The organism is Archangium lipolyticum, from assembly GCF_024623785.1.
GTDB classification, from domain to species: domain Bacteria; phylum Myxococcota; class Myxococcia; order Myxococcales; family Myxococcaceae; genus Archangium; species Archangium lipolyticum.
In genome coordinates, this window is sequence record NZ_JANKBZ010000023.1 from 115,344 (window position 1) to 172,583 (window position 57,240).

Annotated in this window: 47 protein-coding genes (2 of these 47 running past the window's edge); 27 read left to right on the forward strand and 20 right to left on the reverse strand. The window is 68.1% G+C overall.

Annotated elements, in window-relative coordinates; genetic code table 11:
* Nucleotides 1–3,508: the 3' portion of a protein kinase domain-containing protein gene (locus NR810_RS35985; RefSeq protein ID WP_257459153.1), read on the forward strand. Its footprint begins 584 nt before the window's first position; the window shows 3,508 of its 4,092 coding nt (coding positions 585–4,092); its start codon lies beyond the left edge, outside the window; the stop codon is at nt 3,506–3,508.
* A 20-nt stretch (nt 3,509–3,528) separates the two neighbouring features.
* Here the strand turns inward: NR810_RS35985 and NR810_RS35990 are convergent, their stop codons facing one another.
* Together NR810_RS35990 and NR810_RS35995 are read right to left on the reverse strand one after the other, a co-directional pair.
* On the reverse strand, nt 3,529–4,335 hold the full coding sequence (locus tag NR810_RS35990; RefSeq protein WP_257459154.1) for an MOSC domain-containing protein: 807 nt from the start codon (nt 4,333–4,335) through the stop codon (nt 3,529–3,531).
* A 16-nt stretch (nt 4,336–4,351) separates the two neighbouring features.
* The gene (locus NR810_RS35995; protein WP_257459157.1) at nt 4,352–4,753 is read right to left on the reverse strand and encodes a VOC family protein; all 402 of its coding nucleotides are present in this window, start codon (nt 4,751–4,753) and stop codon (nt 4,352–4,354) included.
* A 407-nt stretch (nt 4,754–5,160) separates the two neighbouring features.
* Here NR810_RS35995 and NR810_RS36000 point away from each other — a divergent pair, with 407 nt between their 5' ends.
* The 7 genes from NR810_RS36000 to cysI are packed head-to-tail and all read left to right on the forward strand — an operon-like array spanning nt 5,161 to nt 13,462.
* On the forward strand, nt 5,161–5,898 hold the full coding sequence (locus NR810_RS36000; RefSeq protein ID WP_257459159.1) for a phosphoadenylyl-sulfate reductase: 738 nt from the start codon (nt 5,161–5,163) through the stop codon (nt 5,896–5,898).
* A 21-nt stretch (nt 5,899–5,919) separates the two neighbouring features.
* Nucleotides 5,920–6,561, forward strand: coding sequence for a precorrin-2 dehydrogenase/sirohydrochlorin ferrochelatase family protein (locus NR810_RS36005; protein ID WP_257459161.1), 642 nt, complete (start codon nt 5,920–5,922; stop codon nt 6,559–6,561).
* A complete protein-coding gene (gene cobA, locus NR810_RS36010; protein WP_257459162.1) occupies nt 6,558–7,358 on the forward strand; it encodes a uroporphyrinogen-III C-methyltransferase in 801 nt (266 codons plus the stop codon). Before NR810_RS36005 ends, cobA begins: the two co-directional genes overlap by 4 nt.
* The gene (gene cysD, locus NR810_RS36015; protein ID WP_257459163.1) at nt 7,351–8,268 is read left to right on the forward strand and encodes a sulfate adenylyltransferase subunit CysD; all 918 of its coding nucleotides are present in this window, start codon (nt 7,351–7,353) and stop codon (nt 8,266–8,268) included. Before cobA ends, cysD begins: the two co-directional genes overlap by 8 nt.
* Nucleotides 8,268–9,935, forward strand: a complete 1,668-nt coding sequence (locus NR810_RS36020) for a sulfate adenylyltransferase subunit 1 (protein WP_257459164.1) — start codon at nt 8,268–8,270, stop codon at nt 9,933–9,935. Before cysD ends, NR810_RS36020 begins: the two co-directional genes overlap by 1 nt.
* A complete protein-coding gene (locus NR810_RS36025; protein WP_257459165.1) occupies nt 9,932–11,758 on the forward strand; it encodes an assimilatory sulfite reductase (NADPH) flavoprotein subunit in 1,827 nt (608 codons plus the stop codon). The genes NR810_RS36020 and NR810_RS36025 overlap by 4 nt, the downstream gene beginning before the upstream one ends.
* Nucleotides 11,759–11,770: 12 nt before the next feature.
* Complete coding sequence (cysI, locus tag NR810_RS36030) at nt 11,771–13,462, forward strand: assimilatory sulfite reductase (NADPH) hemoprotein subunit (protein ID WP_257459166.1); 1,692 nt, start codon at nt 11,771–11,773, stop codon at nt 13,460–13,462.
* On the opposite strand, the gene NR810_RS36035 is transcribed toward cysI, so the two are convergent.
* The gene (locus NR810_RS36035) at nt 13,459–14,511 is read right to left on the reverse strand and encodes an LGFP repeat-containing protein (RefSeq protein ID WP_257459167.1); all 1,053 of its coding nucleotides are present in this window, start codon (nt 14,509–14,511) and stop codon (nt 13,459–13,461) included. The two genes, cysI and NR810_RS36035, sit on opposite strands and share 4 nt — an antisense overlap.
* A gap of 375 nt (nt 14,512–14,886) precedes the next feature.
* On the opposite strand from NR810_RS36035, the gene NR810_RS36040 reads away from it, so the two are divergent.
* From NR810_RS36040 to NR810_RS36060, 5 genes are all read left to right on the forward strand, one after another.
* Nucleotides 14,887–17,067 (forward strand): ATP-binding protein, encoded by a 2,181-nt coding sequence (locus NR810_RS36040; protein WP_257459168.1) that lies wholly within the window; start codon nt 14,887–14,889, stop codon nt 17,065–17,067.
* Between the two features lie 146 nt (nt 17,068–17,213).
* Nucleotides 17,214–18,818: a family 16 glycosylhydrolase gene (locus tag NR810_RS36045; protein ID WP_257459169.1), complete on the forward strand. Its 1,605-nt coding sequence runs from the start codon at nt 17,214–17,216 to the stop codon at nt 18,816–18,818.
* A gap of 181 nt (nt 18,819–18,999) precedes the next feature.
* Nucleotides 19,000–20,178, forward strand: coding sequence for an aminotransferase class I/II-fold pyridoxal phosphate-dependent enzyme (locus NR810_RS36050; RefSeq protein WP_257459170.1), 1,179 nt, complete (start codon nt 19,000–19,002; stop codon nt 20,176–20,178).
* Between the two features lie 183 nt (nt 20,179–20,361).
* Complete coding sequence (locus tag NR810_RS36055; protein ID WP_257459174.1) at nt 20,362–22,113, forward strand: NADase-type glycan-binding domain-containing protein; 1,752 nt, start codon at nt 20,362–20,364, stop codon at nt 22,111–22,113.
* A gap of 38 nt (nt 22,114–22,151) precedes the next feature.
* Nucleotides 22,152–23,270 (forward strand): polysaccharide deacetylase family protein, encoded by a 1,119-nt coding sequence (locus NR810_RS36060; protein ID WP_257459176.1) that lies wholly within the window; start codon nt 22,152–22,154, stop codon nt 23,268–23,270.
* A 41-nt stretch (nt 23,271–23,311) separates the two neighbouring features.
* Here the strand turns inward: NR810_RS36060 and NR810_RS36065 are convergent, their stop codons facing one another.
* The 5 genes from NR810_RS36065 to NR810_RS36085 all read right to left on the reverse strand — a co-directional run bounded on the left by NR810_RS36065 (nt 23,312) and on the right by NR810_RS36085 (nt 28,525).
* The gene (locus NR810_RS36065; RefSeq protein ID WP_257459177.1) at nt 23,312–23,779 is read right to left on the reverse strand and encodes a MaoC family dehydratase; all 468 of its coding nucleotides are present in this window, start codon (nt 23,777–23,779) and stop codon (nt 23,312–23,314) included.
* 67 nt (nt 23,780–23,846) lie between these two features.
* Entirely contained in the window at nt 23,847–24,962 is a 1,116-nt protein-coding gene (locus NR810_RS36070) for a M35 family metallo-endopeptidase (RefSeq protein WP_257459179.1), read from the reverse strand.
* 314 nt (nt 24,963–25,276) lie between these two features.
* Nucleotides 25,277–26,248, reverse strand: a complete 972-nt coding sequence (locus NR810_RS36075) for a hypothetical protein (RefSeq protein ID WP_257459181.1) — start codon at nt 26,246–26,248, stop codon at nt 25,277–25,279.
* 50 nt (nt 26,249–26,298) lie between these two features.
* Complete coding sequence (locus tag NR810_RS36080) at nt 26,299–26,451, reverse strand: hypothetical protein (protein ID WP_257459184.1); 153 nt, start codon at nt 26,449–26,451, stop codon at nt 26,299–26,301.
* 85 nt (nt 26,452–26,536) lie between these two features.
* Nucleotides 26,537–28,525: a sensor histidine kinase gene (locus NR810_RS36085; protein ID WP_257459186.1), complete on the reverse strand. Its 1,989-nt coding sequence runs from the start codon at nt 28,523–28,525 to the stop codon at nt 26,537–26,539.
* A gap of 207 nt (nt 28,526–28,732) precedes the next feature.
* On the opposite strand from NR810_RS36085, the gene NR810_RS36090 reads away from it, so the two are divergent.
* From NR810_RS36090 to NR810_RS36105, 4 genes are all read left to right on the forward strand, one after another.
* On the forward strand, nt 28,733–29,254 hold the full coding sequence (locus NR810_RS36090; protein ID WP_257459188.1) for an AAA family ATPase: 522 nt from the start codon (nt 28,733–28,735) through the stop codon (nt 29,252–29,254).
* Nucleotides 29,255–29,436: 182 nt separating this feature from the next.
* Nucleotides 29,437–30,564: a hypothetical protein gene (locus NR810_RS36095; RefSeq protein WP_257459190.1), complete on the forward strand. Its 1,128-nt coding sequence runs from the start codon at nt 29,437–29,439 to the stop codon at nt 30,562–30,564.
* Between the two features lie 42 nt (nt 30,565–30,606).
* Nucleotides 30,607–30,996, forward strand: coding sequence for a VOC family protein (locus NR810_RS36100; RefSeq protein WP_257459192.1), 390 nt, complete (start codon nt 30,607–30,609; stop codon nt 30,994–30,996).
* A 63-nt stretch (nt 30,997–31,059) separates the two neighbouring features.
* The gene (locus tag NR810_RS36105) at nt 31,060–31,752 is read left to right on the forward strand and encodes a ubiquinone biosynthesis protein COQ4 (RefSeq protein WP_257459194.1); all 693 of its coding nucleotides are present in this window, start codon (nt 31,060–31,062) and stop codon (nt 31,750–31,752) included.
* Nucleotides 31,753–31,791: 39 nt separating this feature from the next.
* Here the strand turns inward: NR810_RS36105 and NR810_RS36110 are convergent, their stop codons facing one another.
* Nucleotides 31,792–32,892 carry a calcium-binding protein gene (locus tag NR810_RS36110; RefSeq protein ID WP_257459197.1) on the reverse strand — a complete coding sequence of 367 codons (1,101 nt, stop codon included), beginning with the start codon at nt 32,890–32,892 and terminating at the stop codon, nt 31,792–31,794.
* A gap of 208 nt (nt 32,893–33,100) precedes the next feature.
* On the opposite strand from NR810_RS36110, the gene NR810_RS36115 reads away from it, so the two are divergent.
* Entirely contained in the window at nt 33,101–35,062 is a 1,962-nt protein-coding gene (locus NR810_RS36115; protein WP_257459275.1) for a pyruvate formate lyase family protein, read from the forward strand.
* Between the two features lie 59 nt (nt 35,063–35,121).
* Here NR810_RS36115 and NR810_RS36120 read toward each other — a convergent pair whose 3' ends face one another.
* Entirely contained in the window at nt 35,122–36,126 is a 1,005-nt protein-coding gene (locus NR810_RS36120; RefSeq protein ID WP_257459199.1) for an SMP-30/gluconolactonase/LRE family protein, read from the reverse strand.
* A complete protein-coding gene (locus tag NR810_RS36125) occupies nt 36,123–36,929 on the reverse strand; it encodes an SDR family NAD(P)-dependent oxidoreductase (RefSeq protein ID WP_257459204.1) in 807 nt (268 codons plus the stop codon). Before NR810_RS36125 ends, NR810_RS36120 begins: the two co-directional genes overlap by 4 nt.
* 126 nt (nt 36,930–37,055) lie before the next feature.
* Here NR810_RS36125 and NR810_RS36130 point away from each other — a divergent pair, with 126 nt between their 5' ends.
* Nucleotides 37,056–38,000 (forward strand): LysR family transcriptional regulator, encoded by a 945-nt coding sequence (locus NR810_RS36130; RefSeq protein ID WP_257459205.1) that lies wholly within the window; start codon nt 37,056–37,058, stop codon nt 37,998–38,000.
* A gap of 45 nt (nt 38,001–38,045) precedes the next feature.
* Here NR810_RS36130 and NR810_RS36135 read toward each other — a convergent pair whose 3' ends face one another.
* On the reverse strand, nt 38,046–39,026 hold the full coding sequence (locus NR810_RS36135) for an NAD(P)H-dependent flavin oxidoreductase (RefSeq protein WP_257459210.1): 981 nt from the start codon (nt 39,024–39,026) through the stop codon (nt 38,046–38,048).
* A 130-nt stretch (nt 39,027–39,156) separates the two neighbouring features.
* On the opposite strand from NR810_RS36135, the gene NR810_RS36140 reads away from it, so the two are divergent.
* On the forward strand, nt 39,157–41,202 hold the full coding sequence (locus tag NR810_RS36140) for a hypothetical protein (RefSeq protein ID WP_257459212.1): 2,046 nt from the start codon (nt 39,157–39,159) through the stop codon (nt 41,200–41,202).
* Nucleotides 41,203–41,303: 101 nt separating this feature from the next.
* A complete protein-coding gene (locus NR810_RS36145) occupies nt 41,304–41,606 on the forward strand; it encodes a DUF962 domain-containing protein (protein ID WP_257459215.1) in 303 nt (100 codons plus the stop codon).
* 17 nt (nt 41,607–41,623) lie between these two features.
* Here NR810_RS36145 and NR810_RS36150 read toward each other — a convergent pair whose 3' ends face one another.
* Genes NR810_RS36150 through NR810_RS36160 form a run of 3 tightly spaced genes read right to left on the reverse strand, consistent with a single transcriptional unit; the run spans nt 41,624 to nt 44,142 of the window.
* A complete protein-coding gene (locus tag NR810_RS36150; RefSeq protein ID WP_257459217.1) occupies nt 41,624–42,457 on the reverse strand; it encodes a MetQ/NlpA family ABC transporter substrate-binding protein in 834 nt (277 codons plus the stop codon).
* A 22-nt stretch (nt 42,458–42,479) separates the two neighbouring features.
* Complete coding sequence (locus tag NR810_RS36155) at nt 42,480–43,160, reverse strand: methionine ABC transporter permease (protein ID WP_257459219.1); 681 nt, start codon at nt 43,158–43,160, stop codon at nt 42,480–42,482.
* Entirely contained in the window at nt 43,153–44,142 is a 990-nt protein-coding gene (locus NR810_RS36160; RefSeq protein ID WP_257459221.1) for a methionine ABC transporter ATP-binding protein, read from the reverse strand. The genes NR810_RS36155 and NR810_RS36160 overlap by 8 nt, the downstream gene beginning before the upstream one ends.
* A gap of 259 nt (nt 44,143–44,401) precedes the next feature.
* Between NR810_RS36160 and rarD the strand changes: the two genes are divergently transcribed.
* Entirely contained in the window at nt 44,402–45,319 is a 918-nt protein-coding gene (gene rarD / locus NR810_RS36165) for an EamA family transporter RarD (protein WP_257459222.1), read from the forward strand.
* A gap of 74 nt (nt 45,320–45,393) precedes the next feature.
* Here the strand turns inward: rarD and NR810_RS36170 are convergent, their stop codons facing one another.
* Nucleotides 45,394–47,937 carry a glycoside hydrolase family 9 protein gene (locus NR810_RS36170; protein WP_257459224.1) on the reverse strand — a complete coding sequence of 848 codons (2,544 nt, stop codon included), beginning with the start codon at nt 47,935–47,937 and terminating at the stop codon, nt 45,394–45,396.
* A gap of 443 nt (nt 47,938–48,380) precedes the next feature.
* On the reverse strand, nt 48,381–49,256 hold the full coding sequence (locus tag NR810_RS36175) for a sigma-70 family RNA polymerase sigma factor (protein ID WP_257459226.1): 876 nt from the start codon (nt 49,254–49,256) through the stop codon (nt 48,381–48,383).
* 133 nt (nt 49,257–49,389) lie between these two features.
* Between NR810_RS36175 and NR810_RS36180 the strand changes: the two genes are divergently transcribed.
* From NR810_RS36180 to NR810_RS36190, 3 genes are all read left to right on the forward strand, one after another.
* Complete coding sequence (locus NR810_RS36180; RefSeq protein ID WP_257459228.1) at nt 49,390–49,842, forward strand: DoxX family protein; 453 nt, start codon at nt 49,390–49,392, stop codon at nt 49,840–49,842.
* 124 nt (nt 49,843–49,966) lie between these two features.
* Nucleotides 49,967–50,425 (forward strand): carboxymuconolactone decarboxylase family protein, encoded by a 459-nt coding sequence (locus NR810_RS36185; RefSeq protein ID WP_257459229.1) that lies wholly within the window; start codon nt 49,967–49,969, stop codon nt 50,423–50,425.
* A gap of 319 nt (nt 50,426–50,744) precedes the next feature.
* Complete coding sequence (locus NR810_RS36190; protein WP_257459230.1) at nt 50,745–51,317, forward strand: CAP family protein; 573 nt, start codon at nt 50,745–50,747, stop codon at nt 51,315–51,317.
* A 205-nt stretch (nt 51,318–51,522) separates the two neighbouring features.
* Here NR810_RS36190 and NR810_RS36195 read toward each other — a convergent pair whose 3' ends face one another.
* Genes NR810_RS36195 through NR810_RS36205 form a run of 3 tightly spaced genes read right to left on the reverse strand, consistent with a single transcriptional unit; the run spans nt 51,523 to nt 54,873 of the window.
* Nucleotides 51,523–51,804 carry a phosphopantetheine-binding protein gene (locus NR810_RS36195; protein WP_257459231.1) on the reverse strand — a complete coding sequence of 94 codons (282 nt, stop codon included), beginning with the start codon at nt 51,802–51,804 and terminating at the stop codon, nt 51,523–51,525.
* Nucleotides 51,794–53,290: a hypothetical protein gene (locus tag NR810_RS36200; protein WP_257459232.1), complete on the reverse strand. Its 1,497-nt coding sequence runs from the start codon at nt 53,288–53,290 to the stop codon at nt 51,794–51,796. Before NR810_RS36200 ends, NR810_RS36195 begins: the two co-directional genes overlap by 11 nt.
* A complete protein-coding gene (locus NR810_RS36205) occupies nt 53,287–54,873 on the reverse strand; it encodes an amino acid adenylation domain-containing protein (protein ID WP_257459233.1) in 1,587 nt (528 codons plus the stop codon). The genes NR810_RS36200 and NR810_RS36205 overlap by 4 nt, the downstream gene beginning before the upstream one ends.
* Before the next feature lie 340 nt (nt 54,874–55,213).
* Between NR810_RS36205 and NR810_RS36210 the strand changes: the two genes are divergently transcribed.
* Nucleotides 55,214–56,245, forward strand: a complete 1,032-nt coding sequence (locus NR810_RS36210; protein WP_257459236.1) for an alpha/beta fold hydrolase — start codon at nt 55,214–55,216, stop codon at nt 56,243–56,245.
* Nucleotides 56,246–56,881: 636 nt separating this feature from the next.
* Nucleotides 56,882–57,240, forward strand: the 5' portion of a protein-coding gene (locus tag NR810_RS36215) for a hypothetical protein (RefSeq protein WP_257459237.1). It continues 223 nt past the right edge of the window; the window shows 359 of its 582 coding nt (coding positions 1–359); it begins with the start codon at nt 56,882–56,884; the stop codon falls past the right edge of the window.

Below are 57,240 nucleotides of genomic sequence, written 5' to 3' on the forward strand. Positions count from 1 at the left end.
CGGTCTGGCGCACCTCATGTCCAGGACGTCCCCGCTCGTGCCCCACCTGCCCACGGCCGGCACGCCCGCCTATATGGCCCCGGAGCAGTGGCGGGGAGGGACGCAGGACGCGCGGACGGACCTCTGGGCAGCGGGTATCCTGATGTACGAGATGCTCACGGGGGAGTTTCCCTATCCGTTCACCTCGCTTCAGGAGCTGCGGGAACGGGTGCTGTCTCCCGACCCGATGCCTTCCGTGCGCGAGCGCGCCCCGGAGCTCCCCGAGGAGGTGGAGCGGCTCGTGGCCGCTCTGCTGATCAAGGAGCCCTCGCGCCGCCTGGGCACCGCGTCCGAGCTGCGGACGAGGCTGCGCCAGTTGGAGGACTTGCTCGGACCCTGGCGCGAGACGCCGAAGCTCATGCCGCTCCAGCGGCGGCAGGTGACGCTGGTGTCCTGTACGCTCGTGAGCTGCTCCAGCGGCGAGGAGTGGCTCGATCCCGAGGACGCCAGCGAGCGGCACGCGGACTTCCACCGCCGCTGCGCGGACATCATCCAGCGGTATGAAGGTGCCATCGCCCTCTCCATCGGTGGAGAGGTGCTGGCCTGCTTCGGCTATCCCACGGTCCGGGAGGACGACTCGGAGCGCGCGGTCCGCGCGGGGCTCCAGCTGACCCGGTCCTTTGTGGAGGAAGCCCGGAACCCGGTGTCCCCCGGGCTCGCCGTGCGGGTGGGCATCCACACGGATGAGGTGGTGTTCGACGCGCTCTCCCTGAACGGACAGGGGAGGCTGCCCGCCATCCAGGGCGAGGCCCCGCGAGTGGCGGCCTCCCTGTCGCGGCGGGCGGAGGCGGGCACGGTGGTGCTCAGTGGCACCACGTGGAGGCTCGTGCGTGGCGCCTTCGAGTCCGAGCCGCTCGGACTTCCGTCCGAGGAGGCGTACCGCGTGCTGCGCGAGCGCGAGGTGGCCTCCCGGTTCGAGCGGGCGCTCGCGGTGGGGGGCCTCTCGCCGCTGGTGGGGCGCGAGCATGAGCTGGCGCGGCTGCGGGGCTTCTGGGCGCGGGCTCGCGATGGGGCCGGCGCCTGCCTCCTGCTGAGCGGGGAGGCCGGTATCGGCAAGTCCCGCCTCATCCAGGAGTTGTGGGAGCGGGTGTCTCCAGCATCGAACCACCGTCTGCGCGCCCAGTGCTGGTGGCAGTTCCGCAACAGTGCCTTCTCCCCGGTCATCGAACTGCTGCGGTGCTTCTTCCAGCTCGGACCGGATGAGCTCCAGCGGCGGGACATGCGTGAGGTGGAAGCGCGGTTGGTGGGGCTCGGCGTTCCCGCGGTGCTGTGGCGGGAGATCTCCGTGCTCCTCTCCGCTCCCTGTACCGGAGATGCCTCCTGCCTGCTGTCCCTGGAGAACCAGAAGGAGTGCAAGCGGATCGTGCTCGAGGCGCTGCGGCTCCTGTTCCTCCGGATGGCGGAAGAGCAGCCGGTGCTGCTCGTCGTCGAGGATCTCCACTGGGCCGACCCCTCCACGTTGGAGCTGCTCGGCCTGCTGAGCGAGCACGTCTCGAAGGCGAGGATCCTCCTCGTCCTCAGTGCTCGTCCCGAGTTCCAGCCGTCCTGGCCACCACCCCCCGGGTTCCATCGGATCGCGCTCGACCGGCTGCCGTCGGAGTCCACGGTGGCCCTGGTGCGGGGGCTCGCTCGTGGCAGGGAGCTTCCGCAGGAGACGGTCTCCCAGTTGGTAGCGAAGACGGACGGCATTCCCCTCTTCGTGGAGGAGATGACGCGCCTGGTGCTCGAGCGGGAGCCGGGCGATCACCTGCCCTCCATCCCCGTCACCCTGCACGAACTGCTGCTGTCCCGGCTGGATGCACTGCCGCCCCGGCAGAAGGCCCTGGCGCAGCTGTGCGCCGTGGTGGGGCGTGGCTTCAGTCACGCGCTCATCTCCCAGCTCCTCGCCCGGGACGAGACCCTGCTCCAGGAGGACCTCGCGGGACTCGTCTCGGCGGGGCTGCTGCAACGCTCCCGCGAGGAGCCCGGTGGAGACGAGTACCAGTTCCGCCACGCCCTCATCCAGGAGGCGGCCTACCAGTCACTGCCGCGCAGCTCGCGCAGGCAGCACCACCGGCGCGTGGCCCAGGCCCTGGTGGAGCGGTTCCAGGACATGGTGAATGCGCGGCCCGAGGTGCTCGCCCATCACTACACGGAGGCGGGCGAGTACGCGGTGGCCCTCCCTCATTGGGAACGGGCCGCGCAACTGGCCGTCACGCGCTCGGCGACCCTGGAAGCCCTCTCCCACACGCAGCAGGCGCTGGCGTTGCTGCGCCACCTTCCGGGTCGCCTCGCGCATCAGGCAGACGAGCTGCGTCTGTTGAACGGCCTCGGCATCCTGCTGATGGACATCAAGGGCTACGGTTCTCCCGAAGTGGAGCGGACCTATGCCCGGGTGCTGGAGTTGTTCCGCCAGATGGGGGATGCGGCTCCGCGGCTCGACATGCTCTGGATGGGCCTGGGCGCCTATTTCTCCATGACGGGACGGTTCGACAGGCTGCTCGAGCTTGCCGAGCAGTTGCTGTCGCTGGGCCGGCGCCGCGAGAGCCCGGAGTTGATTGCCCAGGGTTACCGGATGTTCTCGACCTTGTACTTCAATAAAGGGGAGTTCGACAGGGCCCTGGACTATCGCGAGCAGATGACGTGGCTCATGGGTTCGAGGAGTTCGCCGCACGGTGCCGTCGACGAGCGGCTCTGGTTCACCGAGCGGGTGGATGATCTGGTGGTCCAGTCCTTCATCTACGTTTTGCGCATGCAACCACATGAGGCCCAACGCCTCATGAACGAGCTGCTCGTGCTGGCCCATGGCTGGCCCGATCCCGTCAACAAGGCCTATGCGCTGATCTTCGCGACGGGAGTCCATCAGCTCCTCGGAGATGCCCGGAGCACCTTGCGCTTGAGCGAGGAGGGACTCGGTCTCGTCTCCGGCATCTGGGCTCAACCCCTGGTGGCGGGAGCCAGGTCGCAGCGAGGTTGGGCATTGACGCGCCTGGGGCGGATGACGGAGGGACTCGAGGACATGCGGAGCGGCATCGAGCAGATGAAGCAGCTGGGCGCCAGGTCCTTCATGCACTATTTCCTCGGACTGCTCGCGGACGTGTATCTGGAGTTGGGGCAGGTGAGGGAAGGGTTGTCCGAGGTGGAGGCGGGATTGCGGATTTCGGAGGAGACGGGGGCGCGCTTCTTCGAGGCCGAGCTTCACCGGATCCACGGGGAGCTGCTCCGCGCGGACGGGAGGGAAGCGGAGGCGAGGTGCTGCCTTCTCCAGGCCCTGGCCGTGGCCCGGCGGCAGCGGGCCACTCTTTTCGAGCTGCGGGCCACGTTGGCCCTGGCACGCCAGCGGGACAGGGGACACCCCGAGGTGGCGCTGCGGAGGCTGGCGCGCCTCCAGGGCCGGTTCGCGCCGGACCTCGACGTGAAGGAACTCCACGAGGCCCGGCTGCTGCTCGAACAACACCGGGAGGAGGGGCGGGAAGGAATCCCCGCGTGAGGGGTTCCCCTCCGCCCGGTCTACTCCAGGATCTCCACCGCGTCGCCCACGCTGATGACGCCGGGGCGCCGCACGATGACGTTCTGGCCGAACATCACCTTGTTCTTCGGGCCCACGCGCCGGTAGGTGGCGAGCGTGCGCAGCGGCTCCTGCTGGGGATCGGCCCGGGCCGTCTCCGGATCTATGGTGGTGAAGACGCAGCGGTCGCAGGGCTTCACCACGGCCAGCTCCACGGTGCCGATGCGCAGCCGCTTCCAGCCGTCCTCGGCGAAGGCGCCGCAGCCCTCCACCACGAGGTTGGGACGGAAGCGGGCCATCGGGATGGGGTGCTCCAGGCGCTGGTTGAGGTCGTCCAGCGAGGCCTGGGAGATGAGCAGCAGGGGAAAGGCATCCGCGAAGCCGACGCGATCCTCCGGGGCCGCGTACTCCGGATCCACCGGGCGGTCCATCCGCGCGTCCACGTGCACGAGCACCAGGGGCTGTCCGATGTACTCGGAGAGCCAGCGGTCCGCCTCGGGGGACACGCGGGCGGCGGAGCAGGTGTCGTCCCACACGGTGACGTCGAGGCGGGGCGCATCGGCTGGGGGCAGGGGGACCTGGAGCTCGGGCATGCCCGGCGCAGACAGCTGGAGCCCCGCTGGCCCGGGGACTGCGCGCAGGCGCACGAGCGCGGGAAACTCCCGCCCGGTGATGAAGGAGCCATCCGGGCGGACCGCCATCCACCGGCGGTCATGCTGGATTCCGAGCGGCTCCACGGTGGCGCGGGTCAGCGGCAGACCCGCGCACGACTTCAAGGGATAGATGGTGAGGGTCGTCAGGGTGGGCACGACTCCTTTATATGCCCTATTTCGACTGCACCAGGTTGTAACGGTTGCCGTGGAGATCCTTGAAGATCAGGTCGCGGCCCCAGGGCAGATCGCGGACCGGTCCTTCCACGGTGACGCCCGCGGCGGTGAGGGCGCGGTGGTCGGCCTCGATGTCGTCGCTGGCCAGGACGATCATCGCCTGACGGCCGATCTGCTCCGACGCCGTCCTGGCCTCCTCACCCTTGAACCAGGTGGAGGGATTGAGGAGGGTGAGCTCGAAGTCCGGCTGGCCGACAGGCGAGACGGTGATCCAGCGAGGCCCTTCCGGGCCCATCGGGCTGTCCGACTGCTTCTTGAAGCCGAGCTTGCCCGTGAAGAAGGCGAGCGCCTCGTCGTCGTCCTTCACGTATACGGTGACGTGGGTGACAGCTTGAATCATATGACCTCTGGAGTGGGTTGACGCCGAGGCTTCTATTCAGCCCGCGCCCCAGTGTCAAAGAACCGCGAAGGTCACCCCGGCGGGCTCTCCCCGGGTGGCATCCGCCATATTGGCGTAATGTCCATCTTGACGGATGACGCCCACCAGCGTTACTAAGGAACCACGATGACGCTCCACCTTTCGACAGTCACCGCACCCACAAAGTGTCGCTGCTGTCGGATGTGTACCGGCAGCCAGTCAGCGGGTGCCGAGTTCTCGAGGAGCCAGTGACTTCTTGAGCTGTCCCTGACTCGCGGCCCGCCCTCGGAAGAGGAGACGGGCCGCTTGTCTTTCAAATCCCTTCGTCCCGGCGCGTCCTCGCGAGAGGCGTCCGGTTCCTTTTTGCCTTCTTCGCCCCGGACCCGGCCATGTCCTCCACCCTCCAGTCATCCCACGGTGTCTCTCCGGAAGAGTTGCGTACCGCGTCGGAGGAGCTGCGCGACGCACCCGCCGAGGTGGTGCTGGCCTGGGTCGAGCGGCGGTTCGGCGCGCGCGCGGCCATCGCCTCCAGCTTTGGCGTGGAGGACATGGTCCTCATCGATCTGGCCCGCACGCACGCTCCGAGCGTGCGCCTGTTCACGCTGGATACCGGCCGGCTGCCTCCGGAGACGTACGAGGTGATGGACGTGGTGCGCCGCCGCTACGGGGTGGAGATCGAGACGTTCTTCCCGGCGCGCGAGCGCGTGGAGGCGCTGGAGTCCACCAAGGGGTACTTCTCCTTCAAGCAGAGCATCGAGGAGCGCAAGGAGTGCTGCGGCATCCGCAAGGTGGAGCCGCTGCGGCGCGCGCTCGCCGGGCGTGAGGCCTGGGTGACGGGGCTGCGCCGGGAGCAGTCGGTGACCCGCACCTCGGTGGAGAGCGTGGAGCTGGATGCCACGCACGGGCTCGTCAAGGTGAGCCCCCTGACGCGTTGGACCTCCCGTGAGGTGTGGGAGTACGTGAAGACACACGGCGTGCCCTACAACGCGCTGCACGATCGGGGCTATCCGTCCATCGGGTGCGCCCCCTGCACTCGCGCGGTGCGGCCCTACGAGGACGAGCGCGCCGGCCGCTGGTGGTGGGAGTCCCCCGAGAACCGCGAGTGCGGGTTGCATGTCCGCCGCTAGTCCGGGCCTCGAGGTTTCGTCATGAGCACGCATGTGGACTTCCCCGTCTGCCTCCGCCTTCAGGGCAAGCGGGTCCTCCTGGTCGGGGCGGGCAACATCGCGGACGAGCGGGGCCAGCAGTTGGTGGACGCGGGCGCGCGGCTGCGGGTGGTGGCGCCTCGTGTCAGCCCGGCCCTCCGCCGGCTCGCGGACGAGGGCCGCCTGGAGCTGCTGGAGCGCGCCTATGTGTCGGGCGACGTGCACGGGCAGCAGCTCGTGTTCGTGGCCACGGATGACCGGCAGGTGAGCGAGGCCGTGGCCGCGGAGGCGCGGGACCTCGGGGTCTGGGTGAACGCGGCGGACATCCCCGAGCTGTGTGACTTCACGCTGCCCTCGGTGGGCAGGCGCGGTCCCATCGTCGTGGCGGTCTCCACCTCCGGGCAGTCCCCCTCGCTGGCCCGGCAGCTGCGGCGGCGGTTCATGGAGCAGGTGGGGCCCGGCCATGTGCAGCTCGCGCGGCTGAGTGGGTGGCTGCGCAAGCGCCTGCCGTGCGGTGCCGGGCGGATGCGGCTGCTGAAGCAGCTGGTGGAGGGCGAGGCCGGGGAGCTGCTGACGCGCGGTCAGCGCAAGGCCGCCTGGGTCCGGGTACGCGCCGCGCTCGAGACTTTTGGAGAGACGACATGAGCAAGCACGGCAACGGCAAGGTCTATCTGGTGGGAGCGGGGCCCGGAGATCCCGGCCTGCTCACCCTCCGGGCGGTCCAGTTGCTCGAAACCGCGGATGCGGTGGTCCATGACCGCCTCGTCCATTCCGAGGTGCTGAAGTACGCGCGGCCTCGCGCCCGGCTCCTGTTCGTGGGCAAGGAGGGTGGGGGAGAGTCGGTGGCGCAGGAGGAGATCAACGCGCTGCTCATCTCCCAGGCGAAGCTCGGGCGCAGGGTGGTGCGGCTCAAGGGCGGAGATCCGTTCGTCTTCGGCCGCGGCGCCGAGGAGGCCCTCGCGCTGGAGGCGGCGGGCATCCCCTACGAGGTGGTGCCGGGAGTCTCCAGCGGCGTGGCGGCTCCGGCGGCGGCGGGCATTCCGGTCACCCACCGGGGCGTGTCGGGCTCGGTGACGTTCGCCACCGGGCACCGGGCCGGGAAGGCGCCGGACTGGGCGCACCTGGCCGGGGCGGAGACGCTCGTGCTGTTCATGGCGGGCAGCCGGTTGGAGGAGGCGACGCTGGCGCTCATCGCGGCGGGACGCTCGCCGAGCACCCCGGCCGCCATCGTCGAGGCGGGCACCTGGGAGCACCAGCGGGTCATCGAGGCGCCCCTGGCGGGCATCGCCTCGCGCGCCCGTGAGGCCGCCGTCGGCTCTCCGGCCCTGCTGGTGGTGGGCGAGGTCGTCTCGCTGCGCTCCCAGCTCCCCTCGCTGACCCGGTCCGAGCCCGTGATGTCCGAGTACGCGCAATTCCTGAAGGCGGAGGCTGGCCATGAGTGACACCCTGTCCTCGCGTCTCTCGCACCTCGCGGTGCTGGAGGCCGAGAGCATCCACATCATCCGGGAGACGGCCGCCGAGTTCGCCAACCCGGTGATGCTCTACAGCATCGGCAAGGACTCGCAGGTGCTGCTGCACCTGGCCCGGAAGGCGTTCCACCCGGCGCCCCTGCCGTTCCCGTTGCTGCACGTGGACACCACCTGGAAGTTCCGGGACATGTACACGTTCCGCGACCAGTTCACGGCGAGGCACGGGCTGAAGCTGATCGTGCACCAGAACAAGAAGGCGCTCGCCGAGGGCATCAACCCCTTCGACCATGGCAGCCAGAAGTACACCCACGCCATGAAGACGCAGTCGCTGCTCGAGGCGCTCGCGGAGCACGGCTTCGACGCGGCCTTCGGCGGGGCCCGGCGCGACGAGGAGAAGTCCCGCGCCAAGGAGCGCGTCTATTCCTTCCGCGACCGTCACGGACAGTGGGAGCCGCGGCGCCAGCGCCCCGAGCTGTGGAACCTCTACAACGGCCGCATCGACGCGGGCGAGAGCATGCGCGTCTTCCCGCTCTCCAACTGGACGGAGCTGGACGTGTGGCACTACGTCCTCAAGGAGCGCATCCCCGTCGTCCCGCTGTACTTCGCCGCCGAGCGCCCGGTGGTGAACCGCAACGGCATGTGGATCATGGTCGACGACGAGCGGATGCGGCTGCGTCCCGGCGAGCGTCCCGTGCAGAAGCGGGTGCGCTTCCGCACGCTGGGCTGCTACCCGCTCAGTGGCGCCGTGGAGTCCTCGGCCACCACGGTCGAGGGCGTCATCTCCGAGATGATGGAGGCCCGCGTGTCCGAGCGCCAGGGCCGCCTCATTGATCACGACGAAGAAGGCTCGATGGAGCTGAAGAAGCGCGAGGGGTACTTCTAATGACCGCCGCGGAGCAGTTGCAGGACAGCAATCAAGAGGTTCAGCGGTTCCTCGCCGATCACTCCGAGAAGGAGCTGCTGCGTCTGGCGGTGGTGGGCTCGGTGGACGATGGCAAGTCCACGCTGATCGGCCGGCTCCTCTACGAGTGCAATGGCCTGTTCGAGGACCAGGTGGCCGCGGTGAAGCGCGCCAGCGCGGGCGAGGAGATCGACTTCTCGCTCTTCACCGACGGGCTCCGGGCCGAGCGCGAGCAGGGCATCACCATCGACGTGGCGTACCGCTACTTCTCCACGCGCCGGCGCAAGGTGATCGTCGCCGACACGCCGGGACATCTCCAGTACACGCGCAACATGGCCACCGGGGCCTCCACGGCCGACGCCGGGGTCATCCTGGTGGACGCGCGCCTGGGCATCCTCCCGCAGACGCGGCGCCATGCGTACATCGCCTCGCTGCTGCGCATTCCGTACCTCGCGGTGGCCATCAACAAGATGGACCTGATGGACTTCGACCGCGCCGTCTTCGACCGGCTCGCGACGGAGTTCGGTGCGTTCGCCCGCACGCTCGGGTTCGAGCAGGTCCGCTTCTTCCCCATCAGCGCGCGCGCCGGGGACAACATCACCCAGCCGAGCGCCCGCACGCCGTGGCACGACGGCGAGACGCTCCTCGGGTGGCTGGAGTCCCTGCCGCACCAGCGCCGGCAGGACGGCGCCGCCTTCCGCTTCCCGGTCCAGTACGTGCTGCGGCCGGACCTGTACTACCGCGGTTTCGCCGGGCAGCTCGCCTCCGGCACGGTGCGCGTGGGCGACGAGGTGGTGATCCATCCTTCCAAGCGGCGGACGCGCATCGCGTCCATCGACACCTTCGAGGGGAGCCTCCCGGAGGCCAGCGCGCCGTCCTCCGTCACCCTGCGTCTGACCGACGAGGTGGACGTCAGCCGGGGAGATCTCATCGCGCACGCCGGCCAGTCCCCGCTGGTGCTCCAGCAGTTGGAGGCCATGCTGGTGTGGTTCGGCGAGAAGCCCCTGGATGGCTCGCGCCGGTACCTGGTGAAGCACACCTCGAAGTACGTCCCGGCCCACGTCGAGCAGGTGCTCTGGCGCAAGGAGCTGGAGGACCTGTCCGAGGTCCCCGCCGAGTCCCTGTCGCTCAACGAGATCGGCAAGGTCCGCCTCGTCTGCAAGCGCCCGCTGGTGTGCGACCCCTACCAGGACAACCGGAAGACGGGCGCCTTCATCCTCGTCGACCCGCTCTCCAACGACACGGTCGCCGCGGGGATGATCCTCGGGCCCGTGGCGTCGGACGGCGCCGGGACGCGGGAGTCCCGCTCCCTCATCTCCGCCCAGGAGCGGCGCGAGCGCCTCGGGCAGTCCGGTGCGGTCCTCGTGCTGGCGGGCACCCCGGACGTCCAGGAGGGCGCGCTGCGGCTCGAGCGGGCGCTGTTCGACCTGGGCCGCCACGTGGCCACCATCCGTGGCGACGCGGAGGCAGCCCTCTCGCTGGCCGAGGCCGGGCTGATCGCCATCCTCTACACCCCCGTTCCGCAGGCCCGGTTGGGACTGCGTGAGCAGCTCCGCGACGCCGGCATTCCCTGGCTGGAGCTGGAGCCCTCCCAGGAGCTGGAGCACCAGGTGAAGCAGGTCCTGGCCGCTCAGGAGACGACGCCGTGACTTCTCCCGTGAACATCCCCTCGCTCGCCACCCTGGCCACGTCGCTCGGCGAGGAGAAGGGCGCGCTGTTGCAGCGCCTGGTCGAGGGCCTCGACTCCACCTCGCTCACGTGGCTGAGCGGGTACTTCGCCGGGCTCGCCGTCCGGCAGGTGCCCGTGAGTGCCTCCACCCAGCCCGCGCCGGCCGTGGAGGCCTCGCCCCAGGGCACGCTCACCATCATCTACGGCACCCAGACGGGCAACAGCCGGCTGCTCGCCGAGCGGCTCAAGCAGCGGGCCGAGGCCGCCGGTCTCGCGGTGCGCACCTTCCGCGCCAGCGAGTACCCCCAGCGCGAGCTGAAGAACGAGCGGCTCCTGTACGTGGTGATCAGCACCCAGGGGGACGGCGATCCTCCCGATGACGCGCGCGGCTTCTTCGACTTCATCGTGGGCAAGCGCGCCCCCAGGCTCGAGCAGCTCCGGTTCGCGGTGCTGGCCCTGGGCGATTCGAGCTACCCCAAGTACTGCGAGATCGGGCGCGTCCTCGACGAGCGCTTCGCCGAGCTCGGGGCATCGCGGCTGCTGGCGCGCGGTGACTGCGACGTGGACTTCGAGCCGGTGGCCGAGCCCTGGTTGGGCGAGGCCCTGGAGCGTGCACGGACGGAGCTCGCCCCCCGGGCCCCGTTGGCGACCGTCACCCCGCTGCGCAGCGTGCCGGTGACGCCCACCTTCAGCCGGGAGAATCCCTATCCCTCCCTGGTGCTGGCCAACCAGCGCATCACCGGGCGCGGAGCCCTCAAGGACGTCCGCCACCTGGAGCTGTCGCTGGTGGGTTCTGGCCTGACGTATGAGCCGGGCGATGCGCTCGGCGTGTTGCCCCGGAATCCGCCGGAGCTCGTCGCGGCGGTGCTGTCCGAGCTGAAGCTGAAGGGCGCCACCGAGGTGTCGCGCGAGGGGCGCACCCTGCCGCTCGAGCGGTGGCTGACGGAGGAGCTGGAGATCACCCGCCTGGCCCGCCCGTTCCTGGCGAGCCACGCCACTCGCTCTGGCAACGCGGAGCTTCAGCGCCTGCTCACGCCCGAGGGCGGTGAGGCCCTGCGCGAGCTGCTGGCCAGCCATCAGGTCATCGATCTGCTGCGCGCCTGGCCCGCGACGTGGACGGCGGAGGAGCTGGTGGGGGCGCTGCGCCGCCTGACCCCCCGGCTCTACTCGATCGCTTCCAGCCAGAAGCGGGTAGGGGAGGAGGTCCACCTCACGCTGGCCGTGGTGGACTACGAGGCCTTCGGGACGCGCCACGTGGGCGCCGCCTCGCAATACCTGGCGACGCGCGCCGCCGAGCAGGACACGGTGAACGTCTTCATCGAGGCCAACGAACGGTTCCGCCTCCCCAAGGACCCGAGCCGTGACGTCATCATGATCGGCCCCGGTACGGGCGTGGCTCCGTTCCGCGCCTTCGTGCAGGAGCGCGCGGAGTCGGGGGCGGCCGGCCGCAACTGGCTCTTCTTCGGCGAGCAGCACTTCCGCACCCAGTTCCTCTACCAGACGGAGTGGCAGGAGGCCTTCAAGAAGGGCTCCCTGCACCGGTTGGATCTCGCCTTCTCGCGAGACCAGGGCCAGAAGGTCTACGTGCAGCAGCGCCTGCGCGAGAAGGGCCGCGAGCTCCACGCCTGGCTGGAGGGCGGTGCCCACCTCTACGTCTGCGGCGATGCGAAGCGCATGGCTCCGGACGTCCACGACGCCCTGATCGATGTCATCGCGACCCACGGCGGCAAGAGCCGCGAGGACGCGAAGGCGTATCTCGAATCCCTGCGCGAGCAGCACCGCTACCTGCGCGACGTCTACTGAGTGAGGAACACCATGAGCAAGAACCCGTCGCCCCCGGCCCTGAGCGAGGTGGAGCACATCAAGGCGCGGAGCCGCCTCTTGCGGGGCACCCTGGTCGAGAGTCTGGCCGACCCGGTCACGGGCGCCATCGCCCCGGCCGACACCCAGCTGATCAAGTTCCACGGCAGCTACCAGCAGGACGACCGCGACATCCGCGAGGAGCGCCGGTTGCAGAAGCTCGAGCCGGCCTACAGCTTCATGATCCGCACCCGCCTGCCCGGCGGCGTGTGCACGCCGAAGCAGTGGCTCGCCCTGGACGAGCTCGCCCGCACCCATGCCAACGGGACGTTGCGGCTGACCACGCGCCAGGCCTTCCAGCTCCACGGCGTGCTCAAGACCGACCTGAAGCGCACCATCGCGGGCATCAACGCCACGCTGCTCGACACCATCGCCGCTTGCGGTGATGTCAACCGCAACGTGATGTGCAACCCCAACCCCGTGGACTCGCGCGCCCACGAGGTGGTGCAGCAGTGGTCCATCCGCCTCTCCGAGCACCTGCGTCCGAAGACCCGCGCCTACTACGAGATCTGGCTGGACGAGGAGAAGGTCGCGGGCGTCGAGGAGGAGGAGCCCATCTACGGCGCCACCTACCTGCCCCGGAAGTTCAAGGTGGCCATCGTGGTCCCGCCCCTCAATGACGTGGACGTGTTCTCGCAGGATCTGGGCTTCATCGCCATCCTGGAGGGCGGGGAGCTGGTGGGCTTCAACGTCGCCGTCGGCGGAGGCATGGGCGCCACGCACGGTGACAACGCGACCTTCCCCCGGCTCGCGGATGTGATTGGCTTCATCCGCCCCGAGCAGTTGCTCGAGGTCGCGGAGAACGTGGTGAAGGTGCAGCGTGACTACGGAGACCGCACCAACCGCAAGCACGCGCGCCTGAAGTACACCATCGAGGATCGCGGCATCGCCTGGTTCGTCGCCGAGTTGGAGAAGCGCCTCGGCTACACCTTGCAGCCCGCGCGCCCGGTCGTCTTCGAGCACAACGGTGACCGCTTCGGCTGGCTCCAGGGCCATGACGGGCGCTGGAACCTGACGCTGTTCGTCGAGAGCGGCCGTGTGGCGGACCGCGAGGAGCTGCGGCTGCTGACGGGCCTGCGGGAGATCGCCCGGGTGCACAAGGGAGACTTCCGGCTCACGCCCAACCAGAACCTGATCATCGCGGGTGTGGCTCCGGCGGACCGTCCGGCCATCGAGGCCCTGCTCGAGACGCATGGCATCACGCGCACCCAGCGCGCGAGCCCCCTGCGCAAGAACGCGCTGGCCTGCGTGGCCCTGCCGACGTGCGCCCTGGCCATGGCCGAGGCCGAGCGCTACCTGCCGCGCGTGGTGGAGCTGCTGGAGGAGCGCCTCGCGGCCCACGGGCTGGAGAAGGAGAACATCCTCCTGCGCATCACCGGCTGCCCCAATGGCTGCGCCCGGCCGTACCTCGCGGAGATCGCCCTCGTGGGGAAGGGGCCCGGCCGCTACAACCTCTTCCTCGGGGGCGACGTGCGCGGCCAGCGCCTCAACCGCCTGTATCGCGAGAACGTCGACGAGGCGGGCATCCTGGAGGCGCTGGAGCCGCTGTTCGCCGCGTATGCGCGCGACAGGAAGCCCGGCGAGGGCTTCGGCGACTTCACCGTCAGGGCGGGGCATGTCGCCCCGCCCCCGGGTGCGGCGGCTTAGAGCAGGGGCTCCATGTAGACGTTCAGATCGCCATTGGGCATGGTCTTGACGGACAGGATGTTGATGCCCTCGGGCACCTTGGCGATCTCGTGGACCTTGTTGATCTCCGGTCCGACCACCTTCTTGAACTGCTCGACGATCTCATCGGCGGAGACCCCCCACGAGGTCGGCCAGGGCACGTGGACGGAGATCCACCACTTGCGCGGCGCCGCGTTGACCGTCCGGGTCTTCTTGTCGAAGAAGACCTCGATCTGCAGTTCGAGCGAGGCGCTGATGTCCGCCGAGCCGGACACCTCGATGCCCAGCGCGGTGTGAACCTTGTAGAGCCGGTTCATGACGCGCTGGCCATTGAATGAGTAGTCGGTGACCGGCTTGAGGTACTCCGCCGGATTGATGGGGCTCCCCAGCGGCTCCGGCCCGCAGAGCGTCGGGCCGCTGGTGATGTAGAGCTGGTGCCCATCGACCTTCTGCGTCATCAGCGGGACGGCGATCTTCTTGATCTCCTCCAGCACCTCGCTCGCGGTCTTGCTGGCGTTGCCCAGGACCATCTTGCTCAGCTCCACGGCCTTGGTCTCGCCGTAGCGCCAGTACAGCACGCCGTTCTCGAAGTCGCTGTAGCGGTTCTTGGAGCCCTCGGCGGCCGGCAGCTCATCGGAGATGGGGTAGCCGAGGTCCGGGTTCTTCTCCCAGCCGTGCTCCGCCCAGTAGGAGCGGATGAGGCCGTGGACCTCGTGGGCGGAGAGGGTGGGCTTCCAGTAGATGGAGCCGTGCTGGAAGTGGTTGAAGCGGCCGATCTGATCCGGCGTCTTCGTCTCGTCCGTCTTCGGATAACCGAGGAAGCCCTTCTCCCAGCCGAGCTGCGCCCACCGGTTGCGGATGGCGCCGTGGATCTCATGGGCGCCGCTGTCGGGGCTCCAGTAGATGGAGCCGAAGGCGTAGTGGCGGAAGCGGCCCACTCCATCCGGGCAGGTCGTCTCCGGTGTCTTCGGTGCCCCCAGCAAGCCACTGCTCCCGCCCAACTGCGAGTACTTGGTGTCGATGGCGCTCATGGTGAATCTCCCCCCGGTCTTCCGGTGTGGTGTGACGAGTCGGACAGCGGGGAGGCGTGCTTCGCGTCGTCGGGCCTCTCGCCGCCGGCTTCACCAGGGGAACGAAGTCCACGCCATTTCTTCCCGGCTCCACCGCCGGAATTCGGAGCTTCGACCCGCTCCTCCAGGGCCCAGGTGGTGGGTGGAAGGAGCGGCCAGGCGGGGGCCAGGGTGGCTGGTGTGCTGGAAGTGTAATAAGAATGGCTTTTGTCCAAGAAGACTGCACACCTGGGGCGCTGATGCCTACATGCGCGAGGAAGCAGGCGTGGCTCATGGCCGAACCATTTGTGGGGGAGCTTCCTTCTATGCTGCAACAGAGCCCCCCACGAAACGCCCATGCCACCGCCCGCCCCGAAAAGAGATGAAGCGCAACGGCTGTTGGCGCTCGAGCGCTCCGGCCTTCTCGATACACCCCCCGAGCCCGACTTCGATGACATCGTGCAGCTGGCCGCGGAGCTGTGCGGCACGCCCATCGCGCTCATCAGCCTGGTGGACCGGAACCGCCAGTGGTTCAAGGCGAACGTCGGGCTGTCCGGGGTGACTGAGACGGAGCGTGGCATCTCCTTCTGCACCCATGCCATCGAGCGCGAGGGCGTCTTGCTCGTCGAGGACGCGAGGGCCGATGAGCGCTTCGCCTTCAGCCCGCTGGTCCAGGGCGAGCCGTTCATCCGGTTCTACGCCGGTGCTTCCATCCAGACGGAGGAGGGCCATTCGCTCGGCACCCTCTGCGTCATCGACCGGCGTCCGCGGACGTTGAGCGAGGCCCAGCGCCGCGGTCTGCTCGGGCTCAAGCGCCAGGTCGAGCTGCAGATCCGCCTGCGCACCCAGCTCCGGCAGGCACAGCAGCGCAACGCCGAGCTGGAGCAGGCCCAGGAGCGGATGCGCTCGCTCAACTCGTACCTGCAGATGGAGATGCGCGAGCGCCAGCGCATGGAGCGCCAGATGCAGGATCAGCAGACGCTGATCTCCAGCGTCCTGGCGCACATCCCCCACTCGGTGTTCTGGAAGGACTGCGACAGCGTCTTCCTGGGCTGCAACCACCAGTTCGCCCGGGACATGGGGGTGGCTTCACCGGAGGAGATCGTCGGGAGGACGGACCTCGAGATGCCCTACCTGACGCGCGAGCACGCCGACGCCTTCCGCCGGGGTGACCGGGCGGTGATCGAATCGGGCGTCCCGGCTCTCGGCTTCGAGGAGACCATCCGGAACCCGGACGGACGGGAGTCCTGGGTGATGACGAGCAAGGTGCCGCTGAAGAACCCGGATGGGACGGTGCGGGGCGTGCTCGGCATCTACATCGACTTGAGCGAGCGCCGGCGCCAGGAGACCGTGCTCCAGGAAGCCAAGAGGCTTGTCGAGCAGCACGCCGCCCACCTGGAGGCGCAGGTGTGCGAGGCCCAGGCGCGCACCCGCCAGCTCATGGAGTACTCCGGTGACGCGGTCTTCCTGTTGGACGAGAAGGGGCGCGTGAAGGAGGTCAACCCGGTGGCGGAGCGGCTGCTGGGGCTCTCGCGAGAGCAGCTCGTCGGCACCTTCTTCGAGCTGCTCGCCCCGGAGAACGAGCGCGAGGTCCTCGGCCGTGCGCTGTCGGATCTGCGCGTGCGCGGCACGGTCCGCCTGTCGGAGCAGGGACTGCGCTCGGTTTCGGGGGGGCGTGTGGCCTTCGACATCTCCGCCTCGCTGCAGGTGGCGGGCGCGGACCGGCTCCTGCTCGTCGTCGGACACGATCTCACCGAGAAGCGGCGGCTCGAGCAGCAGACCCTTCAGAACGACCGGCTCGCCTCGATGGGCGCGCTGGCGGCGGGCATCGCCCACGAGATCAACAACCCGACCTCCTACGTGCTCTCCAACCTCTCCTTCCTGCAGGAGTGGCGGGACGAGTTGGAGCGGGAGTTGGCGGCGCCGGGAGCGCTCCCTGCGCGGGTGGCGGAGATGCTCGCCGAGGCGAAGGACGTCATCGCCGAGAGCCTGGACGGGGGCCGGCGCATCCGGGACATCGTGCGCGACATGCGCTTCTTCTCGCATACCGCGGGCGAGGATCTGGCGCCCGTGGATGTGCACGCCTGCCTCGACTTCGTGTTGCGCATGGCGCACAACGCGCTGAAGCACGCGGCGGAGGTGCGCAAGGAGTACGAGGAGGCGCTGCCTCCGGTGCTCGCCAGCGAGGGCCGGCTCAGCCAGGTCTTCCTCAACCTGGTCGTCAACGCGGCCCAGGCCATGCGGCCCGAGGCGTCACGGCGGCATGTCCTCGGGGTCCGCACCTCGAGGGAAGGGGAGTGGGTGCGGATCGACATCTCGGACACGGGCCATGGGATTCCTCCCGAGGTGTTGCCGCGCATCTTCGATCCATTCTTCACCACGAAGGCGGCCGGTTCGGGCTCCGGGCTCGGGCTGTCCATCAGCCTCTCCCTCATCCAGAAGATGGGCGGAGACATGAGGGTGCGCAGCGAGCAGGGCGTTGGCACCACCTTCACCCTGCTCCTCCCCACCCGAGAGAAGGACGACTCCGACACGTGAGCCCGGGCCATCTTCCGGGCCATGCGCACCCTCTTCCTGCACCATCCGCGTGGTTTGGACAGGAGCTGAAAGACCATTAGTCACCGTAAAACTGGTAATTCGGTGATTTCTTTGGCTTCATGGCGCCTCTACCCCAAGGAGGTTGCATGAAGCCACACAGGTTACGTCCCGATGCCGTATCCGCGGTGCTGCTCGCGTTCTTGCTCCTGGCTCTGGGCCCGGAGGCGAGGGCCGCCCAGTCGACGGTGCTTCAGCTCGGCTCTCCGAGCCTGTCCGCGCAGCCAGGGCAGAGCGTGACGCTGGCGATGCGGTTCAACGCCGTGCCGCTGGCCGAGGACTACTCCGTCTTCGTCCACTTCATCGACCAGAACGGCGTGCACCGCTCCGAGCTCAACGCCGACCACCTGCCGCCCGTCGGTACCTCCAAATGGAGCGGCTCCGTCGCCTACAACCGCACCGTGGCGCTTCCGGCGTCGCTCCCAGTGGGCACCTATACGATCCGGGTCGGGCTCTACCAGAACCACTCGCCGTGGGCCCGCGTGCCGTTGACGATGGGCAGTGGCGTCACCGTCGATGATCAATTCCGCTACGCCGTCGGAACGCTCACCGTTGGCCAGCAGCCGTCCACCACCCAGGTGCTTCGGCTCGGCAACCCGAGCCTGTCCGCGCAGCCGGGGCAGAGCGTGACGCTGGCGATGCGCTTCAACGCCGTGCCGATGGCCGCCGACTATTACGTCTTCGTCCACTTCGTGGACCAGAACGGCGTGCAGCACTCCTCGTTCAACGCCGACCACCTGCCGTCCGTCGCCACCTCCGTGTGGAGCGGCGCCATTGCCTACAACGTCAACAAGACCCTCCCGTCGAACCTCGCCGCGGGGACGTACACGATCCGCGTGGGCCTCTATCCCATGTCCTCGCCGAATGACCGCGTCCTGTTGTCGCCGGGCAGTGGTGTCACCGCCGATGGCGAGCGCCGCTACATCGTCGGAACCCTCACCGTCAGCGGCTCCTCGCAGCCCTCCGGCGGGCCCCTCGGGCAGGACCCGAACGCGTACCAGCTGACCTTCTCCGACGAGTTCGACAACGGCTTCGCCACCAGCAAGTGGAACGACCACATCTGGTACAAGAGCTCCGATCCGGTCATCAACTACAAGGTGAGCAACGGTTCGCTGAAGATCTGGCCGGCCGCCGGGTTCGTCGACCGCACCATCGACACCGATGGCAAGTTCTCCCAGACGTATGGCTACTTCGAGATGCAGGCGAAGTTGCCGATCGGCCGGGGCGTCTGGCCCGCGTTCTGGCTGTACGCCCACCCGGGCGACGATCGCCCCGAGATCGACATCATGGAAGCCTATCCGGGCGGTGGTCCCGACAGTGGCTGGGGCGATGGCAACCTGCACCCGACCAACTTCGGCCTCACGCTGCACAAGGCCAACGCGGATTACTCGTACCACGAGAAGCCGTACTCGACGACGCTGCGCAACTTCTCGCCCTACCAGAACGGCATCGACCTGTCCGCCGGCTTCCATACGTACGCCGTGAAGTGGGAGCCCTCTGGCATCACCTTCTACTTCGACGGTCAGCAGCTCGGGCCGAAGTACTGGGATACCGCCGGCTACTACAGCAGGCCGATGTACGTCCTGCTGGACCTGTGGTTCGGCAGCGCGAGCGGTTCCCCTGACGCCTCGACTCCGACCGGCGAGGGCAACTCGTACGAGATCAACTACGTCCGCGTCTGGCAGTTCAAGTAACCCGGCACCGTTCGACGCGTGAGGGCGCGGGGCAGTCGGCCAGGCTGCCTCACGTCCCAGCTGTCTGGGGCGGGGCCAGGCGATTTCACGTGGCGGGCGGGCCATATCGCTCCGCCGCCGGGTGTTGAGCGCGGAGCCCCCGCCGCCTCCGGGCGTGATAGAGGGGGCGCCGCCCATGCCCATGAGCAAGCCCCAGCGCCTTCAGAAGCTCGCCGCCGCCGTCTTCACCACCATGGACGAGGCGCGCAAGCGCAAGCTCGCCACCGGTGCCGACGTCATCAACCTGTCCATCGGCAGCCCGGATCTCCCTCCCGCCCCGCACATCACCGAGGCCATGGCCCAGGCCATCCGCGACCCGGGCAACTACGGCTACCCGATGCGCGACCTGCCCGCCTTCCGCGAGGCCGTCGCCGGTTGGTACCAGCGCCGCTTCGGCGTGGCGCTCGACCCGGATACCGAGGTGCTGGGGCTCACCGGCTCCCAGGAGGGCCTGGCCCACATCACCCAGGCGGTCACCGATCCGGGAGACCTCGTGCTGGTGCCCGACCCCGGCTATCCCATCTACACCGCCGGGCCCGTGCTGGCCGGAGCGGAGCTCTACCCCGTGCCCCTGAAGGCCGAGAGCGGGTACCTCCCGGACCTGGAGGCCCTGCCCGAGGACGTGAAGCGGCGGGCGAAGCTGCTCATCCTCAACTACCCGAGCAACCCGTTGGCCGCCGTCGTCCGGCCCGGCTTCTTCGAGCAGGCGGTCGCCTTCGCGCGCAAGTACGGCACCGTCATCCTGCATGACGCCGCCTACAGCGAGCTGTCCTTCGATGGCTACCGGCCTCCCAGCTTCCTGGAGACGCCGGGCGCCAGGGAGGTGGGCCTGGAGTTCAACTCCCTGTCCAAGACGTACAACCTCGCGGGAGCCCGCATCGCCTACGCCGTGGGCAACGCGCGGCTCCTCGGGCTGCTGGCGGAGGTGAAGGCCCACCTCGACTACGGCCTCTTCCGGCCCATCCAGGCCGCCGCCGTCGCCGCGCTGAACGGGCCCCGGCAGTGCGTGGACGACATGGCCGCCACCTACCAGCGCCGCCGGGACGTGCTGGTGGATGGGCTCAACCGGCTGGGCTGGGCCGTCCCCAAGCCGAAGGCCACCATGTTCTGCTGGGCCCCCGTGCCGCGCGGCTTCGAGTCCAGTCTCTCCTTCGCCATGGCGCTGTTGGAGCAGGCCGCCGTCACCGTGGTGCCCGGCAGTGGTTTCGGCTCCATGGGGGAGGGGCATGTGCGCATCGCTCTCGTGCAGAGCGAGGCACGGCTGGCCGAGGCCGTCGAGCGCATCGGCCGCTCGGGCATCCTGAACCAGCGCGCGGCGTAGCCCGGGGCGGGAGCTCGCTCCGTGGCCACCGGTCCGCGCGATGTGGCCGCCCGGCCACGTCGCCCGGCCTCGAAGGGACCGCGACCGTGGCTGGGAGGAGCCTTTCCTGGGCTCGTCCGCCTGTCCGGCCATCGGCACGCCGCGTGCTTTGGGGGACGGTATCCCTCATCCGCAGGTGCCCTCATGCGCTGGTTCAAGTCCCTCGCCGCCTCGCTGTGCCTCGCCGCCTCCACCGCTGGAGCCGCGGCGCCCGAGGTCATCATCACCCCGCAGAGCAGCCAGTTCCCCTTCGTCAAGCTCACCGTCAACGTGCGCGATCGCGGCACGGGCAAGCGCATTGGCGGGCTCACCCGCGAGGCCTTCTCCATCCGCGAGGACATGAGCCCCGGAGAGCTCGTCTCCTTCGAGGAGCAGCGCCTGGAGGGCACCGCCACCTCTTCTCCGGTGGACGTCGTCTTCGTCTTCGACCAGACGGGCAGCATGAGCGAGGAGATCGCCGGCCTGGTGGAGCGCTCGCGTCAGTTCGCGGACATCCTCGGCAACAGCGGCTTCGACTTCCGGCTCGCGCTCGTCTCGTACTCGGATAGCGTCGAGCGCGTGTTTTCGTACACCTCCGACGTGGAGGCGTTCAAACGGCAGCTCTCGAAGCTGACGGCGGATGGCGGAGGGGACGAGCCGGAGAACCAGCTCGACGCGCTCGTGGAGGCCTCGAAGCTGCCGCACCGGCCGGGCGCGAAGAAGGTCTTCCTGCTCGTCACCGACGCGTCCTTCCATTCCAGCGATTCGGTTACCTCCCGCACCGCGCAAGGCGTCGTGGAGTCGCTCCAGTCCAAGGGGGTGCAGCTCCACGTGGTGGGGCCCGACCTGGAGCCCTACCACTGGATGCCGGAGCGGCTGGGTGGCACCTTCTTCGACAAGGACGCGGGTGACTTCCGGGAGATCGTCCGCTCGCTCGCGGGCGGCGTCGCGGTGAACTACGTCGTCAGCTACCGCAGCCCCCGGCCGCAGGACGACGCCACCCGGCGCGCCGTGGAGGTGCGGGTGAAGGTGGGCAAGGACACCGGGCTCGACGTGACGCAGTACCGGGCGCCGAGCTGGGTCACCGCCAGCTCCCGCATGGACTTCTTCGCGGGCGAGGAGAGCCGGTACGCGCCGCTCCACGTGGTGGACGGCTCGCCGGACACGGTGTGGGCCGAGGGCGTGCCCGGCCAGGGCATCGGTGAGTGGCTCCACATGCGCTTCGAGAAGCAGGAGTCCGTGAGCCGCGTGGCCCTGACTCCGCCGCCTGCCGGCTACGGGTGCCCCAAGGAGGTGCGGCTCTCGCTCGGGAGCTACAGCAAGGTCATCACCCTGGAGAAGGGCAAGGGCCGGCAGGAGTTCGAGCTGTCCCCCTCGGTCTCCGCGGGCTCGCTGGAGCTGGAGATCGTCAGCGTGCACGGCGGCTCGGACCTGACGGGACTCGCCGAGGTGCAGGTGTACACGGGCGAGCCGCCGGCGCTGCTCGAGCGCATCTCCCGCTCGCGCCGCACGGTGGCGGAGGCGGACAGCTCGCAGTCGCTGAACAAGAAGGGCGAGCAGCTCTACCACCAGGGCAAGCTGAAGGAGTCGATCGCGCTCTACCAGCAGGCGGTGGACAAGGATCCGTCGCACGCGCAGGCCTACAGCAACCTGGGACTGGCGTACCAGAAGGTGGGCGACTTCCCGAACGCCATCTGGGCCAACCGCAAGGCGATCGCGCTCGCGCGGGGCTCCGGAAAGAATGGAGTGATGGCCAGCTCGTACTACAACATCGCGCGCATCTTCGAGGCCCAGGGAGACTGGAAGCAGGCCGAGCAGAACTTCTGGTGGGCGAACCAGAACCGGCCCATGAAGGTCTACGACGACGCGATCCTGCGCATGCAGCGCAAGCAGGGCGAGGCCGAGGCCGCGAGGTAGCGCTCACGCCCCACGTCTCCCGAGAGGACTCCCTTCCCATGTTCCGTCCGTTCCGACTGCTGACCGCGCTCCTCTGCGTCCCGCTGCTCGCGTCTTCCGCCCACGCGGCGGGCCTGAAGGTGTCCGTGACCGAGCGCGCCCACTGGCCCTGGCCGCTGGAGTCCCCCAGTGCCTTCGATGTGGCCTCCCGCGCGGAGATCGCCGTGTTCGTCGAGGCGCTGGCGGACTCCGACACGCGAGCGGGAGCCTCGGGCGACGCCGCGTCGGTGGCGCGGTGGAAGGAGTGGATGAGGAAGGTGCTGGTGGAGAACTTCGCGAAGGCCCGGGAGACGTGCACCGCCGGGGCGCTCTTCTGCGAGGGCCAGGTGCCCGCGAGCTGGGAGGCTCTGGTCACCACCGCACGGACGGGCCTCGGGAAGCTGCCGGCGGAGCTGTCGCCGTGGTACGCGGAGCAGAAGCCCTTCCACCAGGGCTACCTGTACGAGCAGGTCCGGCTCGCGGGGTTGTTCCCGAGGGTGACGAGCGAGATCTTCCCGCTGGCGTCCTCCGAGCGCTTCGGTCTCGAGCTGCCGGATCGGCACTTCCTGCTCACCTTCGACGACGGCCCCACGCCCAGGGACGGTGGCACGGACAGGCTCACCACGCGGCTCCGGGCCGAGGGCATCCACGCGGCCTTCTTCCTGCTGGGCACCCAGTACGACTCCCGGCGGAAGGCGGCCCCGGTGGAGCAGTTCCGGGCGCTCTACGCGGGGATGTGCGTCGGCTCGCATGGGCAGGAGCACCGCTCCCACGCCACCTGGGCCGGCGCGGTGAAGGGAATGGAGTCCTTCCACGCCCGGCTCGCGGAGAGCCTGCCGGAGGGCCAGGAGAAGCTGACGCTGTTCCGCCCGCCATACGGCCAGCGCAACGCGTCCTTCCTCCAGGCCCTGGAGCACGGCGGAATGAAGAGCGTCCTGTGGAACATCGACTCCCAGGACTGGCACGCGCGCATCACGGGCTCGAGGGCCGCCGGGCGCGTGCTGTCACTGATGCTGCTGTGGCGGCACGGGAACATCCTGTTCCACGACATCCACCCGAAGGCGCTCGAGGCACTCCCACGCATCTGGCGCGAGACGCGTGGCTCGGGCGTGAGCTGGGCGGACTGCCGCGAGGAGTAGGGGAGTCCCTAGGGGAGTCCCGGGCTCCCACTCCGAGGCGCTCACGCGAGCATGTAACGGTAGAGCACCTCCGCGGCGCACGCCGGCTTGGACTCGCCTTCGATCTCGATGCTCGCGAGCAGCTGGGCCTCGACACCCTTGGGAATGTCCTTGAGCTCGGCCAGCTTGAGGCTCAGCCGGTAGCGGGCGCCCAGCTTGAGCGGGGCGGGGAAGCGGACCTTGTTGAGGCCGTAGTTCAGCACGAGCGCGAAGCCGCGGATCTCCACGACCTCGAAGAACAGCCCCGCGATGCGCGAGACGCTGAAGTACCCATGGGCGATGGGCACTCCAAAGGGAGACTCGCGCTGGCACCGCTCGCGGTCCAGGTGGATCCACTGGAAGTCCCCCGTGGCCTCGGCGAAGCGCACGATGTCCTCGTACGCGAGCTCCTTCCACTCGGAGGCGCCGAGCTGCTGCCCGACCAGCGCCTTGAGTCCATCCAGTCCGTCGATGATCGTCTTGTTGGGCATGCGCCGCCCATAGCATGCACGGGGCCCCCCTGTCTGGAGGGCTCCCGCGCTCACCGCCGTTTGCTGCTCACTGCAGGAACGGCGTGTTCTCGGCGAAGTACTCGTGGTTGTCCGCGTTGTCGAGGGCGTTGGTCGGGTTGGTGAGCGCCAGGTTCTTGGCGCCGGCCTGTCCGTACACGTGATCATCCGTGCCCGCGACGACGGTGAAGTGGCTCATCTCGTGGATGAGCGTGCCGCCCTTGGAATCCGTGCCGGTCATTGGCGCGGACCAGAAGGCGCTGCACACGTAGATGGTGTAGGGCTGGTTCGGGTACACGTAGGCGTAATAGTTCTTCTTGCAGCCGCAATCGATGGTGATTGGCTTTGTGTCGAAGCCGTCCTTGATCTTGGCGAAGTGGCTCTGCGCGGTGCTCCAGCCGCTGGTGGAGAAGGCCCCGAACCAGGTGGAGTAGCGCGGCGTGCCCGAGGGCGTGGTGCCGGTGAGGTAGGCGTTCGAGTCGTTGGCCATGGCGCTGGCGGCGTTGATGGCCTCGATGATGGTGGACTGCTGCGTGGTGGAGCAGCGGCCGCTGAACGAGAGGGTGCCCAGGCTCACCACGTCGCCCGGCCTGGCCTGGGCGAGCGCGCGGCCCTCGATCCACAGGCTCACCTCGTTGGACTCGATCTTCCCGCCCTGGAAGGAGGCGTTGCCGTGGAGCTGCTTCGGCGCCACGGTGAAGCGGATGATGTACTGGCCGGTCTGCGACAGGTCATACACCTCTCCGAGATCCACCGTGCTCGTCGTGCTCTCACCGGCCTCCAGGGTGATGTAGTCCTTCTCCTGGGCCGCGGGACGCTTGTAGTGCGGGCCCTGGAAGGCCACGGGCGCTCCGGCGAGCTTCACCTGGAGCAGCTCCTCCTCCAGGCCCTCGACGGGCGTGTACCACTTGAGCAGCTTCACTGCGTGACGCGAGTCGTTGGTGAGGGTGATCGTCACCGAGGCCTTCTCGTTGGCGCCGATGAGGGCCTTGTCCGTGCTCAGCCGCACCGACACGGCCCTGGCGGCGAGCTCCTGGGTCTCCTGCGTCAGCCCATCCCCGTTCCTCGTGGACTCGTCCGAGGGAGCGCCGCAGGCGCCGATGAGGGACGCACCCACGAGCCATCCGGCCATCCACTTGAAACCGACTCGAACGTTCTTGCTCATGCGAACGACTTCCTTTGCTGGGGGGCCCGCTGCTGTGTGCTTCCGGGGTAGGGCCCTCCCGTAGCAAGGCACGGGCCAGTTTCTCACTTTCGTGGAAATGGAGGGTTACAGCGGCGGTGCTGCCAGAGTGGAGCATCCAGGCTCCACCTCCAAGGCGTGGAGGCGTAAAGAGTCGTTACGAAAACGCGGCGATGCTCCAATCATCCCGCGAGGTTCGGGGGGGATGTCAGGGTGTCTTGAAATCGGACAGGGGTTTCTCACCTTTGAAGCAACCTCCAGCCTCCGACCGCCTGGCGCCGCTTTCGAGCCACGCGTCAGGACTTGCGCTGGCGCAGCGCGGCCCGGGCGCTCGTCCAGTCCACGAGGCTGTCGTTGAGATCGTCATCACCGCGTTGGGCCTCGGGCATGTCACCCGTCTCCACCCGGCGGATGACCTCGGGGAGCGCGTCGTAGAACTCCTTCGAGCGCCACTTCGGGTGCAGGCTCCACAGCCCCGGAGACTGGCCCAGGAAGTCGAGCCGCCGCAGGCCCTCGCGTTCCATGGCGCGGGTGAGGATGTTCTCCGGCTCGCGGTACGGGGGATTGCCCGCGCGCAGCGCCCGGAGCAGATGGATGGGGGGCGCCAGCTTGCGCTTCAAGGGCACGAGCCGCTCGAGGAGCCTGCGCCGGTCCATCAGGAAGACGCGGGTGCTGAAGCGCCGCATCAGGAATCCGGCGGGAACGGAGGGATCCGGCTCGATGCCACCGCGCAGGTGGATGCGCAGGCGCCCGTCGGCGGTGGGAGGGCCGGGGTGGGGCGCGCAGTAGAGGAGCTCCGGCCGGGAGGCCAGCAGTTGCACGGCCTCGGACACCCAGGTGGGAGAGCCGCCCCCCAGGAGGATGTCCGCGTCGAGGTGGAAGACGTGGTCGTGCGTCGCCGCGTGCAGCCCGTACATGTATGAGTAGTACGGCCCGCCGCGCGAGTCCTTCAGGGGGACTGGCTTTCCGCCGAAGAATCGCTCGGCCATGGCGGAGGCGGTGGCGGGGGAGTAGTCCACCTCGCGCACCGTGGCCCGTGGGTAGCGCGCGCACAGCTCCGAGAGCAGGGCCTCCATCCCCGGGCGGCGCTCCTCCCACGCCGCCGCGAAGCGATGGCCCTTGCTGCGGTGCAGATCCAACACGAGAAGCACTTCGTCCACGGAGGAGGCGAGCTGCCGCAACTGGTGCGGCAGGATGTGGCGCGCGTGGGGAAGGTCGGTGGGCGCGAGGTTGATCTGGAGCGTGACGGCGCCGTGGTGGGAATCCATGGTCGAGCGCCCCACTACCACGAAGCGGGCCGGTGCACCGAACGGATGCGTCAGCTCAGGAGGGAGAGCACCAGCACGCCACCCCAGATGAGGCACCCCACCGTGCCGAGCACGATGCCAGCGATTGCCTGTCCCTTGCGTCCGATGGGCGGGTGCGCGTTCGGGTTCACGCGCCGCAGGCCGATGATGGAGCACACCAGCATCGGGTGCAGACCCCGAGCGCGGGCTGGTCGGGGTGGGCGTGGCAACGGCTCTCTTCGACTCCGGGTGTGATTGCTCGGGGCGCCCTCAACCCCGGCCACCCGTTGGCGGCTCCGCCCGCTCCACCACCGGCAGGCTGAAGGAGAAGGTCGTCCTGAGGCCGGGCTCGCTCTCGGCCCAGAGCCGGCCGCCATGCGCTTCGACGAGCCCCTTGCAGATATAGAGGCCCAGGCCGATGCCCGCCGCCTGTTTGCGGCCCTCCTTCGTGCGATGGAAGCGCTGGAACAGGTGGGGCAGATCCTCCGGCGCGATACCGGGTCCCTCGTTGGACACCGAGACCCGCAGCTCATCCTCCTGGCGGTGGAGCTCGACGTCGATGGGAGTGTGGAGCGCGCCGTACTTCACGGCATTCGAGAGCAGGTTGGTGAGCACCTGATCGATACGCAGCGGGTCCGCCAGCGTCCGGGTCTCCTCCGTGGCGGTGACACGGAGGGGGCGGCCCTCGGCCTGGCCCTGCATCCGCCTGACGCTCTCGTGTACCAGCTCCGTGAGCACCACGGGCTGCCGCTCCAGACGGAGCTGCCGCGCCTCGATGCGCGAGGCATCCAGGAGGTCCTCGATCATCCTGCGGAGCCTGCCCACGCTGGTGTCGATCCACTGGAGGGGTTCCTGCTGCTCCTCGGACGGACCGCCCGGGGTGTCATGGCGCAGCGCATCGAGCGCGAGGGCGATGACGCTGACCGGCTGGCGCAGATCATGGGCGACCAGCGAGGTCCATTCCTCCCGCTGGCGCTCGAGTTCCTTGAGCAGGGAGATGTCATGGAAGATGGCGACCGCTCCACTGCGCGACCCCTTGTTCCCGTGGATGGGAGTCGCGCTCGCCAGCACCGGCACGCTCCGCCCATCCCACGTCTGGAGCGACAGCTCGATGCCCACCTCCGGTTCGCCGCGGACCAGGGCCCGGACGCAGGGGACCTCCTCCGGGGGGACGGGCTCTCCGGAGGGACTCCGCATGTCGAAGCGGAGCTGGGGACCTGGGACATCGAGCCCACCGGACTCCCTGGAGCGGAGCGACTGGGCGGCCGCATTGGCCACGAGGATGTGGCCCTGCTCGTCCAGGATGAGGACCCCTTCGGGCATCTGCTGGATGATGCTCATGAGCCATGCCCGCTGGAGCGCCTCGGTGCGGTAGGACTGCTCGAGCGCGAGCCCGGCATGGTTGAGCCTGCGGGAGGCCAACCAGATGAACGGCAGCCCGATGAAGGTCAGCATGCCCGTGACGAGGGCGAAGGCCGTCGTGGGGGTGTAGAGGCCGGACCGGGTGCCCAGCAGGGACAGGTGGCCCAGCACATAGGGGCCGAGGAGCAGGGCTGGCAGCAGGCGGCGCACCAGGGCACTGCCCGAGTGCGTTCCCGACAGGGTGCTCATGAGCCCCTGCTCGGGCCTGGCCGCGAGGATACCGAGGCACAGCGCGACCAGGACCGAGCACGTGTGCAGGGCCATGCCGAGCTTCGTGGGCAGACCCGGCAGCGTATGGAGCTGGGAGGCGCCCGTGCCGTAGCCGATCAGCGCGGTCCAGGAGATCACGGCCACGGTGAGCGCGAGGTATTGCGCAGGCCTGAGACCTCGCCGGGTCTCCACGTCGAGCAGCAGCAGGGCCAGGCCGAGCAGGAGGAAGGCGAGCGCCGTTTGGGGAGAGGGTGGCAGTGCCCCGTTCCGCGTGGGCAGCAGCCAGGCACACAGTCGGCTGAGCCACTCCTGGTGGAAGATGTACTCGGCCAGGGTGAGCGCTCCGAGGAGACTGGTCAGGGTGGCGCAGACCCGGCCTGCCCCGCGCCGGCGTGGATCCGGGGTGACAGGACTCAGCAGCCACAGCGCCAGGCCAGTGAGGATGAGCCCCGCCGCGGAGAGGGCCACCATGGGGGGGAGGCCGGGCACCAGGACCGTCAAGGACTCGACGCCGAAGCACCAGCCGCCCACCAGGACGATGGTGCCAACGACGACACCGACGCTGGCCATGACAGGGGCCAGTCGCTGGAGGAATTTCGAGATGCGCGGGTCCACCGTCACTGTCATGGAGACAACAGTGTACTGGATGGCGGGAGAGATTTCTCTTGCAACTCGAACGAAGTATGCCGTGCCAACTTCTCGGGAGGAGAAGCCAGCGAGAGAGCGCCCGGGGAGGAGCGGTCATCAGCGTCTGAGCCTGCCCCGGTTTCGTCATGGTCGGACACAGGGGAGGTCGTGTTGACGCCGCTGGCGGCGACGAAGCAGAGTCGGAGCGTGGCACGTCTTCACCTCCTCGTGGGCCCGGTCGCGGCGGGCAAGTCGACCTTTGCCCTTCAGCTGGGGCAGCGGCATCGCGGTGTTCATCTGAACCTGGATGAGTGGATGGCGCGGCTCTTCAGCCCAGACCGCCCGGACTTCGGCGTCATGGACTGGTACGTCGAGCGCACCGCACGCTGCATTGAGCAGATCTGGCGGCTGACGACGAACATGATCGACGTGGGCACTGACGTCATCCTCGAGATCGGCCTCCTTCAGCGATGTGACCGCGAGCGGCTCTACGAGCGCGTGGACGCGAGAGGTTACGATTTGACGGTGTACGTCCTGGATGCGCCCCGCGAGCTCCGCCGCGAGCGTGTGCAACAACGCAACCATGAGAAGGGGGAGACCTTCTCGATGGTGGTGCCGCCACACATCTTCGAGCTGGCCAGCGACATGTGGGAGCCGCTCGATGAAGACGAGTGCAGCGGTCGCGACGTACGCTTCATCTCCACGGACTCGAGCATGCTGGACCGCTAGCCACCGCGTACCGCTATAAGCTGGGCCACACGCTGCTCGTCTCCTTCGCGGGGCGGACTTCCTCGACACTCGCCGGGCGTGTGTCGATTAAGCGGCGCCCCGCCAGGGGTTGTTGTTTGTTTTCTATTCCTCGCAATGACAAATCATCGGGGGCGTCAGCGAAGCGATCAGGATCGCGGAGAATGGAATCCATGAAGAGTGGCGAGACGGCTGTTGCAGGGAACAAGGTAGTGCTGACCGAAGCTCGAAAAGAAGAGCTGGCTCAGCTCCTCCGCCCGGTGGCTCCGCCGCGGGAACTGGACAGCGTCTACTCGGAGGACCAGTTGCGGCGGTTACTGGGGGTGGTGCGGGACAGCGGGCCGCACAAGCTGATCATCGCGCAGCATTTCGCCTCCGCCGAGGAGCTGATCGCCACCTCCGCGGGTGGTGTCCCGGAGGGAGTGACCCCGACGCTCGACATGTTCCTGTCGCCCACGTTCCGGAACTTCTACGGGAACCATTCGACCTGTCTGTTCCCCGAAATCAACGACTGTTTCTACAATGACAGGTTCCTGGAGCTGGCGAAGAACTACTGGGGTGCCAGGTACGCCAGGCCCCAGATGATGCTGTTCAATGTGAACGGTCCGTGTGGCAACACGGACCCCGGGCACCTGGACTCTCCGAGCTTCCGCGGCATCCGTTACGAGAATTCGCCGACCTGGCTCTGTAGCGTCATGGGGAAGTCGGGACTCTTCCGCGACCATCTCATCAAGATGGCCCAGGTCATCACCTGGTTCTCGCATGACCCCCGGAGTGGCTTCACCTATTGGCCCGATGGGCCGCGCGCGGCTCCCAAGCGCGTGAAGCCGCCGATCTACAATCGTGGCGTTCTCGTCCAGAATGAAATGATGGTCCATCGCGGTGAGGCGAACGGGCCTGTAGAACAGCAGTTTCCGGCGGGGCTGGACTTCACCAGCGTGTTCGCCGGAGACCCCGGCAGCCGTGAGCACTGGATTGTGAAGACCGGTGACGCGGTGATCGCGCGTTACCATACGGACGAGTTGCGCTTCCTCGTTCACTGGTCGGCCGAGGTGTTCGAGGACCTGGCGGAGCTGAAGAAGAACATGGACCATACCGAGGATCTCACCTTCGATCAGGTCTTCGACACCCTGATCAAAGACGTGCGCTCGAAGGGAATCCATGTCGAGACACCGACGGATCCGCTGCATGATCCGGTGTTCATCCGCACCATCAACGCCGCCTACGACATAGGTCGTCCAACGTTCTATCCACCAGAGGCCCCGGTGACGCGGTTGCGTACCGTGGCCTGAGCTTCACCTGTTCCTGACGGCTTGGAGGTTGTCTTGAAAAGTGTGTCGAATACGAAATTCGGATTCACGAAACTCCTCGTCAATGACCTCGAGGCTTCGGCTGCCTTCTACACGTCCGTGTGTGGTCTGGCCGAAACCGGGCGAGTCGAGGCATCCATCGCGGGCCGGAACATCCGTGAGATCCTGTTCGCGCCAGCTCACGAGGGGAGCGCTACTTTCGTCCTGCTCAAGTTCCTCGACGCTCCAAAGCCCGCCAACGACGAGGTCATCCTCGGGTTCATGACCGACGATGTCGATGCCTTCGTCGAGCGTGCGAAAGCCGCCGGCGGCGCGGTGGCCCAGCCGGCCTATTCCGCCGTCGAGCACGGCGTGAAGGTCGCCTTTGTCACCGATGTCGAGGGCCACTTGATCGAAGTCGTCCAGCTGCTCTGACGGCGGCCGACGCAGAGCTTGCGCTCCTCCTCCGAGACCCGAAGCCCCACGAGAGACAGCACCATGCCCGACCTCACCACCCCCCTCCCCACGCTCCCCGAGAATCCCTCACTGCTCACCCGCCTGCAGGTGGGCCTTCAGGCGCTCAAGGTCCTGCAGGTCGATCCCACGAATCCCGCCTACGGCGCCCTGTTCTACGACAGCGTGGAGATTGGCCTGTGCGCGGCGCTCGCCCAGGACTTCTCCCGCCATGAGGAGGGCCGCCGCCTGCTGGCCGAGAAGCCCTCGTTGCGTGCTTCGGCCCTGGACCTGGATGCGCTGGAGAAGCTCCCCTTGGGGTCGCTCGGCCACACATTCGCGCGCTACTTCCGGGAGCAGGGGCTGACGCCCATCGAGACTCTGTCCCCGCCGAAGAACGATGCCCAGTACGTGGCCACGCGCCTGCGGGAGACGCATGACTTCCACCACATGGTGACCGGCTACACCACCGACGTCATGGGCGAGATGGAGCTGCAGGCGTTCACCCTGGGCAACCTCCACCTGCGCACCTCGCTCCTCATCCTGCTCCAGTCGGCGAAGGCGTCCAAGAGGATGCCCGGAGTGGATGCGGCCCAGTACGCCCGGCGGTTGTGGGCCGCGTTCCGGCGCGGCAGCCAGTCCCGGCAGCTCGCCAGCTTCCGGTGGGAGGACCACTGGGCCACGCCGCTGACCCTGCTGTGCGAGCAGCTCGTCGCGCCCGCACAGCAGTGGAACTGACGTGCGGCAGGGGGCGGTCCGGGTCGGTTCCTGGCGCGCTCAATCCGTATCGATGTTCTCGCAGGAGATCCGCACATCGCCCTCGTTGGCCGGGACGTGGCAGGTGTCCGTTCCGGAGCCCCCGTCGGCGGTGTCGATGGCGCCGTCGGGCTGCGGAACCCCGAACAGATCGTTGGTGGCCAACGTATCGTTGTCCGGTCCGCCCCGGAGCACATCGGCGCCCTTGTTGCCGACGAGGACGTCGTTGCCGAGGTTGCCTTGCAAGCGATTGGGGCCGTCGTTGCCGACGAGCACGTCAGGTCCGCGGCCGCCGAACAGATCCTCGACGGAGTCGAGGATGTTGTCCTTCTCGACGGGCGGCCCAAACGTGGCGATGCCGTCGTTGTCCGTGTTGTCGATCGACGCCACCAACCGGACGTAGTTGTCGTGGGCGTTGTCGAGGTAGACGACCGCGTCGTGCGCGCCGGGGCCGCCGTCGAACACGTCCGCACCGGCCCCGCCCCGAAGGGTGTCGTCGCCGGCTCCACCGATGAGCCGGTCGTTGCCGGGACCCGCGCGCAGGTCGTCGGCACCGTCGCCGCCGTCGAGCACATCGCTCAGGCCATCGTTCGGTCCGAAGTCGGTGGACAAGGTGTCGTCGCCGCCATGGCCCCGGAGGGTGTCCCGGCCGTTGCCGTCGCTCAGGTTGTCGCCGAGGAAGCCACCGTTGAGGGTGTCGTTGCCCGGCCCGCCCGTGGCCCGCATGGGGGCCGCGCTGGAGTTGTTGACGACGTCGTCGCCTCCGCCGGCGTCGACCCGGAACGGCTTGAACACCTGGCCGTTGGGGGTCCGTGGCGCGAGACACGACACCGCGAACAGCCCTCCGCCGACGGTGGTGGGCGTGCAGCCGGGTCCGGCGGTGATGGGGGACGTGTCGCTCACCAGGAAGCGGTCGCCGGGGATGGTGACCACCGTGATCCGGTTGGCTCCGGCGCCGCCCGTGTAGCGCAGCCCCTGGGCCGCGTCCGAGGTGGTCGTTCCGTTCGGCGCGGCGGCCGCGGCGGCCGGTCCGGTCTGCGCGGCGGCGGGGAGGGAGCCGCCGAGGAGGGCAGAGGAGACGACGAACGTCGTCACGATCCGCCGGGGGGTGATGGGTCGCATTGTTGGAGCTCCTCTGGGCTCGTTCGAATGAGAGGTGAGTGATTGCGGAGCCACCGCGACCACTCACCTTCGATTGAGCGACGGCTGACCCTTTGTGACGGAGCTGACGCCCGGCGAGTGCGGCCGCCATCGAGTTCGTTGATCGCGTCGGCGACGTTGGGGGTGACGCCGCCCGCCTGGAGGAACGCCTTGAGGTCGTCCTCGTAGCATCGCGGAGCGGATGATGCGGCTCTCCAGCGAGCCGCCCAAGACGCTCCTCGAGGCCGCCCAGCTCCTCTTCACGGTGCACTCGAGCCTGCACCTCATTGGCGAGCCCACGGCCATCGGCCGGCTCGATCAGCTGCTCTTCCCCTTCTACGAAAGGGACGTGGCCAACGGGCTGCTCGATGACGAGGCGCAGGAGATCATCGACTGCTTCTGGATCAAGATCGGCGAGAAGGTGCAGCTCAACCGCCAGTTCGTCGAGGATCACCAGCCCTACGGCAACCTCGCGATGGGCGGCATGAGCGGCAACTACCCGCAGGGCGCCGCCAACAACCAGTGGATCCAACAGGTGACCGTGGGCGGCACCGTGGCGGATGAGACGCCGGGAGAGGGGAAGCCCGCGTACAACCGGGTGACGCTGTTGTGCCTGCGCGCGGCCCGGCGGTTGCCGCTCAACGCCCCCTGCCTGTCCCTGCGCGTGCGCAAGGACATCCCTCCGGAGTACCTGCACGAGGCCTCGCTCGCGCTGCTGAGCGGCGGCGCGCACCCCATCCTGCTCAGCGACGAGAAGTTCATCCCCGGGCTGCTCCACAGCGGAGACAACGTGGGCAACGGTACCGGGGAGACGGCTTTCACACCGGTGGTGGACAAGGCAGCGGGGGCGTGGCGCAGCGAGGTGGCGCTCCAGGCCGCACGCGACTACGCCTGCGACGGCTGCTACGAGCCGCAGCTCGTTGGCCAGAACTGGTTCACCCTGGGCGGGATGAGCGTCCTCCAACCGCTCGAGGCCGCGCTCAACGAGGGCAAGAGCTGGACCACCGCCGGACCCATGTACTTCCGAGGCCAGCGCGTGTCGTTCACCTCACCACCCCCCAAGGAGATCCGCTCGTTCGAGCAGCTCCTGGCGCTCTTCTTCCAGCACCTGAGCTGGATGTACGCGAAGCAGGTGGACGGGCTGCTCGGCGTCTTCGGCACGATGAGCGCCGTCTGCCCGTCGCCGCTGCTGTCCGTGTTCATCGACGACTGCCTGGACAAGGGGGTGGATCTCTACGAGGGCGGGGCGCGCTACAACATCGTGGCCCCCTGCTTCACTGGCTGCTCCACGGTGATCAACTCGCTGTACGCCATCCAGAAGATGGTGTTCGATCCGGACACCGCGGTGACCTCGCTGCCGGAGCTCGTGGAGGCGCTCATCTGCGACTGGGGCTATCGGATGGATGAGCCGTTCATCAGCACGCTCGCCGGCCCGGCGCGCATCGAGGGCAAGGCCGAGCGGTTCAAGAAGCTGCGGGAGGTCGCCATGGCGCTGCCCAGGTACGGCCGTGGCCACCAGGAGCTCGACGGCATGGGCAACGAGCTGCTCCGGCGCATCGCGGAGACGTCGGTGCGCGTCTTCACCGAGCCGGCGGCTCCCACCGCCCAGAAGATGGTGGAGCTCGCGCGACGGCTCGGAACGCCAGACAAGCCCTTCGGCGGGTTCCAGGTCCAACCGGGAGTGGGCACCTTCGAGAACTACCTCGAGTTCGGCGCCATGTTCGGGGCCTCGGCGGATGGCCGGCGCCTCGGGGAGACGCTCGCCTCGGACCTGAGCCCGTCGCCTGGCTTCGCGGATCAACCCGTGTCACACCAGGTGGCGGGCTTCATGCAGGCGCTCTCGGGCTACACGGGGCAGGGCGTGGATGCCTTCACGAGCGGCGCTCCCACGGACTTCAACATCCGCGAGGAGTTCCCCGTCGTCTCGCTCCAGCGGGTGCTCGCCGCGTTCGCCGAGGGCAGGGGCTCCAACATCCTGACGGTGACGTGCGCCAACCCCGAGACCTTCGCGGAGGCCACGCGAAGCCCGGAGAAGTACGATCTGCTGCGCGTGCGAATGGGCGGCTGGTCGGAGTTCTTCGTGGCCATGTTCCCGGGACACCAGGCCCAGCACCAGCGGCGTCCCCTCAGCACGCCTGAAGACAGGAGCTGATCCGCGACGACTCCCAAGGATGGCACCCACGCGAGGAGGGTCCTCTCGCGCGGGTCTCTTCAGTTCCCGGGTACCAGCCTCGTCACCCAGAACGCGTCCGGCACTTTCGCCGCCGTGCCCTTCAGCAACCTGTCGCGCAGCCGGGCCTCGGTCACCCAGATGCGGCCATTCGATTCCACCGTGAGGTTGACGGGAGACTCCATGCTGGAGGCCAGCACCTCGATGGGTCTCGGACCGGAGGCCCTTCCGAGCACGTCGATGCGGACCACGCGCCCATCGCCACTGTTCGCCGCACCCTCCAGCACGAGCAGCCGGCCATCTGGTGCGAAGCGCATTCCATCCGGATTCTCCAGACGGCGTGGCAGCTCCACCTCGCTCACGGTGGGGGGCGCTCCCGCCGCTCCCGGGCGCACGAGGAAGAGCCGGCCCGGCCCATACGTGTTGACGGAGAGCGTCCGTCCGTCTGGCGCGAGCGCGATGCCCGCGGGGCCAATGCCAGACAGCCCCGCCGCCTTGGACGCGAAGCGGGTATCGGACACGTACGTCTCCAACCGCTCACCCCCGGGACGAAGGTAGAGGACGGAGGCCCGCGTGCTATCCGTCACGTACAGGCCGCCATCGGGAGCGACGGTGATGTCGTTGCCCATGCCTCCCTCCGGCACGGGGAGGATGCGCCGGACCTCGCCCGTGCGCGCATCCACCGCGAAGAGCCGGGGCGCACGCTTCCCCAGGGTGCCGTCCGGACGCAGCAGTCCCAGGGCGTCGGGCGAGGTGCCCCACAGCAGGCCGCGCGGCGCATCGAGCCGCAGGCTCGTCACGGCGAAGATCTCCTCGGAGCCCGGGAATAGCACTGTCCACTCGCCTCCCGGGGCCCGGCGCAGGATGCGCCCGCTCGACACCGAGCCGACGAAGAGCGTCCCGTCCTCCGCGTGGGTGATGCCGTTGGGATATGTGAGGCCCTCAGGCAGAGGCAGCCGCTCGCGGTGGGGCCGTGCCGCCGTGACGGGGGTGGCGACCGTGAGCAGCGCGGCGGTGAGCGCTCCCAGGACGTGCAGGCCACTCATCGCGCCTCCGTGCCCGCCCAGGGGCGATGGCCGGCGAGGGCGTAGCCGCCATCGACCAGGACGTTCTGCCCCGTGACGAAGCGGGCACCGTCGGAGCACAGCCAGAGGACCACGTCCGCTACCTCCTCCGGGCTGCCGAGCCGGCGCGCGGGCGTGTGGGTGATGAAGGGCCGCCGCGTCTCCTCCGTGGAGAGGCGGTGGAGCATGGGCGTGTCGATGATGCCGGGGTTGACGTTGTTCACGCGTACGCCGCGATCCATGCCCTCCAGCGCCACCGCGCGAATCATCCCGTCCAGCGCGGCCTTGCTGGCGGAGTAGAGGGAGGTGCCCGGCAGCGCGCCATGTGCCAGCCACGAGGAGTTGTTGACGATGGCCCCGCCGCGCCCGGAGCGCAGCATGGCGTCCACCTCGTACTTCATGCACAGCCACACGCCGCGCACGTTGATGTCGAAGGTGTGGTCGAAATCCTCGGCCTTCAGTTCATGGATGGGGGCGAAAGTGCCCTCCACGCCCGCGTTGTTGAAGGCGGCGTCCAGCCGGTCGAACCGCTCGAGCGTCGTGCGGACGAGCCGCTCCACCTCGTCCACCTTCGCCACGTCCGTGGGGAGGGCGAGCGCCCGTCCTCCGGCCGCCTCGACTTCCGCCGCCACCGCGTCCAGCTCCGCGCGCCGCCGGCCCGCGAGGACCACCGTGGCGCCCTCTCGAGCGAAGGCCACCGCCGCGGCCTGCCCGATTCCGCTTCCAGCCCCCGTGACGAGGACCACCTTCTCCTGGAACGACTTCGACCCCTTTGTGTCCGCCATGGTGCCCGCACTCCCTCGTGCTCTCCGATGCGTGTGGTGCACAAGTAGCCCAGGGCTTTCGTCCCATCATCGCGGGGCGCCGCACTAGACTCTTGCACCGCGCGCAACAATGCGGAGGAGCAGGGCATGGATCGCGTGGCACTGAGGGACCGGCTGGAGGACATGCTCGGCTTCACGGCGGTGGCGCGGGCGCTGAGCTTCGTGGACGCGGCGCGCGAGCTGGGCATCAGCGCCTCCACCCTGAGCCGGCGCATCGCCCGGCTGGAGGACGCGCTGGGCACCGCGCTCCTGCGGCGCACCACGCGTCACGTGTCGCTGACGGAAGCCGGGACGCTGTACCTGGAGCGGTGCACCGATGTGCTCACCCGCGTGGAGGACGCGGATGCGCTCGTCTCGGGCCTGGCGGAGGAACCCCGGGGGCGGCTGCGGGTGGCCGTGCCCAACCTGTTCGGCCAACTCCAGGTGGCGCCGCTGCTGCCGGACTTCCTGCGCCGCTACCCGCGCATCGGGCTGGAGTTCTCGTTCATGGACCGCTACGTGGACCTCGTGCAGGAGCGGTTCGACGTGGCCATCCGCATCGGCGCGCTCACGGACTCCAGCCTCGTGGTGCGCCGGCTCGCGACGAACCACCGCCTCCTCGTCGCGGCCCCTTCCTACCTCCGGGGCCGGCGGCCGCTGGCGAAGCCGGAGGACCTCGCGCACCACGCGTGTCTCTACTTCAGCCTGCTATCGGACGGTCAGTCGTGGAACCTTCGGAGAGGGGAGGAGCAGGTGACCGCGCGAGGCCGCCCGGCGCTCGTCGCGGACAACGCCGAGGCGCTGCGGCAGGCGGCAGTGGCGGGTTGTGGCGTCACCGTGCTGGCCACGTTCCTCATCGCGGAGGACCTGCGCGCCGGGCGGCTCGTGCGGGTGCTGGAGGGGTGGTCCGTGCCTGACACCGGCATCTTCGCGGTGCATCCGCCGGGGCGGCTGGTGCCCTCAAAAGTGAGGGCCTTCGTCTCCTTCCTCGCGGAGCAATACGCGGGCTCGCCTCCGTGGGAGAGGGTAGGGGAGCGGCGCTCCGGCGCGTGAGGCGTTTCTCCTCGGCCCCTCCGGCCCAGCCCCCACCCGCGGGCGTCAGCTCCCCTGACCCAGGCGCCTGGCCGCCTGGCGCAAGTGCTGCTCGGCCTGCTCGGCCAACTCCTTCACGATCTCCGCGGCGGGCTGGAGGGACTTCACCGCGCTCACCGACTCCCCCGCGTAGAGTGCCATGGCCTCGATGGCGCCCGTGGTCTGCCGCGTCGGGCTCGGTACGGACCAGCGTGGCAGGGGCATCCGCAGGTTGCCCATCACGAGCTCGCCAGTGACGTCCCCCTGGAAGGCCTCGGCTGCCTCGATGCACGAGCGGAGGACCCGGTGCGGGATGCCCGGCATCATCAGGTCGAAGGCATTCGTGAAGACGGTGTCCTTCGCGCGCGCCTGGAGGAGCTTCTCGGCGTAGATCGGGTGGATGTTGGCCTCTCGCGAGGCCACGAAGCGTGTGCCGAGCCGCACCCCGGAGGCGCCCGCGGCCAGCGCGGCGGCCATCGTCCGCCCAGAGCCGATACCGCCTGCGGCCAGCACGGGAACCTTCACCACGTCGAGCACCTCCTCCAGCAGGGCGAATAGGCTCATGCGCCCCGTCAGGTGCCCCCCGGCCTCGACGCCCTGGGCGATGATGAAGTCACACCCCGCCTCGACGGCTGCCAGCGCCTCCTCGCGGGAGCCCACCTGCCAGGACGCCAGCGCCCCACCCGCGTGGACGAGGTCCACGAGGCCCCGGTCCGGCGGACCAAAGGAGAACTCGACCACCTTCGCGCGTGAGGCCGCCACCTCGACACAGGCCCGTTCGAGGAAGGAGATGATGAAGGTCACCCCCACGGGGCCGACCTTCCGGGCGCGCAGGTGCTCCAGCGCCTCGGCGAGCTCCGCCGCTGTGAGCAGTGGAGCACCGAGCATGCCCAGCCCGCCCGCCTCCGAGACCGCCCCCACCAGCTCGGGCGTGGCCACGGCGCCCATGCCCGCGGATTGAATCGGTACACGGCATCCCACGAGTTCGGTGAAGCGAGTCGCGAGCACGAGAATCCCCCTTTTGAGTCCGGAAGCGACATTACCAAGGAACGTTGCAACCGTGCGCGATCGGGGGCAGAAGGCGCGCGGCGGTCACCGGGTGTGTCTTCGTGCCGGGCCGCCGTTGGCTGGAGGCGAAATGTCCCGGATGTGGAGCATGGTCGCCGCGATGTGGCTCGCGGCTTGTAGCACGCAGGTGTCCTCTCCCCAGGAGCATGGGGGCGCTGCACCGCGCGCGGACGAGGTGGTTCCGAGAGAGGAGTGGGAAGGGGAGTTGGAGGTCCTCGTGGTGGATTCTCCGTCGCTCCGGGAGTCGCGCCTGGCGTATTTCCTCATCGAGGGGAACCAGCGTCACCCGGTGGTCTTCAGCCGGGGAGCGCCGGAGGGGCTACGCAGTGGATTGAAACTGAGGCTTCGCGGGCGGCGGGTGGGCCATCAGCTCGTCGCCGAGGAGGTCGAGGTGGACACCCATGCGGCGGCCCTTCACGCCGCGGCCGGGACCTGTGGCGTCACGGGTGTGCAACGCAGCCTGGTCATCCTGGCGGCGTTCCCGGGCATGCCGGTCCCGGCCATCACTCCGGAAGGGATGCGGGAGGTCTTCTTTTCCACCACGCGTCGTTCGCTGGCCGGCTTCTGGCAGGAGGTGTCCGAGGGCCGCACCAGCACGACGGGTGACGTGGTGGGCTGGTACACGCTGGACCGTGCCTATTCCTGTAACGACACCGATGCCATGCGAAGCGCGGCCCTGCGGGCGGCGGACGCGGACGTGGACTTCACCCGGTATGACCGCATCTTCATCGTCCACCCCGAGCCCGAGGAGGGTTGTTTCTACGCGGGGCTGGCCACGCTGTCCTGCGGCGCGTTGCCGACGCCGGACGGCACGGTCTCCGGGTCCACTGCATGGCTCGTCGCCAGGTTCATGGGCCAACACGACAGGGCCGTGGAGTTGGTGACGCACGAGGCAGGACACAACCTCTCGCTGAATCACGCGCGCTCGCGCGACTTCGGTGCGGAGCCGCTCGGATACCTTGGCGCCCAGGGGGTCCTCACCGAGTACGGGAACCTCTTCTCCACCATGGGCTACTGGAACCTGGGTCACTACTCGGTACAGGACAAGGCACGCATCGGCTGGTTGGAGCCGGCCTCCGTGGCCGAGGTGGATGGCGTGGACGGCACCTTCACGCTCGCGCCCGTGGTGTCATCCGGAGGGCTGAAGGCCCTCAAGGTGCGCCGTGGTTCCACGAGCGGCGGTTGGCTGTGGCTGGAATACCGCCAACCCGTGGGCCCCTACGATGAGACACTGGCTCCCCAGGTATTCGGCGGCGCGCTCGTGCACTACGAAGACGAGGTGACGAGGGATGGCTCGGACCTGGTCGACTTCACGCCGGAGACCACGTCCTGGAGCGACCCGGCCCTGCTGCCGGGAAGGACCTGGGACGACCCGTACAGCAACCTCTCCGTGACGGTGGGCTCGGCGACATCCGCGGGACTCACGGTGCACGTCCGGTATGGCGACAAGCCGTGTGTGCGGGCGCCTCCCGAGGTGAGGGTGACTTCCTTCTCGGCCACCGACTCGCCCGGAGGCCGGCCGGAGTTCGAAATCGCCCTCACGAACAAGGATTCGACGGGGTGCGGCCCGAGCCGCTTCCAACTCGGCGCCATCATCCCGGACGGATGGAGCTCCGACCCGCTGCCCGCGCAGCTCACGATCGCCGCGTCGAGCACGGCCTACGTGACCCTCCAGACGTATGTGCCCTATCGCGTGGAGCCAGGGCTCTACACCGTGGGAGTGGACGTCACCCGCGATGGCTACACGGTGCAGGGGACGAGCATGATGAAGATCGTCGAGCGCTGCATTCCGTCGCCCCCCACGCTCAGGCTCTCGCCGGGCACGGTGACGGCGGCCCCGGGCACGTCGGTCACCTGGACGGTGGACGTGACCAACAACGACTCCGCTTCGTGCAATTGGGTCTGGTACGACTTCGTGTCCACCCAGCCGGCGGCGTGGGAGACGGCCTGGTCCGATTGGGGCGTGAACCTCCCTCCAGGCGGCGCCTTCACCTTCACGATGACGAAGTCCATTCCCGTGAGCGCATCCGGGCGCCACACCGTGGACCTGCAACTCCATCAGGAGGACTTTGGCCTCGCGGCGAGCGCCACGGCCACGGTGGAGGTGGTCAAATAGAGGGGGCCGTGCGGGGAATGCTCATGCCTGCCAGCTAGAGGCACGGCCTGGCTTTCGGGCGCGGTCCGCCTGTCATTCCAGGCCGTGCTTAGCGTGAGCGCATGCTCGGCAATCGCACGTCGGCGGAGTGGATCGCGGCCTACTCGAAGAGCCATACCCACTCGGTCAATCGCTTCTGTCACACCCTCGGCATTCCGATGATCGCCGCCTCGGTGCCGTTCGCGGTTGTCGCGCCCTTCGTCCCAGGACTCTGGAAGGTCCCCGCCAGCCTCTTCGTGGTGGGCTGGACCTTCCAGTTCGTGGGCCACGCTTTCGAGGGCAAGCCTCCCGAGTTCCTGAAGGATTGGCGCTTCCTCTTCGTGGGGCTTCGGTGGTGGGCAGCCAAGGTGGCTGGCCGGGCCTGACGGTTCAGGTGGGCCGCCTAGAAAGCCGGAATCACCACTCCACGATAGGTGGACTCGATGTAGCGTCGCACCTCCTCGGATTGAAGCGCCTTCATCAACGTGCGCACCTCGGGCCGTGCCTCGTCGCCCTTCCGGACGGCGAGCACGTTGGCATAGGGGTTGCCCTTGGCGGATTCGATGGCGAGCACCTTGGCATCCAGCCGGAGGTTCTTCTGGGCCTCGAGGAAGTAGTTGCCATTGATGACGGCGGCGGCCACGTCCTCCAGGGTGCGCGGTTGCTGCTCGGCATCGATTTCCCGAAGCTCCAGCCGCCGGGGGTTGTCCACCACGTCCTTCACCGTCGCGGCGGCGCCCACGCCTTCCTTCAGGCGGAGCAGTCCCTTCTGGGCCAGCAATTGCAGCGCCCGGCCCCCGTTGGTGGGATCGGCCGGAATGGTCACCCGCGCGCCCTCGGGTAGCTCCTCGATGCTCGCGTGCCGGGTGGAGTAGAGCGCCAGTGGCTCGAGGTGCACCGCGCCCACGCTGACCAGCTCCAGCTTGCGATCGGCGTTGAAGCGTTCGAGGTAGGGCACGTGCTGGAAGTAGTTGGCGTCCAATTGCTTGTCCGCCAGCGCGATGTTCGGCTGGATGTAGTCGGTGAACTCCACCACCTCGACGCGGACCCCCTCGCGCGCGGCCAGGGGGACGGCCACGCGCAGGATCTCCCCGTGGGGCACGGGGTTGACGCCCACCTTCAACGTGCGGGCACCCTTGCCCTCGGGGGCGGGGGGATCCGACTTCTTGCAACCGGGCAGCAGCGCCACCGGGGAGAGCAGGAGCGTGAGGAGCAGCAGTTGGAGAGGGTTCTTCATGGTTGGATCCTCGGGGAGTGAATCAGTCGCGGGCGCGAACGGAGCGGGAAGCCGTGTGGTTGAAGCGGGCGGCGAAGCCATCGCCGACGAACTGGACGAGCTGCACGAGCACCAGCAGTACCACCAGGCACCCCAGCATGACGTCCGTGCGGAAGCGCATGTATCCGTACTTGACCGCGAGGTCACCCAGTCCACCTCCGCCCACGGCCCCCGCCATGGCGCTGTAGCCCAGCAGGCTGATGATCATCAGCGCCGTGCCGCGGATGAGCGATGGAAGGGCCTCGGGAATGAGGACGCGGAGGATGACCTGGCGGTGTGTGGAGCCCATGGCGATGGCGGCCTCCACCAGCCCATGCTCGACCTCCCGCAGGCTCTGCTCCACCACACGCCCCATGAAGGGGATGGCCGCCACCACCAGGGGCACGATGGCCGCGGTGGTGCCGATCGTGGTGCCCACCAGCAGGCGGGTCAGTGGGACGATGGCCACCATGAGGATGATGAAGGGGACGGAGCGGCCCACGTTGACGAGCGTTCCCAACACCCGGTTCAACAGCGGCCTCTCCCATAACCCGCCCCGGTCCGTGATGACGAGCAGCACCCCCAACGGCAACCCCGCCAACAGGACCAGCACGGCGGCCACCGAGGTCATGTAGAGCGTTTCGACGGTGGCGACCCACAGCGATTGCAGCAACTCGTCAGACATGGGCGTGCACCTCGGGCGCCAGGCCCTGCTCCCGGAGGAACTGGAGCGCCTGCTCCATCGCCTCCTGTGTCCCGGTGAGCTCGAAGAGGAGCCGGCCCACCTGGGTTCCGGCGACTCGCTCCAAGGAGCCCTCCAGGAGGTTCGCATCCACACCGAAGCGGCGTGCCATGAGGGTCACGACGGGTTGGGTGGCTCGCTCGCCACTGAAGTTCACCTCCACCAGCCGGCCTCCGGGGCTCACCCGCCAGTCCCGCGCGGCGAACGGTGCGTAGCACAGCTCGTGCAACCGCGTGCCCGGCCGCACGAGCAGCTCCAGCACCTTGCCCTGTTCCACCAGCTGCCCCCGCTCCAGCACCGCCACCGAGTCGCAGATGTCCTTCACCACCTGCATCTGGTGGGTGATGAGCAGGATGGTGAGGCCCAGTTGCCGGTTGATGTTCCTCAGCAACTCCAGCACCGAGCGTGTCGTCTCGGGATCCAGGGCGGAGGTGGCCTCATCGGACAGCAGGAGGCGGGGCCGCGGCGCCAGGGCCCGGGCGATGCCCACCCGTTGCTTCTGGCCCCCGGACAATTGCGCGGGGTAGGCCCGGGCCTTGTCCGACAGTCCCACCAGCTCCAGCAGCTCGCCCACACGCTCACGGATGCGCGCTCGCTCCCAGCCCGCCACCTCGAGCGGATAGGCGACGTTGCCGGCCACCGTCTGCGAGGAGAAGAGATTGAAGTGCTGGAAGATCATCCCGATGCCTTGCCGGGCCTGACGGAGCTCCCGAGGATCCAGGGCCATCATGTCGCGGCCATCCACCCACACCTGGCCGGAAGTGGGACGCTCCAGGAGGTTGACGCAGCGGATGAGCGTGGACTTGCCAGCGCCGCTCTGTCCGAGCACGCCGTACACCTCTCCGGGAGCGACCCGCAGGGAGACGTTCCGCAACGCCGCTACGTCTCGCCCGTACACCTTGCTCACGTCACGAAGCTCGATCACACACCACGACCACTCCGGCCCCTCCCCAATCGCCCCTGTACCGTGAGGCCTCCCATCACCGGAGCGCAGAGGGGAGCCGGAGGGAACGCCGCGCGACCGGAAACACACGGGAGCGGCACACTTGCCGTCATGATGCATGATGTCAAGACGCGCTGTGCGGGCATGATGGATGTGACCTGGGGCGGGTGCGATGACGCTGCACCCGAGCCGGACCGCTGGTATGTAGCGCGGCGCCAGGGGGCAGAAAGAAGCGAGCACCATGTCCAGCGACTCTCCGGCGGCCGGGCGTCTGTCGGGCTTTGCCTATGCTTTCGGGGCCTATGTGTCCTGGGGGTGCTTCCCCCTCTATTGGAAGCAGCTGTCCCACGTGCCACCCGTGGCGCTGGTGTGCCACCGCGTGGTGTGGTCGTTCCTCTTCGTGGCGGGGCTGCTGACGCTGCGCCGGCGCTGGTCCGAGATTCTCGGCGTGCTGCGCAACGGCCGAGCCCTGGCGGCACTGCTGCTCACCACCACCCTCATCTCCCTCAACTGGGGCCTCTACATCTGGGCCGTCAACAGCGGCCGGATGATGGAGGCGAGCCTGGGCTACTACATCAACCCCCTGGTCAACATCGTGCTGGCCCGGCTCCTCCTGGGCGAGCGGCTGCGCGGACTGCAGGTGGGGGCGGTGGCGCTGGCCACCCTGGGGGTGCTCAATCTGGCGATGGGGCTGGGACTGGTGCCGTGGGTGGCGCTGGCGCTGGCGGGCTCCTTCAGCCTGTATGGACTGGTGCGCAAACTGGCGCCGGTGGAGTCACTCACGGGGCTGGTGGTGGAGACGGGACTGGCGACACCCGTGGGGCTCGGCCTGCTGCTGCTGGGCGGCTGGGAGCAGCCGGTGCTGGGCTCCACCCCGCGAGAAACCCTGCTGCTGGTGGGCAGCGGCGTGGCCACCGCGCTGCCCCTGCTGTGGTTCGCCCTGGCCGCGCGGAGGCTGCGCTACTCGACGCTGGGCATCATCCAGTACCTGTCGCCCACGCTGCAGCTCGCCCTGGCGGTGCTCGTCTACGGTGAGACCTTCACCTCGCGCCATGCCATCACCTTCGCCTGCCTGTGGACGGCGGTGGCGCTCTACGCCTTCGACGGCATCCGGGGGGCGCGCGTGCCGGCCCCCGCCCCGGCCCGCCAGGGCACCTGACGTCAGGACAGCTTCCGCCCTCTCATCCGGGACCCCATGCGGCTTCGGGGTCCCCGAATGGCGTTGGGGCTCTCTCACCGGATAAGGCAGACGGCGTCGTTCAAGGTGAACAGCGCCGGGTCGGGATTCGCCCCCATCGCCGGAGCTCCGATGAAGCCAAAGGAAACCGCTCCGCCAGGTGGGATGTGGGCGTTCCATGGCAGGTGGGTCGCGCTGACCGTGGCGCCGGACTGGCTGGCGTTCACGCTCCACGCGCGGGTGACGGTCTGTCCACCCAGGAACGACCAGCGCAGGGTCCAGCCGTTGATCGCGCTGGCTCCGGTGTTGCGGAGGGTGACCTGGACGTTGAAGCCATCACTCCACTCGTCCTGTTTGACATAGCTGACCTGACAGGAAGCGGCGGGCTCGGCCGCCCCGTCACCCTGACCGGCGAGGAACGCGGCGACCCAGGCCAGAGGGGCGTTCCAGTTGATGGTCAGCTCGTTCGTGGCATACGACTCGATGTCGTCGATGTAGCAGAACTGGGCCACACAGCCCGTCAGCTTCTGCTGGGCGATCGGATCCTGGATGAACGAGTTCGGACCACCCGACAAAGAGCCCCGTGGCGGGTGGGGCAGAGCCGGGTTGAGCTGGTGCGCATACCACCGGCTGTGCTGGTTCCGCGAGCTCACCTCACCGTAGCCGGTGACGTAGGAGATGTTCAGGGCGTTGCGGCCCAGGATGTAGTCCATGCCCTGCGCGACACCCTCCACGAAGCGCTTGTCGCCGGTGATGTCATACGCGGTCGCCATGACAACCATGTTGTTGAGGACCTGGCTGGAGGAGCCCCATACGAACATGTTGTCGGCGGGCGCATAGGGCAGCCCGTACGGATGAGCGTTGAGTGTGTTCAGGTACTTCGTGGCGCCCGCCACGACGGACTGCCGCACCGCGGCACGATCCGGCAGGTTGCTCGGCACCATCGCCAGGTCCATGCGTGCCAGCGCGGCGACCGCCCCCCAGGAGATGCCCTGCTCGGTCCAGATGTCAGCGGTGTGCATCGGCGAACCCAGCACGAAGTCACGGAACCGCGCCTCACCGGTGGTCAGGAAGAGCTCCGCGGCGGCCCAATAGAACTCGTCCCTGACATCGAAGTCTTCGTACGCGCCTCCGCCGATGTTATCGGACGGGTTGGCGTAGATCGCCGGGTGAGCGACCGCCGCGGCCCACGCCGTCCGTGCCGCCGTCAGACTCCGCTGCGCGAAGGCCGGGTCGTAGGGGGCGAACAGGCGCGCCGCCTGCGCTGCGGTCGCGGCGAGGTTGAGTGTCGCGGCCGTCGACGGCGGGTGCAGCTCGCGCCGCTTGGGGTCCAGGTGGGGCAGCAGCGGCAGGCCGGTCCATGAATCGTCGTGCACCTTATGGTGGACCATGCCGGCCAGCGGCTGACCCGCGGGCACCTGCATGCGGAGCAGGAACTCCATCTCCCAGCGCGCCTCATCGAGGATGTCTGGCACACCATTCCCGCTCTCCGGGATGGCGAGCTGACCGTCCGTGAACGGCTGCGCGGTCCGGGCGAACTTCGCCCGCTCGAACGCATTCATGAGTTGGAAGACCGAGATGCCGCCGTTGACCACATACTTCCCATGGTCGCCCGCGTCGTACCAGCCACTGGACACGTCGAGCGTATAATCACAGACGCCTGGCTGACACGGCACGGCCGTATCACCCGTGTTCGGCGCGACCCCGACGTGACCGGCGGGACGGGCGTAGCCCGGCCTCAAGCTCTCGAGGATTTCGATGCCACTGCGCTGCGGGTAGTAGAACTTCAATGCGTCGTCGCGCAGCTGACCGTAGAGATTGCCGCCGAGATCGAACGGGCGGCTGGTCTCACCGTCGGCAACCAGGGTGTATCCGGCTCCAGCCACGACGTACCCGCTGAAGTCGATGGAGTGGACGTTCTGGCCAGAGCTGACGTCCACGCCGCGAGGAGTGCTCAGACCGCTCGCCACCACCGTGCCGGAGCCGTTGACGAGCCGCCACGGCAGCGCGGTCGTGGCCTCGGTGACAACCGTCGCGTTCTTCGGACCGTGGGTGAGATAGCCCACCTGGTTGACCCGTACCCGGGGACCGGTGTCCGGCTTGTAGACATCAGGCGGGGCGCCCCCCGTCAGGGACACGTTGTCGACGCAGAAGCGCCACGGCGTGGCACTGCCGCCCATCTGAAAGGCAACCTGCGCGTTGGGCAGGCTCACCGGCGAGGTGAAGGTGTACGTGTACGTGTTGGCCTCCGCGGTCAGCTGCGGATAGACAGCCAGGTACTGCGTCCACGGGTCGGCGGGGAGCTGGATCAGCGCCCTGCCAGAGAAGTCAGACGTCGCGGTGGCCACGAAGCTGTACCGGTACGTCTCTCCGGCGACGAGAGAAACGTTGTCCTGGCCGATGATCACGTCCCAGGGGTTCACGGTCCCCCCGGGGATGTCCGTGCAAAGTTCGCCGCCGCTGGAGTCGAGAGTGATGTTGCTGGTACCCCACCAGGGAGCATGGCCGGAGTCGAAGGTGCCATTGACGATCTGCTCGGGCGGTTGGGCCAGGGCTGGGGCAGAGGACAACGTCAGCGTGGTCGCGGCGAGCGCCAACATGAAGACCGGCACCCCGGCTCGCCCCGACCGCCAGACCAGACGTGGGCGAGGCCTTTCCAGGGAACGATCAGGCAGTACATCAAAATTGGAAAATTTTTCGTATTTCATGATTTGATTGATTTTCTCGAATCGAGTGCCGATGTGTCAATACGTACGTGGTTGCCACCTCGGGCCCAGCACATCCACGAACGGCAACAAGCGTGTGACATTGGAAGGAATACGTATGCGGCTTCGGCAGCGAAAGTACGCGTCCCTGAAGGATGAGCTCACGCTCCGCGCCGCCGAGGCGGCCAGCGCCCGTGAAGCTCGATAGCGGCGCCTCCCATCCCTATGGCTTCGGGTGGTTCCTCGAGGAGCGCAACGGCAAGCCCCTGCACCAGCACACCGGCTCGTGGCAGGGTTTCAAGACTCCGCAGGCTCGCGCCGCAACGCCGCCTGGCTCGTCAGGCATCGAGGATCGCCAGGTCGAGCTGGCGAAGGTGCTCGGGGTCGGCGAGCAGGTTGATTTCGACGATCTTCCCGTGCGCCACCGTGATGTCGATGACGACACGCGGCTTTCCGCCCGGAGCCCACACGGCTGCCACGTCTCCGTTCACGAGCGCCGGCCGTGCGGCCTGGGCGCGCCCCTTGAAGTTGTTGGCCACGGCATGCGCACCGCGGAGCTCGCTCTGTGAACCGAAGGACACGGCCGTGCTGTCGGCTCGGAGCACCACCTCCGGGTCGAGCACCGCGAGAAGCGCGTCGAAGTCACCGGCGCGCGAGGCCGCGAGGAAGGCGTCGACGACTTCTCGCTGGCGGGTGAGGGGGACGTCGGGAACCGCGTCTGCTCCCTGTACCCGGCGGCGCGCGCGGCTCGCGAGCTGTCTCGCCGCGGCCGGAGAGCGTCCCACGATGGGAGCGATCTCCTCGAAGGGCACGGCGAACATGTCGTGCAGCACGAACGCGACCCGCTCGGCGGGAACGAGCTTTTCGAGTACCACGAGCAGCGCGAGACCGACCGAGTCCGCCTGGAGCATGTCGGTCTCGGGGTTGCTCCCGTCCTTGTCGCTCGAGATCGGCTCGGGTACCTGCGCGCCCTGAGGCTCCTCGTGCCGGGACGTCCGCGAGCGCAGCATGCCCAGGCACACGCGCGCGACGACCGTCGTCAGCCATCCCCCCAGGTTCTCGATTCCGCTCGTGTCCGCGCGGGTGAGGTGGAGCCAGGACTCCTGCACCGCATCGTCCGCCTCACTCCGTGAGCCGAGCATCCGGTAGGCCACGGCCCGCAGGTGGGGTCTGTGGGACTCGAACCGCTCCGCCAACCCGTTTTTTTCGTCCATCCGTCACATTCCCTCGTCGCATTTCTACATAGCGGTGACGAACGAAAGAACACCAGCCGGATGTGACGGGCAGGCGGATGCCCGGCAGTCCAGTTCCGCAACGACACCGGAATCCTTCCGGAGGAGAGCACTCATGCAGTCACGGATGACCCTGATGAACGCCCGCGGCGCCGTCTACTGGATGGCCACCACCCTCACCGCGCTCTGCATCCTCTCGGGAGGCGCGGCCAATCTGTCCCATGCCGAAGTCCCGCTGCGGGGACTGGCCGAGCTCGGTTACCCGGCCTACTTCGCCACCATTCTCGGGGCGTGGAAGGTGCTCGGCGGCCTCGTCCTCCTCGCGCCACGGCTACCCCGTCTGAAGGAGTGGGCCTACGCCGGCATCGCGTTTGCCCTCTCCGGGGCGGCGTTCTCGCACGCCGCGGTGGGCGATCCGGCGGTGAAGGTGATCGTTCCGCTCGTGATCCTCGGGCTCGCTGTCACGTCGTGGGCTCTCCGGCCCGCGAGCCGCGTTCTCGGAGCCGTGACGGGCGAGCCGGCGGCGGCGAGGATCGGTGCCTACGCGCTCGCGAAGGCGGGGACGTGACGCTCCACGCGCCTCGAATCACCCGGCCAACCCTTTTTCCGGTCACCGGTCACATTCCCTCGTCGCGATCCTACATACCACTGAAGCACCTGATGACCCCTGGAACACCCGAAGGAAGACACTCATGCAAGCACGAATGAAGAACCCCGCGATGCTCATTCCTGACGCCATGAAGGCCCTGCAGGCCCTGGGGGCGTCCGTGGAAAAGGGCGGCGTGCCGTATCGGACGCTCGAGCTCGTCCATCTGCGAGCCAGTCAGATCAATGGCTGCAGCGTCTGCGTTGACGGGCACCCTCGCCTGCTCAAGAAGGCGGGCGAAACGGACGAGCGCATCCTCGCAGTGGCGGCCTGGCGGGACGCGCCCTACTTCAACGACGCCGAACGCGCCGCGCTGGCGCTGGCCGAGGCCCTCACCCGCCTCAGCGACCGGGCGGATCCGGTACCCGACGAGCTCTGGAAGGAGGCCGCCCGGCACTACGACGAGCCGGCGCTTGCGGCCCTGGTCCTCGCGATCGCCAACATCAACGTCTGGAACCGCCTCAACGTCGCCACCCGGCAGGTGGCGGGTGAGTGGAAGCCGTAGCGCGGCGCCCCCTCGGCCCGCGCAAGCTCCACTTCCAAGGAGACCGCGGCAGCTGTTTCTGCGCGCATTCCCGCATCCCCGGGAGCGGCTCCAGCCTTGGCCTGGCCCGGCGCAGCGCCACCACCTCCAGCACCACGATTTGCAGCACCGCCAGAGTTGGCACGGCCACGCTTGCCCCCCGCCACCCCCAGCAGCCCACTCCCGAAGCGGGAGCGGAGGAGGCGAGCGTGGCGGCTGAGGCCGGATGCCCGCCTCGCTGACGGTGTGGTAGGTGGGTGGGTTGGAGTCGTCGTCCATTGCCCACCAGGAGCTACAGACCATGCGTGCCCATCGTGTCGTGTTGACCTTGATCACCCTGCTGGTGCTCATCGCTCCCAGTGCATTCGCGCGCGCACCCCTCCCGATGCCGGATGCGGCCAGAGTCAAAGCCTTCGAGGCGCAGATCCTCGCCGTACACAACAAGCTCCGCGCGAAGCATGGCGTTCCTCCCATGAAGTGGGATGCCGCGGTCGCGAACTACGCGAAGAGCCGCGCGAACCTTGTCTCGCAGAGGGACGGCCTCTCCCATGGCCACGCAGGGCTCCAGGATCACGGTGAGAACCTCTATTGGGGTGCGACATCAGGGGCGTTGCCTGGTGGGGAGAAGGCCGCCGCCGCCGCCGTCGAATCCTGGTACAACGAGATCAAGGATTACAATTTCTCGAACCCTGGTTTCTCTAGCACCACCGGCCACTTCACGCAGGTTGTCTGGAAGAACAGCACCAGGCTCGGCTGTGCCATCGTCCAGGGGAAAGGCGCCAGGTGGTTCGAAACGTATGTCGTCTGTAACTATGTGGTTCCAGGAAACATGATGGGGGACTTCCCGGCCAACGTCCTTCCCCCGAAGCGCTGACCTCGGTCCACCAGCATCTTTCAAGGGTCTCGGGTTCTCGGAACCCGGGGCCCTTTGAGGTGCCAATCACCGGGCACCTGGGGCTGGGGGGACCGCCCCCCACGCATTGCGATCAGTACAGTAAAGAGCGAATGACTGTGGTTGTGTACAAGGGGGGTCCGTTGCCAAGCAGGGCGGCGTTCAGGCGTCTCCGCGTCGCTCCCTCTCAACGCCTGGCCGACATGCCTCCCGCCGCTGGACGCAGCATCGGGGCGACGAATCCTTCGATCAAATCGACCGAATCGAGCATCGCGATGTCGAAGTCGACGTTGGCGAAATCGATGCCGAACTCCGTTTCGAGGAACGTCACCAGCTCCACGGCCGACATCGAGTCCAGTCGTCCGCTCTGGAACAGCGATTCGGAGTCCGAGAAGACCGTGTTGCCGGCATGCCCCTCCACCAGGCCGGCGATGAAGCCCCGGATTCTCTGTTTCGCATCACCGCTCATGCGTCCCTCCACAGATGAAGAACAGGAATCTGAAGCGTTCCGACAGGGAGAGCGTTCTGTCTTCATGTCCGAAGACATACAGAACCAGGAAGAAGAACCAGACTCCGGTGCAAGGGAGCACCCAATGCCTGACGAACGAACCGCCGGGTCGACTCTTCCTCTGGCGGCTCTGTGAGATCCCCACCCCCAGCGCCAGAACCAGACAATAGAACAGGTAGCTCTGGTATCCAGCCACCGCGCCATACCAGCCGTGCTTGATGACCTCGTCGATCTCCCTCATGAAGTGGAAGAGCGCGTTGCCCACTCCGGCGGCCATGAAGGTGGCGAAGAAGAGCCGCAACCGGGGGTGACGTTTGAAGCACCGCAGGAAGGTCGGATAGAAGAAGAAGTCGACCAGCAACTCCTTGAAGTAGAAGTAATACCGGTTCCAGAACTCCGCGAGCGAGCGTGCCTCCAGGGGACGCCACATGTTCCGCGGCAGCCGGAATCCCGCGATCCGGGCCGAGCCGATGATCGTATGGCTGAAGATCGCCATCCCCAGGGCGAGGTCGACGCTGGAGAGCACCAGGCTCGCCCAGCCGGTCCATGGACTGAAGCTCCTTCCCCCGGTGAGCCAGGCGATGGCCTCGGCGAACCAGGGAATACCCAGCTCCTGGTGGACAAGGGTGCTCCAGGCCTCCCGGGCGTACAGGAGCACGCGCGCCCAGAGCAGCAGCTTGAGGCCCTTGAGCTGGGTCACCGCCAGCTCCTCGGCGGTCCTGGCCTCGAATCTCGCCAGATAGGCCGCGCCCTTTCCAAAGGAAACGCTGGTCGAGCCCCAGAACGGCCGGAACAGTCCGAGGTGCTCGACCACGGAGACCGGTTTCCTGGAGCCCTGGTCGTGTAGTGCGTAGCAGATGAACCAGAAGTAGGCCCCCAGCGTCATGGCCAGCGCCCACAACGCGATTCCTTCGACATGGCCCGTGGTGGCGGTCGCGGCCGCCACGAGGAGCGAGAAGATTCCCAGCAACAGAAGTACCGGCCGATGCGCGAGCTTCGAGTCGCTGAACCGCTGGCGGAGCGCCAGCAGCGCGGTCGCGAGCCCGAAGACCGAGAGCGTGGCGCCATACCCCAGGAAGGGAACGGCCTTCGGATGTTCGATGCCCGCGTTCTTCGCCAGTCCCTTCACGGCGTCGAGCGAGTTGAACCACAAGGGATCGAGCGCGAGCACGGCGAAGGTCGATAACGCGACCAGCTTCATCCGATGCTCCGCGACATACGCGCATGCGGCGGCGCCGAGCATCACCGGAAGCCAGTACCGCCAGGAGTATTGAAGGGACAGCAGCGTCCCGAAGCCCAGGATGATCAGCAGGCGGCCGAGGGTCGTCCGCGCGAACTCGACGATCCGGGCGTTGGCCTCCATCGCGAAGAGGCGCCGGATGCCGGGTTGCCCGCTCTCCGGTGCCTTCGCCGGAACAGCCGCGCTGGAAGTCAGGGTGGCGCTCATCGGCTCTCCGCCTCGAGCAGGCTCCGCAGTTGTTTGCGATCGACCTTCCCGTTCGGGCTGAGCGGCATGTCGGAGAGCCGCTCGATGCGATGAGGAACCATGTACTCCGGCAGCCGCTGCGTCATCCGGGCGAGGACATCCCGCACGGGAGGCATCTCGCCGCTGACGAAAGCGACGATTCCCCGGGCGGCTCCTTGTTGGATGGGCCAGGCCAGCGCGGCCACGAACCCGGCCTGGGTGACGGCGCGCAGGTGCGCCTCGACTTCCTCCAACTCCACCCGGTTGCCCAGGATCTTGACCTGATGATCGACGCGGCCAAGGTGATGCAGGCAACCGGCTTCGTCGCGGCGGGCAAGGTCGCCCGTCAGGTACCAACGTCTGCCATCGATCGTCGGAAACCGGGACGCCGTGAGCTCGGGCGCTCCCAGGTAGCCTCGCGCGAGCTGTGGCCCGCCAACCGCCAGCTCTCCCTCCTGGCCGGGACCGAGGAAGTTCAGTGACTCGTCGACGATCGCCACTCGCGTACCGGGCAAGGGCATGCCGATCGCGATCACATCCCGCCCGGGGGTCTGGATGGGATGCGTGCTGTAGCACAGTGCCGTGCAGGTGACGGTGGCTTCGGTGGGCCCATAGAGGTTGTCAATCACGCTATTGGGCGCCGCTTCCGCCCACGCCCTCGCGGCGGCCACCGACAGGGGTTCACCGCCAAACATCGAGCAGCGGAGGCTGGGGAGCACGCCCGGGCGCAGCGCCCGTGTCCGCTGCGCCAACCCGATGATCGATGGAACGGAGACCCAGACGGTCAACTGCTTGTCACGGATGAACCTGACCGAGTTCATGATCTGGTTGCGCGGCAGCACATGCAGCGACGCGCCAGCGCCCCAGGTCAGGAACATGTCGTGGACCGAGACGTCGAAGTTCAGCTCGCAGGTCTCGGGGAGACGGTCTTCGGGCGTGAACCTGTAGCGGTCCATCATCACCGTCAGGTAGTGATGGACCGCTCCCGCGGAGATCATCACCCCTTTCGGAACACCGGTCGTTCCCGAGGTGAACTCGATGTAGGCCAGATCGTCCGCCGACACGTGGGCGGGGGCATCGAGCGCCCTGGCATCCGGCAACGCCCGGAGCCCATGGATGCGCTTGCCGTGCATCGCGGGTGTCTTCTTCAGGACGGCTGGATCCGGCACGAGGAGCAGGTTGGGACTGGCCTCGAGCACGCGCTCCGACAACAGGCGTGCGCCTTCGGCGTCGGTGATCAGGGCATCGAGGTGGCACAGCGAGAGCACGGTCCGCAGCCGCTCTTCCGGAAGTCTCGAGCCCAGGGGGACATACGTCGCGCCAGACCATGTCGCACCGAGGACACCGATACAGGCTTCGATGCTACGCGATGCCAGGATTCCGACACGCCATTGCCTCTCATGTTGGATACCAGAATCGAGCGCGGTGGCCAGGACGCGCGCGACCCGCCGGGCCAGTGTCGCCAGCTCGCGATAGGTCAGCTCTTCGCCATCGGCCGAGAGCGCCAGTCTGTCCGGGGACTCGATACTGTTGCGATGGAACGGGAGCGCGAGGTTGTAGTTCATCGTGTCTGGCGGGGTAATGACTGGGGGCCTCCAGGCGGAATCTAGGTAGGGTGCCGGCCGCGGCCCGTGTCATTCCACGGCATGTGTTTTCCCCCCTGAATGAATCGTCCGCGGTTGCATTCATCCCAACGCTGGGTTGCCCGAGAGGGCTGGAGCGATGCACTCACCCCTCGGGAGTCAGGTTGTGAATCAGGGCCGACGTCGAAATCCGGCGCCGGGCGTCGCAGGGCACAGACGGCCGGCGCCGGCGGGCGTCTCCACCGCGAGGGTGTTTCCAGCCGGGACGGGGACCGTCGAGTTCGACACGAGCAAGCTGTTCAACTTCGTGGAGACCGAGTACATGCTGCGAGTGCCGGAGGAATCCATGGGCGCGGTGTGGAGCGATCAAGCAGACCCGAATCCCCGGCGTCGGCGACGTCGCCGATGGCTCGCCGCCGGAGGCATCCTCGCCGGCCTCGGACTGCTCATGAGCTTCGCGCTGCGCAGCCCGTCTCCGGTCGGGTACTTCATCTCCGCAGCGTCTCAGGACCGCTTTCTCGTGGCGTACAACCGCGCGATGGCGGACATGCCTCAACCGGATCGGACGCTCGACCTCCGCACGTCGTACGGGGTGGTACGGGTTTATCATTTCGCCGGAGCCGCTCCCGCTGCCGTACCGCTGCTGTTGTTGCCCGGCAGGGCGTCAGCGTCACCTGTCTGGGCGGACAACATGCCGGCCCTGCTCGGTGTTCGCAGCCTCTACACGATCGACCTCCTCGGCGAGCCTGGGATGAGCATTCAGTCCCGACCGATCACCAGCGCTGATGACCATGCTCGATGGCTGCACGAAGTCCTGCTGGCGTTGCCCGAGAGCAAGGTCCATCTCCTCGGGATGTCGATCGGTGGGTGGACGGCGATCAATCTGGCCGTCCGTCAGCCGGAGAAGATCGCCAGTGTCACCGTGCTCGACCCGATCATGACCTTCAACAACCTCTCTGTGGAAGCGATCGTCCGGAGCATACCGGCGAGCGTGCGCTGGTTCCCCAAGGCGTGGCGCGACAGCTTCGCCAGCTGGACGGCGAACGGGGCGCCGGTCGAGGACGTACCTGTGGCCGTGATGATCGAAGCCGGCATGCAGTCGTACGCGTCGAAGCTCTCGGGTCCGGTTCGAATCACCGAAGAGCAACTCACCGCGCTGGACATCCCGGTGCTGGCGATCATCGCCGGCGCCTCCGGCATGCACGACTCCGCCGAGGGGGCTGAGACGGCTCGTCGGCTGCTCGAGCCCGGTGAGGTCAAGGTCTATTCCGAAGCGTCGCACGCGATCAACGGTGAGTATCCCAACGAGATCGCCGCCGACATCTCCGGCTTCCTCGGTCGGATCGAGCAGTGACGTCGTCGGGAAAGCGGGTTCGATCGCACAACTCGGGCGGCCCCCTCAGCAGCCCTCCTCTCTATCCCACGCCTTCAAAAGGCACCGTGCCCGGAGGACCTCTTTGAGGGTGCTACACGGTCTCCATGCAGCCCTCGAAGATGCCCCAGTCGGTCGGGCAGTGAGTGCGTGGGGCACTCGCGCCTGTGGGAACACGGCATGAGCGGCGTGCGGCATGCGCTGGGGAAGGTCTCCGCGCACTTGCCGCGCATCTTGGAGGTCGAGACTGAACCACCGAGGGTTTCCGGGGTGACTCGAGCAGCGGAGGAGTAGGGGCCATGACAGGGGGCGCCCACGCTCTCGCCCGCGCCGTTCCACCTTCGAACATCCGGGGGCCTCGTGTCGGGCCGCGAGCCCGCTTCCTCGAAGGCACCGAGGGGATTCGAGCAGTGTCGTTGATCCTGCACGCGCTCTACCTCTCGGTCGCATTGTTTGGAGTGCAGGCCAATCACAGCTTCCGCCTCCCCCATCTCGAACAAGAGGAGCTCGAACAAAGAGGCAGGGTCATCGGACGGCAGAACGTCCTCCGCTGACCGCCACGACCTTCGCGGGGGCTCGGCTCCTGGTTGTGATTTCTCATCCTGAGGAATACGGAACATGAATACACGGAGTGGATTGTTCGCGGTGGCGGTAGGGGCGTTGACTGCTCTCGGGTTGGCGTGTGGCGGTGCGGAGTCGGTGGATGAGCTGCCGCCCGAGCCTCCGGAGAACGAGGTGAACTTCCCGGCGCTTGTGCAGGGCGTCGTCAACGGTTGGACGATCAACACCTCCGAGGAGTTCCCACCCATCGGGTGCGGCGCCGGAAGTCTCATCAACCAGATGAGGTGCGTGGGAGGCAACTGCGACGACGTGGGCGCCTACTGCGCGTCGGCGGGCGCGACCTTCAGCGATACGTACTGGACGAGCTACTTTTCCGAAGAAGGAACGAACTACCGGACCTGCAGTGCGGGGTGGTG

Bases quoted from the DNA above. Each gene is read 5' to 3' on its own strand.
- NR810_RS36075 (WP_257459181.1), bottom strand. From the start codon at position 26,248: ATGGATTCCCACCACGGCGCCGTCACGCTCCAGATCAACCTCGCGCCC.
- cysD (WP_257459163.1), top strand. From the start codon at position 7,351: ATGAGTGACACCCTGTCCTCGCGTCTCTCGCACCTCGCGGTGCTGGAG.
- NR810_RS36110 (WP_257459197.1), bottom strand. From the start codon at position 32,892: ATGCGACCCATCACCCCCCGGCGGATCGTGACGACGTTCGTCGTCTCC.
- NR810_RS35995 (WP_257459157.1), bottom strand. From the start codon at position 4,753: ATGATTCAAGCTGTCACCCACGTCACCGTATACGTGAAGGACGACGAC.
- NR810_RS36190 (WP_257459230.1), top strand. From the start codon at position 50,745: ATGCGTGCCCATCGTGTCGTGTTGACCTTGATCACCCTGCTGGTGCTC.
- NR810_RS36145 (WP_257459215.1), top strand. From the start codon at position 41,304: ATGCTCGGCAATCGCACGTCGGCGGAGTGGATCGCGGCCTACTCGAAG.
- NR810_RS36130 (WP_257459205.1), top strand. From the start codon at position 37,056: ATGGATCGCGTGGCACTGAGGGACCGGCTGGAGGACATGCTCGGCTTC.
- NR810_RS36055 (WP_257459174.1), top strand. From the start codon at position 20,362: ATGCGCTGGTTCAAGTCCCTCGCCGCCTCGCTGTGCCTCGCCGCCTCC.
- NR810_RS36095 (WP_257459190.1), top strand. From the start codon at position 29,437: ATGGAATCCATGAAGAGTGGCGAGACGGCTGTTGCAGGGAACAAGGTA.
- NR810_RS36200 (WP_257459232.1), bottom strand. From the start codon at position 53,290: ATGAGCGCCACCCTGACTTCCAGCGCGGCTGTTCCGGCGAAGGCACCG.
- NR810_RS36070 (WP_257459179.1), bottom strand. From the start codon at position 24,962: ATGAGCAAGAACGTTCGAGTCGGTTTCAAGTGGATGGCCGGATGGCTC.
- NR810_RS36150 (WP_257459217.1), bottom strand. From the start codon at position 42,457: ATGAAGAACCCTCTCCAACTGCTGCTCCTCACGCTCCTGCTCTCCCCG.
- NR810_RS36195 (WP_257459231.1), bottom strand. From the start codon at position 51,804: ATGAGCGGTGATGCGAAACAGAGAATCCGGGGCTTCATCGCCGGCCTG.
- NR810_RS36040 (WP_257459168.1), top strand. From the start codon at position 14,887: ATGCCACCGCCCGCCCCGAAAAGAGATGAAGCGCAACGGCTGTTGGCG.
- NR810_RS36050 (WP_257459170.1), top strand. From the start codon at position 19,000: ATGAGCAAGCCCCAGCGCCTTCAGAAGCTCGCCGCCGCCGTCTTCACC.
- NR810_RS36180 (WP_257459228.1), top strand. From the start codon at position 49,390: ATGCAGTCACGGATGACCCTGATGAACGCCCGCGGCGCCGTCTACTGG.
- NR810_RS36185 (WP_257459229.1), top strand. From the start codon at position 49,967: ATGCAAGCACGAATGAAGAACCCCGCGATGCTCATTCCTGACGCCATG.
- NR810_RS36080 (WP_257459184.1), bottom strand. From the start codon at position 26,451: ATGCTGGTGTGCTCCATCATCGGCCTGCGGCGCGTGAACCCGAACGCG.
- NR810_RS36005 (WP_257459161.1), top strand. From the start codon at position 5,920: ATGAGCACGCATGTGGACTTCCCCGTCTGCCTCCGCCTTCAGGGCAAG.
- NR810_RS36085 (WP_257459186.1), bottom strand. From the start codon at position 28,525: ATGACAGTGACGGTGGACCCGCGCATCTCGAAATTCCTCCAGCGACTG.
- NR810_RS36020 (WP_257459164.1), top strand. From the start codon at position 8,268: ATGACCGCCGCGGAGCAGTTGCAGGACAGCAATCAAGAGGTTCAGCGG.
- NR810_RS36205 (WP_257459233.1), bottom strand. From the start codon at position 54,873: ATGAACTACAACCTCGCGCTCCCGTTCCATCGCAACAGTATCGAGTCC.
- NR810_RS36060 (WP_257459176.1), top strand. From the start codon at position 22,152: ATGTTCCGTCCGTTCCGACTGCTGACCGCGCTCCTCTGCGTCCCGCTG.
- NR810_RS36175 (WP_257459226.1), bottom strand. From the start codon at position 49,256: ATGGACGAAAAAAACGGGTTGGCGGAGCGGTTCGAGTCCCACAGACCC.
- cobA (WP_257459162.1), top strand. From the start codon at position 6,558: ATGAGCAAGCACGGCAACGGCAAGGTCTATCTGGTGGGAGCGGGGCCC.
- NR810_RS36120 (WP_257459199.1), bottom strand. From the start codon at position 36,126: ATGAGTGGCCTGCACGTCCTGGGAGCGCTCACCGCCGCGCTGCTCACG.
- cysI (WP_257459166.1), top strand. From the start codon at position 11,771: ATGAGCAAGAACCCGTCGCCCCCGGCCCTGAGCGAGGTGGAGCACATC.
- rarD (WP_257459222.1), top strand. From the start codon at position 44,402: ATGTCCAGCGACTCTCCGGCGGCCGGGCGTCTGTCGGGCTTTGCCTAT.
- NR810_RS36065 (WP_257459177.1), bottom strand. From the start codon at position 23,779: ATGCCCAACAAGACGATCATCGACGGACTGGATGGACTCAAGGCGCTG.
- NR810_RS36045 (WP_257459169.1), top strand. From the start codon at position 17,214: ATGAAGCCACACAGGTTACGTCCCGATGCCGTATCCGCGGTGCTGCTC.
- NR810_RS36125 (WP_257459204.1), bottom strand. From the start codon at position 36,929: ATGGCGGACACAAAGGGGTCGAAGTCGTTCCAGGAGAAGGTGGTCCTC.
- NR810_RS36210 (WP_257459236.1), top strand. From the start codon at position 55,214: ATGCTGCGAGTGCCGGAGGAATCCATGGGCGCGGTGTGGAGCGATCAA.
- NR810_RS36035 (WP_257459167.1), bottom strand. From the start codon at position 14,511: ATGAGCGCCATCGACACCAAGTACTCGCAGTTGGGCGGGAGCAGTGGC.
- NR810_RS36140 (WP_257459212.1), top strand. From the start codon at position 39,157: ATGTCCCGGATGTGGAGCATGGTCGCCGCGATGTGGCTCGCGGCTTGT.
- NR810_RS36170 (WP_257459224.1), bottom strand. From the start codon at position 47,937: ATGTTGGCGCTCGCCGCGACCACGCTGACGTTGTCCTCTGCCCCAGCC.
- NR810_RS36000 (WP_257459159.1), top strand. From the start codon at position 5,161: ATGTCCTCCACCCTCCAGTCATCCCACGGTGTCTCTCCGGAAGAGTTG.
- NR810_RS36155 (WP_257459219.1), bottom strand. From the start codon at position 43,160: ATGTCTGACGAGTTGCTGCAATCGCTGTGGGTCGCCACCGTCGAAACG.
- NR810_RS36105 (WP_257459194.1), top strand. From the start codon at position 31,060: ATGCCCGACCTCACCACCCCCCTCCCCACGCTCCCCGAGAATCCCTCA.